Here is a 41,820-nt window from a genome sequence, read left to right on the forward strand (position 1 = left end):
CTCTCGCCCACCCCAGCCCAAAACTCCCGTGGCCAGCACGACGGGCAGCTCGTCGGACAGCGTCAGGCATGCCGCAGTCTCGCTGCACCGCGCGCACGCCGCCAGATGCCGCTGCAGGTCCTCCGGCGCCCACGCCTCCGGCGACCGCGTCGCCGTCTCCAGCAGTCCCAGGTAGCCACGGCACTCCTCATTCGAGTCCGCCACGTCGGCCGCGTACACCCCCTGACAGCACTCGCGGAATGCTTCTCTGACCCGGGTGACCTCCCACTCCCTGGTCTCCTCCCACGGCCTGCCTCCGGCGTCGCTCTTGGTGTGCAGTCCCTCGACCTCCACCGCCCAGAGCAGCTCCGCGTCCGCCGTCGGCATCTGCTGCAGTGCCCGCAGCGCGAGCGGCGGCTGTTGCGGGGCGATGGGCTGCTGCGCCGCCCGCTCATACAGCCAGATGCTCAGCTCCGTGCTGAGAGGCTCACCTCGCCCCTGCATCTGCCACCTGTCCGCCATCTCGAGCACGGCCATCAGTAGCAGTGGCAGCCACGGCAGTTGTACGCCCTGCCGCCGCCACTCGATGCCCAGCGTGAATGCCTCGTACGCCAGCTGCGCGGCCTTCGCGGGGCTTGTCGTGCACAGGCTGGCGTAGCACAGGACCGCTTCCCGGTACTCCTCCGGGAGCTCGTCTCCGGACTTCGCCTCCGGCACTGAGACCTGGGGCAGCGCCGGAGGCAACGACTGGTTGGTCATGGAAGTACCCATTCTGGAAACGTGCATCGACTGCGTTGCAATGGTGAAGCTCCGACAGCCGAGGGACCGCCGGTGGGAAACGCCACGTGACGACTGCCAGGCGATCGACGGCTGATTGAGGGTCCTACGAAATATCACTATGCGACAAGAGTGAGCAAGGGGGTGTATGCGGCCTTTGTGACGTTCATCCGTCCGACTCCAGCGAACTCGGGGCACATCGGCGGCGGAACCGGGGGCAGCTCACCCAGGGCGGATCGGGTCGGCGAGGGTGTTGCCCCACTCCTCGGGGCTGGGCGCGGAGGAGTGGGGCGGGCGGGGGCAGGGATCAGGCGCCGAGCGCCCGGGCGACCAGGGACGCGTACGCTTGGTGTCCCTTGGTGTTGGGGTGGTAGGAGTCGTTGAGCGCGGAGGCGCCGACGCTGGCCGGGTCGGTCAGGAACGGGTCAGAGTCACAGATGCCGTGTCCGTCGAAGAACGGCTGGGCGTCCAGGAACTGGACTCGGCTGCCGGCCTGCTTCACCGCATCCTGGATCACCTTGTTGAGCTCCACGGCGGCGGCGTTCATCTGCTTGCGCACCTCCGGGTAGGGGTTGAAGCGGTTCTGGGTGAAGGTGCAGCTCGCGTTCACGTCGAACAGCTTGGGGTAGCCGGGGACGATGAGGCGGGCATTCGGTGCGGCGTCCAGGACCTTCGCGTAGGTCGCCGCCAGCTGCCCCGCCAGTTTCGGGTCGCGCATGGCCTCCACGGACCGGGTCAGTCCGAGCCCGCAGGCCTCCGCCCACGGCTCGGGCGCGGCGCAGGTGGCCATCGCGGTGGCGAACTTGACGTCGTTGCCGCCGATGGTGAGCGTCACGAGGTCCGTGTCCGCGCTCAGTGCCGCCAGCTGCTTGTCCACGACGTCCTGCGAGACCGCCCCGGCGCACGCGGCGAAGGTGAAGCTGCCGATGAAGCCCTGCGGCCCGCCGTACTCCTTGGCGACCTGGGGGCCGTAAGCCTGCTCACTGCGCTGGCAGTTGCCGTTGTGGTTGACCGAGGCAGGCGGGTTGATCACCTTCAGGTCGGGGCCGGGCGCCGTGATCGTGCCGTCGTTGGGCAGGTACGGCCCGGCACCGGTGCCTGCCGAGTAGGAGTCACCGAGGGCGACGTAATCCTTGCGTGTCGCCTCTCCGACGTCGGCGGAGGGGGCGGGGGCAGCTCCGGTGGAGGGCTGGGCCGACGGGGTATCGCCTCCGAGGGCCACCATCAGGATGCGCGCCGCGTCCCGGCCGTCGTTGATCGGGAGGTTGTAGACGGTGACTGAAGGGGCGCTGCTGTCGCGGTAGACGGCGCTCATCTTGCCCCAGCTGCGCATGGCGTTCACGTCCTCGCCGCTGAGGGTGTGCGACTGGAAGTTGTTTATGGCCTTGCCGCCGGCTTGGGCGATCTGGCGGATGCGCGTCGCTTCCGAGATGCCGACGATCAGGGTCTGGACCCCCCTCGCCGCATCCTTGACAACAGGTGCCTTCCCACCCTGGGGGCACATGGACTGTACGGCGTTGTCGAAGGCCTGGTTTCCGAGCTGGACGTCGGTGAGTCCCCGGTCGGCATACTTCTGCCCGGCCAAGGCGTCGTATCCCTCGGGGAAGTAGTAGGTGTCCTTCTCCTTCGGCTCCGGCGCCTTGCCGTCCTCTGTGAGGAGGTACCTGTACCCGGGACTATCGGGGAGTGCCGTGCAGGAGAGCTGCGTGACGTACAGGTTGCTGAGGTTGACCACCACGGACAGCGTCCATCCAAGCTCCGGGATGATGTTGATGGTGACGGTCTGGTCCGACTTGGGGTTGGTGGTGTAGACGGGCCTCCGGTTGCCGTCTGAGGCGACGACGATCTGGGCTTGGCCGAGCATGGCCTGCAGCTCCTTGATGAAGGCGCCGTAGGCCGTGGCCCCCTCCGGCCCGTCGCCGAGCTCCCAGTTGGCCCGAAGGTTCTCGTCGGCGGCATCGGCCTGCTTCTGCAACTGCGGGAGCACCAGGGCGCCGCCGCCCAGCAGCATGGCCCCGGCGAGGAAGAGCGCCAGGAACTTCCCGCTGAGCCATCGGGGGCGGCGTCTGCGCGCGCGGGCGCCGGGCGTCGGCCCGGCGCCCGTTATCGGGGTCTTTTCCATTCGTCTACTTCCTTTGCGCCTTCGAAGATGCCCCCGGAAGAGCCGGCCTTCGCCAGGCCCGCCGGGCTTCGGCCCGGAGGCCGGTGCCGGTCACCTCGGGGCGGTCCGAGGCCGATGAAGCGACATCTCGCCGCGTCCATTACAGGGGACCCTGGGGCCTCAAGCGGCTTCAGAGTTCGCGCAGGTTATCAGCTGCCACTGATGTCACATACCCCTGTCATCGGGCAATGATTAAGCCCTTTCAACCTCCCCAAGAAAGCTGGGCAGTTGCGCCGACAGGCGAGAAAAACCCCTGGTAGATGAGTTTTCGACCAAAAGGAGCCCGCGCCCACTAGAGGCTTCGCATACCCGTCCCCCCGTCCAGGCTGGACGCGCCCAGCCCTGCCCCCTCCCCGTAGCCCGCCCGCGTGGACACCGCCGCCACCTCGACACCCGAGACCACGCCTGAACGCAGACCGGCAGGCCCCGCCCACCTTCACCCGCCCACGCAACGTTCATCCGCACGCCCGATTCCGGCCAGTTTTGACACACCACACCTTCACAGTTACGCGCGTTGCGTTCACAAATCCCCGCGAAGACGCCGCGCGCCTGGTGCGGGTCCGCCGACGCTTCAGGGCAGGCGTGCCCTCCGGGGTTGGGCAGCCCGTCTCTGCCGAACAGGGACGAGGGCACGTACGTACATGAAGTGCCGATCCCGCATCTGCGGTTGGCGGACTTCAGGGAGTCGAAGCCACGGCACAGGGTCCGGTCGGTGCACGGGACACCCCGCCACCCCTGTGGCACAGGACACACTCACCCGCAGCGCACTGCGACGCCTCCGCCAACGCGCTCAACAGCCTTTGGTCACGGTCGTGTTGCCCGATGCGCGGCCTGACGGGAACCCTCGGCCTGGATCTTGAACGCTCAACAATACCCGCCGGTTGGGACAAATGACCCTGGTGACGGAAGTGCGACTCCGCCGACCATGCGGCCTGTGAGGTTGCTGTGACTTACCGGGGCTGGTGTGACACGGCCCGCGTACATCCCACCGACCTCGCCGGTGTCCAGCCGGAAGCAACTCCTGGATGCGCACGGCGTCGTCCGCCCCCCGAGCGGACGACGGAGGCATCGGAAGACAGAAGACATCGGAAGGGGGCGAGCACACTCCGCCCTCCATGCGATGCCTCGCACAGATCACTGAAGCACCGACTGCCCGTTGGGGGCCGAAGCGGCCATCAGCCCTCGATCGACAACCAACAACGCCACGATTCAAGGAGCAACCATGGAGATGACCCCAGCCTCCGGCGCCGGGCGGGCGCCCAGCGCCCGCGCTCACAGACGCCGTTCCCGATGGCTCAGCGGGAAGTTCCTGGCGCTCTTCCTCGCCGTGGCGACGCTGCTGGGCGGCGGAACGTGGTTCGTCTCGTCCCAGGAGCAGGAGGCGAGCGCCGCCGTCGACGACGGCAAGAACTTCCAGTTCCCGACGGAGAAACTGGATACCGCGATCGCCTACTGGATGAGCCGGGGCTTCCCCGCCGGCAGGCGAAGCGACCGGATCGACATGAGCGACCCCAACGACCCCACGAACGCAGCGACAAACCGGGTCGGCCACATCATGCGCGGCGGCTTCTTCCTCGACGCCGCCAACGGGGATCTCACCAATTTCATCCGGAGCATCCCCGGGACGCAGGAGCCGCAGCTCCTCGAGTTCGACATCAACATCCGGCCGACCCGGGGCACGAATCGCGGTGACGAGCGGATCGTCCGGGACGAAGTCAATGGCTTTATCTTCTACACCCCCAACCACTACACGGACTTCCACCTCTACCAGTACCTGGAGGGCCCCAACGCATCGGACGTGACCATGCCCGTGCCGGCCCCCGTGTGCCAGGCGAGCGGGAGTGGCTTCACCTGCCCCAATCCCACAGCAGGTGCCGCTGCTGTGCAGGTCACGGAGGAGACGCCCACCGCCGAGGAACTGGCCGACCAGCCCGCCGAAGGGCCGGAGACCCCCGGCGCCAACAGCAACGACGCCCCCGTCAACAACCCGGAGTTCGAAGCGACGAACAGTGATCTCCTGGGGATAGCACAGCAGCAGGGCGACAACCAGGCGTCGGAGTGGGCAGTCCTCATCACCGCACTCTGGAAGCTGTTCCTGGACCCCAGTAGGAGCAGCCCCAAAACCGAGCTTTGATCGCTGACCTGACCTGATCGCTGACCTGACCTGCGGAATCAGGGCCTCTTGGCAGCTCGCGGACGTCGAAGTCCACGAGCACCGGGGGCCCTGATTCCTTGCTCCTCCACGAGAGCCAGAAAAAACGCCAAAAAATCTTGGCCGGCGATGTCGAGAACCCGTGACCGGCTCCGTCCCCGAGGTGAACGCGCCCACAATGGGTCGCACCGGCACCGAGGAGAACCACCATGGCCAAGTACCTGCTGCTGAAGCACTACCGCGGCGCCCCGGCTCCGGCCAACGACGTGCCGATGGACCAGTGGAGCCCGGAGGAGATCTCGGCCCACGTGCAGTACATGAACGACTTCGCGGCCCGGCTGGAGAAGACCGGTGAGTTCGTCGACGGCCAGGCGCTCGCCCCCGAGGGCACGTGGGTCCGCTACGACGGTGAGGGGCGCCCGCCGGTCACCGACGGCCCGTTCGCCGAGACCAAGGACCTCATCGCCGGCTGGATGGTGATCGACGTCGACAGCTACGAGCGCGCCGTCGAGCTGGCCGGGGAGCTGTCGGCCGCCCCTGGGAAGGGCGGGGAGCCGATCCACGAGTGGCTCGAACTGCGCCCGTTCTACGGCGTGTCCCCCACCATCACGGAGTGACCTACGAGGTGAACCAGGTGAACGAGGTCCTGCTCAGGAGCCTCACGCCGAGTGTGCTCGCCATCCTCGTCCGCCGCGGAGCCGACTTCGCGGCGGCCGAGGACGCCGTGCAGGACGCGCTCATCGAGGCGGTCCGCGTCTGGCCCGCCGACCCGCCGCGGGATGCGAAGGGCTGGCTGGTCACCGTGGCCTGGCGCAAGTTCCTCGACGCGACCCGGGCGGAAGCCGCCCGCCGCCGGCGTGAGGACCTCGTCGACGAGGAGCCGGCGCCCGGGCCCGCGCCCACGGTGGACGACACCCTCCAGCTCTACTTCCTGTGCGCCCACCCGTCGCTGACGCCGTCGTCCGCGGTCGCGCTCACGCTGCGCGCCGTCGGCGGGCTGACCACCCGCCAGATCGCCCAGGCCTATCTGGTGCCCGAGGCGACCATGGCGCAACGGATCAGCCGGGCCAAGCACACCGTCTCCGGCGTGCGGTTCGACCAGCCCGGCGACGTCGCCACCGTGCTGCGCGTCCTCTACCTGGTCTTCAACGAGGGCTACTCCGGCGACGTCGACCTCGCCGCCGAGGCCATCCGGCTCACCCGGCAGCTCGCGGCCGCGATCGACCACCCCGAGGTGGCGGGGCTGCTCGCCCTCATGCTGCTCCACCACGCCCGGCGCGCCGCCCGGACCGCACCCGACGGCAGCCTGGTGCCACTCGCCGAGCAGGACCGCGGCCGGTGGGACACGAAGTCGATCGCCGAGGGTGTCGAGATCCTGCAGGCGGCCCTCGCCCGCGACCGCCTCGGTGAGTTCCAGGCCCAGGCCGCCATCGCGGCACTGCACGCCGACGCACCCGCCGCCGAGGAGACCGACTGGGTGCAGATCGTCGAGTGGTACGACGAGCTCGCCCGCCTGACCGACAACCCGGTCGTCCGGCTCAACCGTGCGGTCGCCGTCGGCGAGGCCGACGGACCGCGCGCCGGCCTGGCGGCCCTCGCGGCGCTGGACGACTCACTGCCCCGCCACACCGCGGTGGCGGCCTACCTCCACGAACGCGACGGCGACCTGACGACGGCGGCACGGCTGTACTCCGAGGCGGCCCACAAGGCACCCAACCTCGCCGAACGCGCCCACCTGACGCGCCAGGCTGCCCGGCTCAACGCCCGCCGAAGTCGCTGACGCACTTCAGGCAACGCACACCAGCGCCTCCGCCATCGCCCGCAGATTCACCTGCCCCCGCCCGTACGAGCACACGGCACCGCCGTCCGGCAGACCCGTCGAAACGCGGACCACATCCGTACGCCCGGCCAGCAGCGCATCCCGGAGTGCGGCCTGCCAGGGGTGCAGCCCGGCGTCGTACGTGGCGACCACCAGCGGCGCGTCCTCGGCCCGTCGCAGGATCTCGGCGGCGAGGCCCGCCACGTCCGCCGGAGCCCGGGTGACCACCGTCCCCGTGGCCGTGGGGTCGAGGGCGCGTACCTCCGTCAGCAGGTCCTCGCCGCCCCAGTTGAGCGCGGGATGCGGTGGTGGGAAGAGGTCGACGACATGGGCGCCCCGTACATGCGGCGCAGGCGTCCGTACCGCCCGCCGCGCCGCCTCAAGGCCGGCACCGGAGTCCCACCTGGCGACCGCGTCCGAAGCCACCGGCTCCGCATACCGCTCAGCCAGCCGCCGGACCCGTCCCGCGGCCTCCTGCACCCTTTCCATCGACAGCGCGCCGCTGCCCACCGCGTCCAGCACCGCGTCCCGGCAGCCGACCGTGACCCCCAAGTCCGGTACGGCGACGATGACTTGATCGGCCCCGGCCTCGAGGGCGAGCCGCGCCCCTGCCGCCTCCCCGTAGCTGTCCGCGATCGCCTTCATCTCCAGCGCGTCGCTGACCAGAACCCCGTCGAAGCCCAGCTCATCACGGAGCAGGCCGCTCAGAACGCGGGGGCTCAGCGTGGCCGGACGGTCGGGATCCAGCGCCGGGAACACGACATGGGCGCTCATCAGCATCGGCACCCCGACGGAGATCGCGGCCCGGAAGGGGTCGAGGTCGAGCTCGTCGTACGCCCGTGGGTCGACGGCCACATCGTGGTGGCTGTCGGTGACGGTGCCCCCGTGCCCCGGGAAGTGCTTGGCGCAGGAGGCGACGCCGCGCGCCTCCGTCGCGGTGATCCAGGCGCGCAGATGCCGGGAGACCAGCTGGGGATCGGCGCCGAAGGAGCGGGTGCGCACGATCGGGTTCAGCGGATGGTGCTGAAGGTCGGCGACGGGGGCGTACGAGGCCGTGATGCCGAGCGAGGTCAGATGTCCGGCCAGTGCGTCGGCGCACAGGGCGGTGAGCCGGGTGTCGTCCACGACGCCCAGGGCGAAGGAGCCGGGGACTTCGGGGGCGCCCGCGCTCACCAGGTGCCCGATGCCGCCACCCTCGTTGTCGATGGCCACCAGCAGATCGGGGCGGAAGTCCCGCAGCGCGTCCGTCAGTTCGCGGACCTGCTGCGCGTCGCGCACATTGCGGGTGAACAGGATGACGCCGCCGAGGCCACGGTCGATGAGCCGCTTCAGGGTGTCGGGGACGGTCGTGGTGCCGTCGAATCCGGCGACGAGACAGCGGTGGACGGCCTCGTCCAGGTCGGGAGGGAGGGCCGGACCGGCGTACGTGTGCTCGGTGGGGGTCACGCCGGGAATCCTGTGGTTGACTCAGCCGAAAGTCAATGATGTGGATGGATGGTCGATTCAGCCATCCGTCGCCCCTCACAGCCCTGCCCCCGACCGCGTCACGCTCCGTCCCCCTCCACACACGGAGCACTCGGCACAGAGACGTAAACATCCACCCGTGGCCACATTCGTCACGCAATCCCCACACATCACAAGAATGAATGTTCAAGGAGCGCGTGTAACTTGCTTCCATGAACGACCGGAAAGCGGACGTCCGCTTCGGATCCCGGCCCGTGCGCCTCGCTGACCTGGCAAGTCTCGTACGCGCCCCGGCCGCGCTGAGTGTGCCGGGCGACATACTCGCGGGAGCCGCCGCGGCGGGACGCCCGCTCGGACCGCGGACGGTAGGCACGATGGCCTCCTCCGTCTGTCTCTACTGGGCCGGAATGGCCCTCAACGACTACGCCGACGCCCCCGTCGACGCCGTCGAACGCCCCCAGCGCCCCGTCCCCTCCGGCCGCGTCCCACGCCGTACGGCCCTCTCCCTGGCCTGCGGTCTGACCGCCGCGGGTCTCGGACTCGCGGCCCTCTCCGGCGGTCGCCGCGGACTCGGTGTCGCGCTGCCGCTGACGGGGCTGGTCTGGGCGTACGACCTGAAGCTGAAGTCGACGAAGGCCGGGCCCGCCGCGATGGCCGGGGCACGGGCCCTGGACGTGCTCGCGGGCGCGGTGGCGGCCGGTGGGGCGAGAAACGGGTCCACGGGGTCCGGCAGGCGTGGGCTCGTGCCGGCGGCCCTGGTCGGGCTGCATACGTACACGCTCACCGCCCTCAGTCGGCACGAGATCTCCGGGGCCCCGGCGCGACTGCCCGCGACCACCCTCGGGGTGTCGGCCGCGACCGCGCTCGCGGCAGCGGGCGCCGCACCCTCCAGGTCCGGGCGACGCCCTGACGCCCGTACCGCCGCGGTCGCCGCCGCCGGAGCGCTCGGCTATCTCGGTACGTACGGACTGGCGCAGGTCAGAGCCGTACGGAAGCCCTCGGGGGAGAACGTACGGCGGGCGGTGGGAGCCGGGATCCTGGGCATGGTGCCGTTGCAGGCGGCGTTGACCGCGCGGGGCGGGGCACCCGGCGTGGCGGCGGTGCTGGGGGCCGTGCATCCGCTGGCGCGGCGGCTGGCCCGGCGCGTGTCACCGACCTGACCCGAAGAGCAACCTGAAAGCGACCCGAAAGGGACCCGAGGACGTCACTCATGGATCTGCGATTCGGCTACGGCACCAACGGTTTTACCAACCACCGGCTGAGCGATGTGCTCGCCGTGCTCTCCGACCTCGGCTACGACGGCGTGGCGCTGACGCTCGACCATGGGCACCTCGATCCGTACGCCGATGACCTGCCGCGTCAAGTCGACAAACTGGCAGGGGAGTTGGCGTGGCACGGGCTCAGTGTCACGGTCGAGACGGGGGCGCCTTATTTACTCGACCCGTGGGGCAAGCACGAGCCGACGCTGATGTCTCAGGGGGCGCAGCGGCGCGTCGATCTGCTGCGGCGGGCGATCTGGATCGCCGCCGACCTGGGTTCGCCCACCGTCCATCTGTGCAGTGGTGCCGCGCCGAAGGGGCTGCCGGAGGAGGACGCGTGGAAGCGGCTCACGGCAGGCATGGAGACCGTGCTGCAGACGGCGGAGGCCAACGGCGTCGCCCTCGCCTTCGAGCCGGAGCCGTACATGTTCGTCGACACCGTGGAGCGGTGCCTGGAACTCGGCGAACGGCTCGGCGGGCATGAGCTGTTCGGGATCACGCTGGATGTCGGGCACGCGCACTGCGTCGAGGAGATCCCGCTACTGGAGTGCGTACGGCTGGCCGCGCCCCACCTGCTGAATGTGCAGATCGAGGACATGGTGCGCGGTGTCCACCGGCATCTCGAATTCGGCGACGGCGAGATCGACTTCGTCCCGGTGCTGGCCGCCCTCGGCGAACTCGGGCATCAGGGGCTGGTCTCCGTCGAGATCCAGGGCGGCTCGCTCGACGCGCCCGAAGTCGCCCGCCGCTCCATCGAGTTCCTCCGACGAACAGCAGCGAGAACACCGAAGGTTCAGAAAGAGCAGAGAGAGCAGAAGGCACAAGAGGCAGTACAAGAAGCGCAAGCAACACAGTAAGCACAGAGAGCGCGACCATGATCTCCGGCATACCTGAACTCCGTACGGTCCTCGAACCCGAGGCCCGCGCCTGGCTCGACACCGCCGTCGACCGCATCATCGCCGATCCCACCGCCATCGGCGCCCTCTTCCCCGCCGTCCGCCGCCGCTGCGGCCGGGCCAGGATCGACGGCCACTGGACCATCGACGAGGCCGCCCGCGCCGTACTGCTCACCGCCCTGCCGCTGCACGACCCCGCGCTCACCGAAACCGTGGGAGCGCTCCACCGGCACGGCGACCCGGCCGAGCAGCGGGCCGTACTGCGCGCGCTGCCGCTGATCGACGACGAGGGACGCTTCCTCTTCCTGGTGCGGGAGACACTCCGTGGCAACGACACGACGCTGATCGAGGCCGCCCTCGGACCGTACGCGGCGAGACACCTACCGGACGACGAGTACCGGCAGGCCGTCCTGAAGTGCGTCTTCTACGAGATCCCGCTGAGCCGTGTCGCCGGACTCGACGAGCGCGCCGACGCCGAACTCGCCCGGATGCTGGCCGACTTCGCACGCGAGCGGATCGCGGCCGGACGCGCCGTACCGGAGGACATCACACCCGTCATCCGGGCCTTCGCCCCCGCCGATGACCGCCCCGCCGCCCTCGATGGAGCCTCCTGAACATGCGCATCTTCGATCCCCACATCCACATGACCTCCCGTACGACGGACGACTACGAGGCGATGTTCGCCGCCGGGGTGCGTGCCCTGGTCGAACCGGCCTTCTGGCTGGGCCAGCCCCGTACCTCGCCCGAGAGCTTCTACGACTACTTCGACTCGCTGCTGGGCTGGGAGCCGTACCGCGCCGCGCAGTTCGGCATCCAGCACTTCTGCACGATCGCCCTCAACCCGAAGGAAGCCAACGATCCGCGCTGCATGCCGGTGCTGGACGAGCTGCCGCGCTATCTCGCCAAGGACCGGGTCGTCGCGGTCGGTGAGATCGGCTACGACTCGATGACCAAGGAGGAGGACGAGGCCCTGGCCCGGCAGCTCCAGCTCGCCATCGAGCACGAGCTCCCGGCCCTCGTCCACACCCCGCACCGCGACAAGGAGGCGGGCACGCGGCGGACGCTGGATGTCGTACGGGAGTCGGGGATCGCGCCCGAGCTGGTCGTGCTCGACCACCTCAACGAACTCACCGTCTCCATGGTCCTCGACAGCGGCTGCTGGGCCGGGTTCTCCGTCTATCCCAAGACGAAGATGAGCGAGGACCGGATGGTACGGATCATCCAGGAGCACGGGAGTGATCGGGTGCTGGTCAACTCGGCGGCGGACTGGGGGCGCAGCGATCCGCTGAAGACCCGTAAGACCGGTCTCGCGATGCTGGCGGCCGGGTTCGCGGCGGACGAGGTGGACAAGGTGCTGTGGCGCAACCCGGTCGCCTTCTACGGGCAGAGCGGACGGCTGGACCTCGACCCGGTCCTGGACGAGCCCAAGCCGGACGAGTCCGCCACCTACCAGGGCAACTCCATCAAGCGCGGCGGAGAGTGAGCGGCCGATGCGCCTGCGCCATCCCGACGGGACGCCCGTCCATCTCGCGTACTGCAGCAACGTCCATCAGGCGGAGGACCTCGACGGGGTGCTCGCGCAGCTCGCCGCGTACGCCGAACCCGTGCGGGAACGGCTCGGCGTCGACCGGCTCGGCATCGGCCTGTGGCTGGCCCGCGACGTCGTCACCGAACTCGTCGGTGACGGGCGGGCGTTGGCGCGGCTGAAGGACGAGCTGAGCCTGCGGGGTCTGGAGACCGTCACCCTGAACGCCTTCCCGTACGCCGGTTTCCATCGCGAAGTCGTCAAGAAGGACGTCTACCTCCCCGACTGGACGGACCAGGTCCGCCTCGACTACACCCTCGACTGCGCCCGCGTCCTGACCGCCCTCCTCCCGGACGACGCCCGCCGCGGCAGCGTCTCCACGCTTCCGCTCGCCTGGCGCACGCCCTGGCCGGCCGAACGTGCCAACACCGCCCGCCGTGCCCTGGACCGGTTGGCCGAAGGGCTCGCCACGATCGAGCGCGAGACCGGCCGTCCGGTCCGCGTCGGCTTCGAGCCGGAGCCCGGGTGCGTGGTCGAGACGACCGCGCAGGCGGTACGGGAACTGGGCGGACTGGACCCGGAACGGCTCGGCATCTGCCTGGACACCTGCCATCTCGCGGTCCAGTTCGAGGACCCGGGTGCCGCTCTGGCGCGGCTGGCCGCCGCCGGGCTGCCGGTCGTCAAGGTGCAGGCGTCGTGCGCGGTGGAGGCGGACGATCCGGCCGATCCGGCTGCTCGCGCGGCGCTGGGGCGGCTGGCGGAGGCGCGGTTTCTGCATCAGACGCGTACGAGGGTTGCTGCGCAAGGCAGTTGGGGGACCTTCAGCGGGCCGGGCGAGGGACGGGGCCCCGGCGTCGCGGGGCCCCGGATCCCGCGCCAGAGGGGGCTGGCGGCGGGCGAGCAGGCAGACGGGACCCGGCATGTCTGCGGGCTCGGCGGGCCGACCGGCCCCGACGGCTCCGGATGCGCCCGTCAGCCGGGCGGGGGCGGCGTATCTTCCGCCGGGCCGAGTCCCGTCGGCGGGCCCGCCGGTCCGGACCGGTGGGACACGCTGGGCGAGGGCACGATTGTCGGCGTCGACGACCTCCCCGAGGCCCTGGCCGGTGGGCTCCCCGCCGACCGAGGCCCCTGGCGGGTCCACTTCCACGCCCCGCTGCATGCCGAGCCCGAACCCCCGCTGCGTACCACCGCGCCCCAGCTCACCGCCGTACTCGCCGGACTCCTCGGCGGGCCGGTCGCCGGCTGCGACCACATCGAGGTGGAGACCTACACCTGGTCCGTGCTGCCCCGGCCGCCCGCCGATCTGGCCGGGGGCATCGCCGCCGAACTCACCTGGGCCAGGGACCGGTTGACCGGTCTCGGCCTCAAGGAGGAAACGTCATGACCGACCGGCTCGTCGTGCTCGACATCGTCGGGCTCACCCCGACGCTGCTGCGCCATATGCCCGCCGTCGCCGCCCTCGGTGAACGCGGCTTCCAGGCCCGGCTCGGGACCACCCTGCCCGCGGTGACCTGCACCGCCCAGTCCACCTTCCTCACCGGGGAACCGCCGAGCACCCACGGCGCGGTCGCCAACGGCTGGTACTTCCGCGACCTCGGCGAAGTGCTGCTGTGGCGGCAGCACAACGCGCTCGTCGGCGGCGAGAAGATCTGGGAGACGGCGCGGAAGACCAACCCCGACTACAAGGTCGCGAACATCTGCTGGTGGTACGCGATGGGGGCGGACGTCGACCTCACCGTCACCCCGCGGCCCGTCTACTACTCCGACGGCCGCAAGGAACCCGACTGCTACACCTGGCCGCCCTCCCTGCACGACGAACTCACCGACCGCCTCGGCCCGTTCCCCCTCTTCACCTACTGGGGACCCAACGCGGGCATGCCCTCCACCCAGTGGATCCTCGGCGCCGCCCGCCAGGTCTTCGACGAGCACCGCCCTGACCTGACCCTCGTCTACATCCCGCAGATGGACTACGAGCCCCAGCGCTCCGGCCCGGACTCCCCCGCGACCGCCCGCGCCGCCCGCCAACTCGACGACGCACTGCGCCCGTTGATCGACCACTTCCTCAGCGAGGGCGCCACCGTCGTAGCGCTCAGCGAGTACGGCATCACCCCGGTCTCCCGCCCCGTCGACATCAACCGCGCCCTGCGCCGCGCCGGACTGCTGGACGTCTACACGCAGGACGGCATGGAGTACCTGGACCCCTGGACCTCACGCGCGTTCGCCGTGGCCGATCACCAGGTGGCGCATGTGTACGTACGGGATCCGGCCGACACCGAGGCCGTCGCGAAGATCGTCGGTGAACTCAGCGGTGTGGAGCGGGTGTTGGACGCCGAGGGCAAGGCGGCGTACGGCCTCGATCACGAGCGCTCCGGCGAGCTGGTCGCCGTCGCCGAGTCCGACGCCTGGTTCACGTACTACTACTGGCTGGACGACGAGCGCGCCCCGGACTTCGCCCGCCAGGTGGAGATCCACCGCAAGCCCGGCTACGACCCGGCCGAGCTGCTGTACGACGAGACGGTCCCGGCGGTGAAGCTGCGGGCCGTGGGCCAGGTGGCCCGGAAGAAGCTCGGGTTCCGCTATCGGCTCCGCACCGTCCCGCTGGACCCCTCCGGGATACGCGGCAGCCACGGCCGACTGCCCGACGACCCGGACCACGGGCCCGTACTCCTGTGCTCCGAACCGGAGTTGGCGCGGGAGGCATACGCGGCGACGGAGGTCAAGGCACTGCTGTTGCGGCTGGCACGGCTCGCACCGGAGGCCGCTTAGGAGTCAGAAGAGGGCGGCGTGGCCGCGGGCCGCCGCCCTCCAGCCTTTGTCTGTGCCCTCCTGTTGCCCCCACCTGACAAGGAATACTGATGTCCAGCGCACCCAGCATCCCCCTCAACGAGACCGTCCTGCGCAACGCCCGCCCCGAGATCGCGGCCTGGCTCACCGCTTTCGTCGAGCGCCACGGCGGCTTCGTGGGCTCCGTGCACCTCGCCGAGCCCGCCGAGGAGGGCGAGATCGTCCTCGCGGCCGCGCACAACCTGCCGCCCGCCGTGCAGAACGGCACCTCCGTCATCCCCATCGGCAAGGGTATGGCCGGGACCGCCGCGCAGCGCCGGGCGCCCGTCGCCATCAGCGACTTCCCGAGCGACACCTCGGGCGTCGCCGTCCGGCAGGGCCGCGCCGCCGGGTCGAAGGGCTCCCTCACCATCCCCGTCTTCACCCCGGACGACGACACCCGGCTGTTCGCGGTCGTCGGGCTGGGCTTCAAGGACGTCCGGGAGTTCGCCGACGACGAGATCGAGATGTACAAGAAGTCCGCGGCCACGCTCCTGGACGTTCGGGCGGCCTGACCCTCTTCACGTACCACGCTGCGCAAGTAAGGTCCAGACCTAGCCTCCAGTACATCGGATCTCTTCTTGGCGCGTTCGACATATTGACGCGCTTCTCTCTCAGCTTCTACGTTGCGCCGAGAGATAGCTCCGATGTATCGAGAGGAATGACATGGCCCCAACAAGACGTACGGTTCTGGCAGCCGGAGGCTTACTCGCGGGAGGCGCCGCCTGGGCGATGACCTCGTCGGTGTCCTCCGCCGTGACCGCGTCTCCCACGGACGGCTGGGAGAAGACCTCGTTCACGTACGGCATGCAGAAGCCGTGGAATCTCGGCCTGAGCGAGCGTTACAGCAACAGCGGCGGCGTCCACCGGATGTGGGTGTACGACACCGACGAGCCCATGTCGCAGAGCAGTTCCACCGACCCGCGCACCGAGATGCGCTGGAAGCAGGAGTACACGTCCGGGCAGCACATGTGGGACGCCGACGTGTATCTCCCCTCCGGCACGAACGGCGCGACCTTTGTGCAGATCCTCCGGGTGATCCACCCCGAGGGCACCCCCGCCACGGACTTCATGCTCAACGCCTACAGCGCGAGCGGCGGCACGGTACGGGCGTACGACCGCACGGTCCTGAAGACCAACGCGTACAACACCTGGTTCAACGTCAAGTTGGAGCACAACGCTTCCAGCCGCAGCGTCAAGGTCTATTTCGACGACGAGTTGGTGCTGACGACCGAGGACCGCGGCCCAGCCACCCGCCACTTCAAGAACGGCGTCTACCACCACGGCAGCGGTCGCGCCGAGGCGCGCTTCCGCAACATCACGTACTGGACTCGGTGAGCCGTGCGGAGACGAAGAGCACTCACCGCGCTCGGCGGACTCGGCCTCGCCGGTGCCACCGCCGCGCTCCTGCCGGGACGGGCGGACGCCGCCGACGAGGTGTACTTCCAGAACCGCGGCAGCGTCGAGGGCTGGGACCACGCCTACACACAGAAGGACGGCGTGATCGAGACCGTCGACTCGCCCACGTACAAAGGCGCTCACGCTCTCGCGGCGACACAGACGTACATCGACGAGACCGGGGGCTACCACTCCGAGGTGATCAAGCGCGGCGCGCAGAGCGTCGGTGAGGACCGGTACTACGGCCAGGCGATCCGTCTCGCGTCCGACTGGACGTTCCACGACCAGAACGTCACCTTCCAGCAGTGGTCGCCAGAAGACCCCGAAGGACCCTGGCTGTTGATGTTCGTCATCGGGTCCACGATCCAGTTCGGCGGCTCCGGCGGCATCAAGGGGACGGCCGGGTCGATCAGTGGCCTGCGGGGCACCTGGATCAGGATCGTCACCCGGCTGAAGCTCGCCGGCGACGGCCAAGGCGCCTTCGAGGTGTGGCTGAACGGCACGAAGACGGTGAGCCGCACCGGCATCACCGTACTGCCGTCCACCTCACGGACGATCCGCTGGTCCAACGGGATCTACTGCACCGCCTGGCGCGACGGCACGCCCAGCGGTCCGCGCACGCTGACGGTCCTGCACGACAGCCACCGGATCGCCTCGACGTACGCCCTGGCCGAACCGGCCGGCTGGGCCTGACGCCGACCCCATCACCCCTCACTCTTGTCACTCTTGGAGGCATCCGCATGACCTCTCGCAGAGCAGTGCTCGGCTCGGCGCTGGCCGGCACAACTCTTGCCGCTCTTCCGGAAGTTGCCCAAGCCGCTGATTCCTCCAGTGTCATCGGTCCGGGGGGCCATCGCTGGAAGCTCCGTAACCGCATGGAGTCGGACGGTGCGTGGGCCGACTTCCTGCGGAAGCAGGACCTGGTGTGGCGCAGGCTGCCCACGCTGTGGCACGAAGGGCCGTTCCTCGGCGACGGCCGGCTGGGCAGCATGGTCTACCGGGACCCGGAGGCGAAGGGCATTCGCTTCACTGTGCAGCACGGTGAAGTGCAGGATCACCGGCCCGAGTTCGGCAGTGGCTGGGGGACGTGCCGACTGCCCGTGGGGCATCTGACGCTCGACCCGGTCGGCACCATCAGTGCGGTCGACTGGCGGTTGAGTCTGTGGAACGCCGAGCTCACCGGCACGATCAGCACCGACAAGGGCACCCTGACGCTCTCCGCACTCATCCATGACGGGATCCTCGCCGCGCGCGTGACGGCCGACGGCGACGAGGAGGTGCGCTGGACGTTCCATCCCGAAGAGGCCGTCAGCCCTCGGAAGATCAGCGAGGCACCGCCGACCGGGTACATCGCCAACCCGCCCTGGACCACCCGGACTTCGGGCGACATCGAGCAGGTCCTCCAGCCGCTCCTCGGCGGCGGCCAGACCGCGACGGCCTACCGCCGCTTCGGCGACACCCTCCTGCTCAACGTCGCCCACAGCTATCCGTCGGACACCCGGGCCGGGGATGCCTCGCTCAAGAAGATCCAGCGCGCCGCTCCGTACGGTGTGCTCCGCGCGCTCCACACCCGCTGGTGGCACGCCTTCTACCGCAAGAGCTTCGTCTCGATCCCCGATGAGCGGCTGCAGAGCTTCCACTGGATCCAGCTCTACAAGGTCGCGTCCGCCAGCCGCGCCGACGGCCCCGTGATGGCCACCTGCGGGCCCTGGCTGGAGCCCACGCCCTGGCCCGCCGTGTGGTGGAACCTCAACGTCCAGCTGGAGTACTGGCTCATCCACGGCTCCAACCACCTGGAACTCGACTCGCTCGCCACCACCCTGAGGCAGAACCAGGAACAGCTGATCGCGAACGTGCCCGCCGCGTACCGCTCGGACAGCGCCGGAGTCGGCCGCAGCTCCGACATGTTCGCCAACCGCAGCGCCCCCACCCCGGGCAGCGGCGGTGAGTCGGGCAATCTGACCTGGGCACTGCACAACGTATGGCTGAGTTACCAGCACACCATGGACGAGGCGTTATTGCGCGACACGGTGTACCCACTGCTGCGCCGCACGATCAACTACTACCTGCACTTCCTCCAGCCGGACAGCGACGGCAAGCTGCACCTGCCGTCGACGCTGTCGCCGGAGTATCCCGTCGTACCGCCGAAGGACACCAACTACGATCTGGCGCTGATCCGTTGGGGCTGCACCACGCTCCTGGAGGCGGCCGAGCGGCTGGGGACCGACGATCCGCTGAAGCCGCGCTGGCAGGAGGTGCTGGCGAAGCTGACACCGTATCCGGTGGACGAGAACGGCTTCATGATCGGTGATCGGACCCCGTACGCGCAGTCCCATCGCCACTACTCGCACCTGCTGATGGTGTACCCGCTGTATCTCGTGAACTGGGAGCAGCCGGAGCAGCGCGAGCTCATCGAGAAGTCGATCGTCCACTGGCACGCGGTGACCGGATCCCACCGCGGCTACAGCTATACGGGCGCCGCGTCGATGTACGCGATGATGGGCCGCGGCTCCACGGCGCTGGAGTATCTGAAGAAGTTCTTCGACCCCAGCACGCGGTATCCGTGCCGGGCCAACACCCACTACACCGAGGCCGGTCCGGTCATCGAGACACCGCTGTCGGCGTCGCAGTCGCTGCACGACATGCTCTGCCAGAGCTGGGGCGGTGTCGTACGGATCTTCCCCGCCGTTCCGGATTCCTGGGCCGATGCCACGCTGCACGATTTCCGCACGCAGGGGGCCTACCTGGTCAGCGCGGTCCGTAAGGGCGGGGTCACCCGTTTCGTACGCGTACGGAGCCTGGCGGGTGAGCGGCTCGAGATCCGGCACGGTCTGACGGGCGGGGCGGTGACGGCGGTGCTCGACGACGGCAGCCGGGCGCGCACGCACACGACGGACGACGGCACCCTGGTGATCGAGCTGGCCAAGGGCCGGGAGGTGCTGTTGTACGCCGGTGAACGCCCCGAACTCGACATCGCTCCGGTGGCGTTGAGTGAGCCGGGCGATCCGTGGGGGCTGCCGTAGTACGTCTTCAGTACGTCTTTGGTCAGTGCGGGTCACCGATCGGGCGTGCCCGGCCGGTGACCCGTACCCGTGGATCCGTCGGGTCGATGTCCACGAGCAGTTCGCTGGGGCACCCCATGTCCTCGCCCTGGTGGAGGGTGAGGGTCATCGGCTCGCGGACCAGGCCGAGGGTTCGCAGATAGCCGCCGAAGGCGGCGGCTGCCGCTCCCGTCGCGGGGTCCTCCACCACGCCCCCGACCGGGAAGGGGTCGCGGACGTGGAAGAGGTCGTCCGCCTCGCGCCAGACCAGTTGGAGCGTGGTCCAGCCGTGCTGCCGCATCACGTCGGCGAGGCCGTCGAAGTCGTACGCGAGATCCGCCAGCCGGGCGCGGGAGGCGACGGCGAGGACCAGGTGCTCGGCCCCGCCGAAGGCCACGTGCGGCGGCAGTTCCGGATCCAGGTCGCCCTCGGCCCAGCGCAGCGCGGCGAGAGCCGGGGTGAGCTCGTCCGGAGTGGCCGGGCGGGAGCGGGTGGGGACGCTGGTAAGGGTGGCGCGCACCGTCCCGTCGGGGTCGGCGGCCGTGGACACCGGGATCTCTCCGGCCGGGGTGTCGAAGACGAACTCCCCGGGCCCGTTCCGCTCGGCCAGCGCCACGGCGGTCGCCACGGTGGCGTGCCCGCAGAACGGAACCTCGACGAGAGGGCTGAAGTACCGCACCCGAAAGCGGCGTTCGGCATCGTCCCGCGCCATGACGAACGCCGTCTCCGAGTAACCGACCTCGGCGGCGAGGGCCAGCATCCGGGTGGGGTCGAGCCCGGCGGCGTCCAGAACGATCCCGGCGGGGTTGCCGCCGGCCCCCTCCGGGGTGAAGGCGGAGTAGCGTAGGACGGCGGTGCTGGTTTCGGAACTCATGACTGCACGCTCCCACAGGGCAGCACGCATGAGGAACGAGATTTCAGAGGGCACTGATCAGGCAGGTGCTCCTCAACGAGCGGGTATGGACGGTGAGTTAGGGGACTATCACACTCCGCTTTCATGCCGCCTCCTTACCAAGGTTTTGGGTCTCTCACGGTGCGTACGGTCGCTGGTACGGATAGCATCCTGCGCACCCCTTGTGTTGCGTTGGTCACGCGGCCACCCACCGCGTTCGTCTTACCGCCCGCCGCCCTGTTCCCCTCCCCAGTTGCCCGCTTCCGCTCATAGCTCATCGCTCATCGCTCCCCGCCCTAGGACGACGATGTCTCTACGGACAGGTCCCCGCCGTCTCGGTTCCATACGTCTCTCCCTGATCCTTCTGGCATTGGTCCCCAGCGTCACCCTCGCCGCGATGTGGGGGGTGACGACGACGCAGATGTTCTCCGAAGGGCTACGGCTGCGGGCCCAGACGGAGCTGAGCAGGTCGACCGGCGCCATGGGCACCGACGCGACGCTCGCGCTGCAACGGGAGCGGAGCCTGTCGGCCGCGTGGCTGGCCGCGCCCGGCGGCTCCAGGACCGCCCTGGACGAGCAGCGGGAACGTACGGACGCGGAGGTCGCCAAACTGGTCGGCCAGTCGAAGGCCATCGACAAGGCGCCCGACCGGATAGGAGACCGGCTGTACTCGGTCATCGCCGGCGCGGGGAGCCTGGAGTTCTACCGGAGCCAGATCGACCAGGGCCACATCGACAAAAGCACCGGCATCAGCGGCGCGCAGGCACTGGACCAGTACACCGCGATCATCGACGACCAGATCCACGCCTTCCAGGAGCTCTCCAAGGTCGACGACGGGGACCTCACCTCGCAGGCCGAACCGCTCGTCGCCCTGGAACACGCCGCGGAACTGGTCTCCCAGGAGAACGCCCTGCTCACCCTGGCCTGGCCGTCCGGGCAGCTGGACGAGGAGTCGCGGGCCGCCTTCGTCCAGTTGGTGAACGCCCGGCGCTGGCTCGTCGAGGACCAGATCACCCCCTCCCTGCGCGGCACGGCGAAGACGCAGACCGAGCGCATCCTCCAGGGGCAGGCCTGGAAGGACCTGCAGGCAGTCGAGACCCAGGTGCTCGAGGCTCGTACGACGGGCAGCGGCGACGCCCGGAAGGTCAACCTGCCGAACGGGCGGGACCAGTGGAACGACGCGATGGGCCAACTCTCGGTCCAGTACCCGAATCTGATCCGCCAGCAGACCGCGGAACTGCTCGACCGCAGCAGTGAAGACGCCCATGCACTGCTGGTCAAGGCCGCCGCCCTGAGCGCCGGCGGACTCGCCGCCCTGTTGCTGAGTGTCGTACTGTCCTGGCGCATCACCCGCTCCCTGTTCCGGCGGATGCGCGGGCTGCGGATGGCCACCCTCAGCCTCGCCCAGGAGCGGCTGCCCGACGTGGTCGCCCGGCTCGACCGCGGCGAGAAGGTCGACGTGGACTCCGCCGCGCCCCCGCTGGACTACGGGCAGGACGAACTCGGCCAGGTGGCGCAGGCGTTCAACACCGCCCAGCGCACGGCTGTCCACACCGCGGTGGAGCTCGCCGACACCCGGCGCGGCTTCCAGAAGGTGATCCTGGGGATCGCCCGGCAGAGCCAGAACCTGGTCAATCTCCAGCTCAGCAAACTCGATTCGCTGGAACGCGAACACCAGGACCCGCACGTCCTCAAGGGCCTGTACGAACTCGACTCCAACGCGAGCCAACTGCGCCGCTACGAGGAGAACCTCGTCATCATCAGCGGCGAGCGGCCGGGACGCAGCTGGGCCGAACCGGTCGCGCTGATCGACATCCTGCGCAGCGCCGTCGGCGAGGTCGCCGAGTACCAGCGGGTGGAGGTGCACACCGTCGAGGAGGTGTACCTCGCCCCGCCCGCGGTGGCCGACGTCATCCATCTGCTGGCCGAACTCATCGACAACGCGACCGCGTACTCGCCCGCTCCCAGCCCGGTCGGGGTACGGGCCGCGATGGTGGCCAAGGGCCTGGCCATCGAGATCGAGGACCGCGGTCTGGGCATGTCGGAGGACGACTACGAGGCGTTCAACGCGCAGTTGGCGGTGGAGCCACAGTTCGACGTGGTGGCGTTGGCCGACGACCTCCGGCTCGGCATGTTCGTGATCGCCCGCCTCGCCACGCGGCACGGCATCGCCGTCACACTGCGGTCCTCTCCGTACGGCGGGACGACGGCGATCGTGCTGGTGCCGCACGACATAGTGGTGCGGGAGGGGCCCACGACCGATACGGACGCCGCCGGCTCGGCCTCGTCGGACGCTTCGGCGGGTGCCACGGACGTCCCGGCCCAAGTGGGTCAGGAAACCCGGGAAGCCCGGGAAGGACCCACGACCCACGCGGATACCGCCGCCACTTCGGCCGGATGGACGGACGCCCCGGCCCAAGGAAGCCAGGAAACCCGGACGACCCGAGAGTCCCAGGAGGACGTCGAGCCGGTCGCGGCTCTCGCGGAGAACTCGACCGGTACGCCCGGACCGGGCTTGACCGGACTGGACTCGGCCGGAGCGGACTCGGCCGATACGCAGGGCCCTGGCCGGCACAGCCACGCGCGCAGCCGCGTGGCCCAGCCCGCGACCCGGCCGCGGACAGCCGATACCGGCGGGACCGGGTCCGGCCCGGGTTCCAGGTCCGCGACCGGCTCCAGGTCCGCGCCCGAGTCCGGCCGGAGTGTCGGCTCCGAGTCCGGCCGGGGTTCTGGGTCCGCGACCGGCTCCGGGTCCGGGCCCGGGTCAAGCCCAGGGCCCGGTTCCGGCCCAGGTTCAAGCCAGCGCAGCGCCCTCGCTCCGCTGCCGCGCCGCGTACCGCAGACCAGCCTCGCCACCGAGCTACGGGAGGACTCCGTGTCCGCCCGGGCGGACGACCCGTTGGAGGACTTCGACGCGGAGCGTGCCGCCTCCTCGCTCTCCGGTTTCCAGCGCGGGACGCTTCGGGCCCGTGACGACGCCGAGGAGTGGACGTACAACGAAGGAGAAGACGAAGGAGGAAACACAGCAGAAGAAGCCCCACCAGCGAGCCCAGGTACGCAGGTCCCCGTCCCCGGAAAAACCGTCACCTCGACTCCGCCGGCAGACCGCTCATGAAGGACACAGAAATGACACGCCCCATCCCTGCCACGCACAGCCAGCTCGACCAGCTGCTCACCGGACTGGTGGACCGGGTCGCCGAGGTGAACCACGCCGTCGTGCTCTCCGACGACGGACTGGTCGTCAGCAGGTCGACGGCGTTCCTGCGCGACGACGCCGAGCGGCTGGCGGCGACCGCCTCCGGCCTTGTGAGCCTCAGCAAGGGCGTCAGCATGGACTTCCGCGGCGGCCCCGTACGCCAGGCACTCATCGAGATGCGCAACGGCTATCTGATCATCACCGCCGCCGGGACCGGCGCCCATCTGGCCGTGCTCACCCACCAGGGCGCGGACGTCGGCGTGGTGGCGTACCAGATGAACCTGCTCGTGAAGAAGATCGGCGAGCACCTGAGCGCGGCGCCGCGGGGCACGGTCGCCGCCGACCGCGGCGAGTGAGGTGAGCGGAGGCGACGCGGCGGGTCGTCTCGTACGGCCGTTCACGCTGACCGGCGGCAGGACCCGGCCCGACCGCAGCGACTTCTCCCTCATCACGACGGTCTCCGCGGTGGACCCGCCGCCCGCCTGGGGCGTCCGGACACAGCCCGAGCACGCCCGGATCCTGCGGTTGTGCGAGAAGCCGATCGCCGTCGCGGAGCTGGCGGCCCACCTCGATCTGCCGATGAGCGTGGTCACCATCATGCTCTGCGACCTGCTGGCGGCGGACCGGATCACCGTCCACCCGCCGCGCCCCGTCTCCGGGACGCCGGACATGGACCTGCTGCAGAAAGTGAGGGACGGCCTTGGCCGGCTCTGACGCAACCGTCAACGGGACGCCGGCCCAAGGGACTTCGGTCCAGGGGGCGGCAGCCCGAGAGACCTCGGCACCCGACACGGTCAAGATACTGATCGCCGGAGGCTTCGGCGTCGGGAAGACCACCATGGTCGGGTCGGTCAGCGAGATCGTCCCGCTGCGCACCGAGGAACGACTGACCTCGGCCGGCCTGGGCGTCGACGACCTCCACGGCATCGCCGAGAAACAGGCCACCACCGTGGCGCTGGACTTCGGCCGGATCACGATCGGCCGGGACCTGGTGCTGTATCTCTTCGGTACGCCCGGACAGCAGCGGTTCTGGTTCATGTGGAACGACCTCGCCATCGGCGCGCTGGGGGCCGTGGTCCTCATCGACGTACGCAGGCCCAAGTCCAGCTTCGCCGCGATCGACTTCTTCGAGCGGCGGGGCATCCCGTTCGTCATAGGCGTCAACGGCTTCCACGGACAGCATCCGTACACGCCCGAGGAGATCCGGGACGCCCTGGCACTGCCGGAGGGCACTCAGGTGCTGCTCTGCGACGCACGCGAGCGCGAGTCGTCCCGGGACGTACTGATCGCTCTGCTCGACCAGTTGATCGCCGCTTCCGCGAAGGCCTCGGCGTCGTAAGGGAGTCGTAAGGGACAAGCCGCGAGGAGACGCGCCATAAGGGGCAAGTCACAAAGAAGCAAGGGGCCCAGAGAGGCAAGTCACAAGGAGACAAAGGGCACAGAGAGGCGTTCTTGCTGCGGAAACAGGGCATCATCATCGGCACCGTCGCCCGCCCGCTGGCGCCCCTTCGGCTCCAGGACACCGTGCCGTCACACCGGGAGGGAACGGTTCCCGCTGTCCCCCTTTGCCTCGCCTTGTATCCGGCACGCCCGCTCCCCACGGGCGTACCGCGAAAGGACGACGTGCGCTGTGTCCCTGCTCCCGCTCGACAAACTCCCCGGGCCGCTCCCCGCCGCCACCACCCCCGGCCCCGTCCGCTCCCCCTCCACCGCCCTCCCCCACTCTCGACTTCGCTCGAGCGGGGGGACCCCCATCGCCCTGAGGGCGCTGAACCTGCTCCCGCTCCTGCTGATCGCGGCATGGGCGACGCTCGACTGGCGCACCGTGTCCGACGGCGCCGCCCAGCTCGCCTCGGCCGACCCCTGGTGGCTGCTGTCCGGGGTCTTCTTCATGTGCATGGGCTGGGTGGCAGCCGCGTGCGTCCGGCAGGGCGCCATACCCGAACGGCTCCCACCGGGGCTGCTGCTCGCGTCCCAGGTCGCCGCCGGCGCCGCGAACCATGTACTCCCGGCCAGCATCGGCGCCCATGCCGTCACCCTCCGCTTCCTCCAGCGCCAGGGCATATCCCTCGCCAGGGGCACCGCCTCGCTCGCGCTGTACTCGCTGGTCAAGCCCCTGGCGAAGACGCTGGTACTCCTCGTCTTCCTGGTGGCCTTCCCGGGCGTGCTGGGGCTGGCTGAACTCGTCCCGGACGAGCGGACGTTGCATCTGGTCGCCGGTGGTGTGGGGATCGGTCTCGCCGTGGCCGCGCTGCTCCTGACGTTCGTACGTCCGCTGCGTCGCCCGATCCTCACCTTCGTACGCACCGCTCTGACCGACGCACGGCTCCTGCACACCCGGCCGAGCCGCGTCCTCGCGCTCTGGGGCGGAGCCGCCGCCACCCCGCTGCTCCAGGCCAGCGTGATCGCCTCGGTCGGCTTCTCGCTGGGCCTGCCGCTGACCTGGGCGCAGGTGACCTTCGCGCTCCTGGTCGCCAGCACGGCGGTCGGAGCCGTACCCGCGCCGGGCGGCATCGGCCCCATCGACGCGGCCATGGTGTTCGCCATGGTCCTCTTCGGCGCCCCCATGAGCCTGGCCACGGCAACGATCATCGGTTACCGGGTTCTGACGATCTGGGTGCCGCTGCTGCCGGGCATGCTGGTGCTTTCGTGGCTGGTCCAGCGGAAGGTGCTGTGACGTGGTGTTGTGACCCGGGCGGGGCGGTGTCCAGGCCGGCCAGGCTCACCGGGTCAGGAAGACGGTCTTGCCGCGAGAGGGGCCGGAGCGGGCGCGGGACACCGCGGCGGGGGCGTCGGCCAGCGGGATCTCGGCGTCGACCGTGATGCGGAGCTTGCCGGCGGCGGCGAGGTCGGCGAGGGCTTCCAGTTCGGCCCGGCTGGGGTTGTTGGAGAGGTTGACGCCGTGGATCTCGCGTGCGGCCAGGGCATCGGGGTCGACGGCGTGGTTGGTGCTGATGAAGGTGCCGCCGGGCCTGAGCAGGCCGGTCAGGGCATCGGTGTCCTGGCCGGGCTGGGTGATCAGGTCGAGCACGGCGTCGATGCCTTCGGGGTGGGCGGCCAGGACCTGTTCGGCGGTGGGCGCGAGGGTGAAGTCGATGGTCTCGTGGGCGCCGAGGTCACGGAGGCGGCCGGCGATGTCGGCGGTGGCGGTCGCCACGACCCGGGCTCCCTCGTGGGCCGCGAACTGGATCGCGGACTGTCCGACGCCTCCGGAGGCCCCGTTGACGAGGATGACGTGTCCGGTGTCGAGCCGGGCCGCCTCGATGGCCTGATAAGCGGTGGCGCTGGCGGTGGGCAGCGCGGCGGCCACGGGGAACGGCAGGTCGCCGGGGGTACGGGCGATGGTGCCGTCCTCGCGGGCCAGGGCGTACTCGGCGTACGAGCCCCGCCCGTGCTGGACGTTCATGAACTGGCCGTAGACGGTGTCGCCGGGCCGGAAGTGGGTCACGCCGTCGCCGACGCTCTCGACCACGCCTGCGCCGTCCGAGCCCATGACGAGGGGGAAGGCGTGCTCGACGACGTTCTTCAGGGCGCCGTCGGCGACCTTCCAGTCGAACGGATTGAGCGCGGCGGCGTGCAGACGGACCAGCAGCTCACCCGGGCCCGGCTGCGGTACCGGCAGGTCGATGAGCTGCGGCTCGGCTCCGAAGCCGGTGATGACGACGGCCTTCATGGCTATGCCTCCCAGGTGACGGTGAGTTCGTTGCGGCGGCCGAAGCGTTCGAGATGGCTGCTCACCACGCCCTGGATGGTGGTGAGCGTGGTCGCGTCGGGTGAGGTGACGCGAATCAGCAGGTGGTCGTCCGCGGGCTGGAGTACGACCTCGGTTTCCTGGAAGGTGAGGCGGTGGTCACCGTCGGGAGTCTCCTCGACGGGGATCTTGCGGCCGAAGTGCGAGGCGAACTGCTTGGCGTAGCGCGGGGCGGCGTCGGTGGTGACGCGGCCGAGGGATGAAGGCATGGATGGCTCCTGGGTGGGGGATCGGGTGGGCCCACTGCTTGGGGTGCGGTCAGCCGACCAGCGCGGGAACTGTGGCCGTTGCGGACAGGTCGATGGTGTGGTGGGTGTGCTGGGCCTTGGCGTGCAGGTAGCGCAGGTTGCTGGGCGTGCTGTGCACGCCGGTGGGGACGGTCCGGGTGACCGAGATGCCGAGGTCGCGCAACTGCCGTGCCTTGTCGGGGTTGTTGGTGAGCAGGTCCGGCTCGGCGACACCGAGGGCGGTGAGCATCTGGGCGGCGGCGGTGTAGTCGCGGCCGTCCTCGGGCAGGCCGAGCGCGGTGTTGGCCTCGTAGGTGTCCAGGCCCGCGTCCTGCAGGGCGTAGGCGTCGAGCTTGTTGTAGAGGCCGATGCCGCGGCCCTCCTGGCGCAGGTAGAGCAGCACGCCGCCGGTGGCGGTGATGCGCTCAACGGCTTCGCGCAGCTGAGGGCCGCAGTCGCAGCGCGCCGAGCCGAACACGTCTCCGGTCAGGCACTCGGAGTGCAGCCGCACCAGCGGTGACGGCGCCGCGGTGGGGTCGCCGAGGACGAACGCCACATGCTCCTTGCCGTCGGCCAGTCCATGGAAGGTGACGGCATCGGCGGTGACCTCGTAGCCGTCGGCGAAGCGCAGCGGGATGGTCACGCGAGTGCGCACCGAAGCGCTGGCCAGAAGGGTGTGGCCTGCGGAGAGGACGGCGTCCATGGCTGCTCCTCGGGGTAGGACGGAGATGCGTACAGATTCAAATTTGAACCGCGTCTAGACGATAGCGCGTGATTCAAATTTTGAACAACCCGCCTCCGCGTGGCGCCGCTCACACCGTCCAGCTCAACGCCGCCCCGGAGCGCGGGATGCGCATGAACGGGTGCGTCGCCGCCGCTGCTCCAGCGACGTGCGCGCCACCTACACCGCCCTCACTGACGACGACCGCCGCCCGGGGAGGGAGGGGCGCTCCACGACCTACCGGCAACTCACCTCGTAGGTCGCGGAGGCGGCACCGGGCTCCCCGTCGGCGTGCCACCCCTCGCTCCCGCCGTCCCTCCTCACCCGTCTGAGGGGAACCCGGCGGTGAGGTAGGCCAACAGCTGTCCCGGTGCGTCTTCCTGGAGGAGGTGGCCCGCGCCCTCGATCCAGTGCAGCTCGGCGTGCGGGATGCGCTCGTGCAGCCATTCGGCGTACTCCGGGGGGAGGATGCGGTCCTCGCGGCCCCAGATGAGGCGTACCGGAAGGGACATCCCGCCCAGCAAGTGCTCGTACGCGGCGGTGTCCGCCTGTCTGATCTGGCTGTACTGGCGGTAGAACGCGGCCTGCCCTGCGGCTGCCCGCCACGGGGCGAGGAACGTGTCGAGGACTTCCGGCCGGAAGCCGACGTGCGTGGCGTGCCGCAGGTGGCTGGCGACCAGCGCTTCGTGCGCGTAGTCCGGAAGCTGCTGGAATACCTCCGTGTGCTCCAGGATGAGCTGGAAGAGTCCTCGCTCCCACTCACCGCCGCTCACCGCGTCGAAGAGGGTCAGGTCCCGGTAGCTCCTCTCCTCCAGCAGCAGCGTCCGCAGTGCCACGGCCCCGCCGATGTCGTGGGCGACGACGCTGGGGCAGGACAACTCCCAGTGGTCGAGGAGCCGGGCGAAGTTCCTCGCGTGAGCCGCCAGGCTGAGGTCCTGGCCCTCGTGCTGATCCGACTGGCCGAAGCCGAGATGGTCGAAGACGAAGACCGTGCGGGTACGGGCGAGCGCTGGAGCGATGTCCCGCCAGAGAAAGGAGGAATACGGGGTGCCGTGCACCAGCACGACCGGGTCTCCGCTGCCAAGGCGCCTCCACCGCACCGTCCCGTCGGGCGTCTCGAACTCCTCGCCCAGTGTCCATTTCACCCTTGGTCTCCTCTTCTGCGGCCTGACCAGCACCTTTCACCAGGAGCATCCCGACGCTGCCCTGCCAGGAGGTCCAATGCCTCCCGAACTCATCAACACCACCCTTCCGCCAACAGCCAGTTGCGCTCAGTCATCGTCAGCCGCAGCTCGACATAGCCGGCGTCATCGCAGTGGCGCCGACTCCGCCCGACCGCTTCACCCCACCGTTCTCGGACACCGGGTTTCCGGGACGGAGGGGCTGATGCGCGGACCGCGCGAAAGATGCCGTCGGCTGCCGGCCTCACTCAGGCCCTCGGTCCTCCGGTGTCGTCGGCGGCTCTGTGGGCGTGGGCGCGGGCGGGCGGAAGAGGACGGCCCGGGCCACGGGCGGGGCGAACAGGGCGGTGACGGGCGCGGAGAGGGTCACTACGGAGCGGAAGGCGCGCCCCACGACAGGGGCGCCGGTGGCCCGCTCCTGGACTCGGCGCAGGTACCAGTCGGCGACGCGGTCCGCGGGCCCGCCGACGACCGCGGTGCCGACCGCGCCCGGCATCTTGCGGTCCGCCCCGGCAGAGATGTCCCACGCCTGCCGGGACGCCGCCAGGAGCGCCCGCCGCACGCGCCTCGTCGTGGGCGTCCGGCGCGGATCGGCCAGTGCGTCGCGCAGGGCGACCGCGCTCATCGCGGCGACGGCCATGCCCTGCCCGTAGATCGGGTTGAAGGTGCACAGCGCGTCGCCGGTGGCGAGGAAGCCGGCCGGGCGACGGCCCGGCAGATCGTAGCGGCGGCGGATGTTCGCGGTCCGCCGGTAGCCGAACGCCGACGAGAGCGGCTCGGCGTCGTCCAGCCACCGGTGCAGGAGCGGATGCGGCAGCCTCTTGGTGTACGTCACGAACTCGTCGTCGTCCGTGGGCGGTTCGTCGCCGCGCAGCCCCGAGACGATGACCAGATGGGTGCCGTCCTCCAGCGGCAGCGCACCGCCGGCGTGGACCTCGGCGGGGCTGGGGTAGACGTAGTAGCCGACGGTGTCGCCGTCGAGGATGCCGCTTCTGCCGCGGTAGACGCGGGAGGCGTACGCGAGGCCGGTGTCGATGGTCTCCTCGTGCGGGGCCTCGGCGCCGATCGCCGCGAGCCACTGCGGAGCCTTCGTGCCGCTGCCGGAGGCGTCGACCACCAGGTCGGCCTCGAGGGCCCGCTGCTTTTCGCGGGCGTCGCCGGAGCGATCCCGCAGCAGCACACCCCGCACGCGCGAGGCGTCACCGAGGAGCCCGACGACACCCGTCCCCTCCACCGCGCTGATCACCGGATTGGCGAGAACCCGCCGCCGCACCAGCTCCTCGAGCTGCGCGCGCGAACCGGTGTAGATGTGCGTCGTCGCGGGCAGCCGCCGGAACCAGCGCCCGTCCTGCCGCTGCACCATGTCCGAGGGCAAGCCCACCCGCGGCGCCCCCGCCACCCGCAGCTCCGCCAGGAAGCCCGGCAGCAGCGACTCCAGGGCCACCTGCCCGCCCTCCAGCAGGACATGCGGATGCCGACCCTGCGGTACGCCGGGCCGCGGCTTGGTCCCGTCCGGGAACCGGTCGCGCTCGACGACGGTCACCCGCTCGGCGTGCCCGGCCAGGACATGCGCCGCAAGCAGTCCCGCGAGGCTCCCGCCCACGACGACCGCATGCCGCCCGCTCCGGCCGCCGCCCACACCCCAACGGCCCGTTTCTCCGGCAGAGTTCACCAATCCGCTCCCCTGGTCGCCACGTCGTGAGAAGGCACCACTATCCCGCTCTGTCAAGGGGGGTTGACCGCGTTCCGGCCGTTCTGCGCGTCCCGAATACGCCCGCCCCGGATCGCTCCCCCGGCCCCGCCGTCAGGGCCGCAACGCGCAACCAGTGCACACCAGCACGGGAACTGCCGGGAAAGCCCAGGTCAGCGAAGGCAAACCGATGCCCCGCGGCCCCACTCCGACGCTGGGGTGAAAACCTCCCGCGGTTGATCATCAGGCTGCGGGAGGTGTCACCTCAGCGTCGACTCTTTGTGCGGGGCATCCTCCGGTCCATCGACAGCCGGTCGCGCGTCAGGCCTCGTCCGGCGTCAGCCGCAGCGAGATCGAGTTGATGCTGTACCGCTGGTCCGTGGGGGTCGGGTAGCCCTCGCCCTCGAAGACGTGGCCCAGGTGTGAGCCGCACATGGCACACCGCACCTCCGTCCGCACCATCCCGTGCGAGCGGTCCGCGATCAGCTCGACGTTGTCCGCCGACTTGGGGTCGTAGAAGGAGGGCCAGCCGCAGTGGCTCGCGGATTCACGCGTCCCAGGACGCTCAACTCCCTCCCGGGAACCGACGCCCGACCTGAACGTCAACCACCTGCGCACACTTCTCGCCGATACGGATGAAATGTAATCAGGATTGCCGCAAATGTAACTCTGACGTCGTTACATTTGCGGCGTGCCGACCGACCTGAATGCACTGATCACGCGCCTACGCGCCGCAGGGGGCGATTGCGACGACATCGAGGTGAAGTCCGCCGCCGGTGGGCTACCGCAGTCGCTCGCCTCGACGCTCAGCGCGCTGGCCAACCTCCCCGGAGGCGGCACTGTAATTCTGGGCCTCGACGAACGGACCGGGTTCCGCCCCTCCCCATTGACCGACCCGCAGGCCCTGAAGCAGGGGCTCGCGCTCAAAGCCCGCTCCTTCACACCTCCGGTGCGCCTCACCATCAGCGATGCAGAGTCCGACGGCCAGCCGGTGATCGTGGCGCAGGTGCACGAGTGCGATCCATCGGCCAAGCCCTGCCGAATCACCGCATCCGGCGCCTCGTACCTCCGCGGGTACGACGGTGATTTCCAGCTCTCCCCTCTCGAGGAACAAGCTTTCCTCGCCGCACGCAGCGCACCCCGCTTCGACCGAAACCCGGTCACAGACGCGACCATCGACGACCTGGACAAGGAGCTCACCGCCGAGTTCCTCAGCTCGGTACGGCAGCACGACCCCCACGGTCTCGGCCGCTTCACCGACGACAGCGAACTACTCTGCCGCGCAGGAGCCGTCACCCCAGGCAGCACCCCCACCGTGGCAGGGCTCCTCACCCTCGGAGTACACCCCCAGCAGTTCTTCCCACGCTTCATCGTCCAAGCCTCCGCCGAACCCGAAGACGGCCACCCCACCGCCAGCCGGGCACGCAACCAGACCACCATCACCGGACCGATCCCCCGCATGCTCGACGCCGCCCTGGACTGGGCCCGACGCTCCTTCGGCACGACCATCGTCTCGACCCCCGACGGCACCGTCCGCGATCAGCCCGACTACCCCTACATCGCCTTCCGCGAACTGATCGCCAACGCACTCGTCCACCGCGACCTCGACCACTGGTCCACGGGTATGGCCGTCGAAGTACGCCTGCGCCGCGACCGGCTGGTGATCTCCAACCCCGGCGGCCTGTACGGCATCACCGTCGACCGCCTCGGCCACGACGCCGTCACCTCCGCCCGCAACGCCCGCCTCGTCGCCCTCTGCCAGCACGCCCGCACTCCTGAATCCGGCGCCCGCGTCATCGAAGCCCTCGCCACCGGAATCCCCACCGTGAACGAGGCGCTGACCCACGCCGGACTGCCACCGGCCCGCTACATGGACGCAGGAATCCGCTTCACCGTCCTCCTGCACCGCACCGCGGACACTCCCGCAGCTCCTCGGCTCCACACCAACGCGCTGCGGGTTTACGACGCCCTTGCCGCAGCACCCCGCAGCGTCGCAGAACTCCACCAACAACTCGACCTCACCGCACCCAACATCAGGAAGATCCTGCGCGACTTGCGCGAGCGGGGCCTCGTCGAGCAGCTCGGAGGAAAGGGGCGCTCCACGACGTACCGGCAACTCGCCTCGTAGGTCGAGGCGATCGAGGGCCGGGAGGGGTTCGGGAGGAAACGGCACAGCGTCCATCCGGAGTCCACCACTCAGGGGAGGCCCCATACCGGCTTACTCCCCGCAGGTAGCCTGCCGCCCATGACGCGTACACAGCGCACCGGAGCACAGCCGACCCCACAACGGGCCACGGACGAGGAGGGCGTACGCCTGCCACGGCTGCGCTTCAAGGACGTCGTGGTGCGAGGAGCAGTGCAGGGAATCGCCGCCGTCGCCCTGCTCTTTATCGGCACACTCTTCGTCGCCGACCATCATGACCGCGAGACGTTCCTTGCCGTGGTGGGAGGGTTCTCCATGGTCTTCGCCGGAGTGGGGATCGTGGTCGGAGTCTGGTTCTGGACGGCGTGCTCGGGCGACATCAGACGCTGGCGGGACTGGCGCACCATCACCGGCCAGTACGAAGGCGTCACCATCATGGCACCGGTTCTCGTACGGGCGGGAGTCCTCGCCCTTGTGCTCTTCCCCGGCGCGCTCGGGCTCTACCACCTGGTCGACAACGCCGCTTACGACAGCTGGCTGTACGGGAGTTGAGCACCATTCCATCGCCGATGTCGACGGCAGCCTCGACGACGTCAGCGACGAAGAACTCGCCCGCCGGCGCCGCAGCCGCTACGTTCAGCGCTGTTGTGTTCGTGTCGGCGTCAATGTACTCGTGTGATCCAAACGAAACTGTGGGCCGACTTGGGCTGCCCTGCTGACCACCGCCTGCTTCAGGTGTAGCGGCGCAGAACCAGGCGGCGTCCGCCGTTCTCCTCGAGCGTGTCCGATTCGACGTCGTAGCCGTGGTCCTCGGCGTAGCGGAGTGCGGCGGCGTGGCCGTAGGCGCGGGCGACCTTGGTCAGCCATGGCTGGTCGTAGCGGGACCGGTCGAACTCGCTGATGACGGCTTCGAAGGTGCCGTCGTCGCCGCGGCGGAAGCCGATGTCATTGCTGAGGCGGCCGATGTGGGCGCGGCGGATGATCACTTCGGCGCGGTCCGGGCGGGCGTCGCCCTGATAGCCGTAGAGGGGCTGGGGCGTGTCGTGGGTCTCGACGGTGGTGAACCCGACCGTGGCGAGGGCCTGGACGAGCAGGTCGGGGTCGCGCAGCGCGGTGCGGACGCGGGTGAAGTGCGACATGACGATTCCTTGGGGTCGGAGACGGGAGAGGCGGCGCAGCCGGGCGTTCACGCCAGGCGGACGACCGGCTGTCTGTCCAGGACGAGGGTCTGACGGCGCAGGTCGTAGGCGGTGACGGTGAGTCGCTTGTGGGCGTCGATGCGGAACTCGATGCGGAAGCGGTCCTCTCCGGCCGTGGCCGGGGGATCGGCTTCCAGGAAGGTGGGGCTGTCCTCGTTGAGCCAGAGCATGGACCGCTGCTGGCGCTGCTGCGGGGTGACGGTGACGGTACGGGCGCCGCCGCCGGCGTCGAAGGAGATCTCCAACTCGGCACTGGCGTCGCGGTAGGTGGCGTGGGCGAGTTCGTAGACGGCCAGGCCGAGTCGGCGCTGCCGATCGTGCACCGCCCTGACGGTGAGCGTCTTGACCGGTTCCTCGGTGGGATAGGCGGTGCCGGCTTCCACCAGGGTCTCGAACTCGTAGGCGCCGGTGTCGTGGTCGACATGCCGGATGGCGTAGTCGTGCTGGATGTGGTCGAACAACTCGCTGCCGCCCGCGATGCCGGCCGCCCCGGCGGCCACCGCCTCCAAGGGCCGGTCCAGGTGCACCACTTCGGGGTCGAAATGCAGATGCACCAGGTCCTGCACAGCCGGAATGAGGCAGCTGCCGCCGACGAGGAAGACACCCCGGATGTCCTCGCTGCCGAAGCCGCGCCCGGTCGCGGAGTCCAGGCAGGAGCGCAGGGCCTGGTTGATCCGGCGCAGCACGCCCTTGTCGCGCAGGAGGGCGTCGAACTCGCCGCGGGTGACCGTGACCTGGTGCACACGGTCGCTGCGGGCGTCGGCGGCGCGGATGACGGCCTGCTCGGCGGTGGCCAGTTCCCGTTTGGCCCGCTCGGCGGAGGCCAGGAGGCGGCGGAAGACCTGGTTGCGGCCGATCTGGTCACCGTGCGGCAGGGCGAGATGGCTAAGGGCGTGTTCGGCGAGGAACGCGTCGATGGTGTTGCCGCCCAGGTCCAGCCCCCGCTTCGCGATCGTGCGCACCCCCGCGCCGGAGCCCGCCTCGTCGGGCTCCTGCACCCGGACGACGGAGACGTCGAGGGTGCCGGCCCCGAAGTCGATCACGGCGAACGCGTCACCGGGGTTGAGCCGGGCGCTGTAGCCGACGGCGGCCGCGGTGGCCTCGTCGACGATGCGGAGGCGAGCGGCGGGAAGGCCCTCGCGGACCTCGCGCACCAGCCAGTCGCGGTAGCCGTCGAAGGACTCCACGGGCGCGGTGGCGACGATCTCCAGGTCGTCGTCCTCGATGGTGAGCAGGGCCAGCGCCATGATGTCGCTGAGGAACTGGGTGGCCGCCTCCCGGCCGGTGACCTTGCGGTCGCCGACCGGGCGGGCCGCGTCGTAGGCGTGTCCGGCGACGTTGCTCTTGGTGGACGCGAAGACGGTGAAGCCGGGGTCGTCGTCCATCTCGGGGGTGATCTGGATGCCGAGGCGGCGGGTGGTTCCGTCGTGCGCGTAGGCGATCAGGGAGGGCACCACCCGCTGGGTGGGTCCGGGGCCGGCCTCGCGCAGCATGTCGACGCCGGGCAGCGGGATGGGGACGCCGCGGCCCGCCTCGGGGTCCCAGCCCGCGACGACGGTGTTGGCGGTGCCGAAGTCGATGCCGATACGGGTGGTCATACGTCTCCCTCACGTTCCGGGTGCTCGCCCAGTTCGATCTCGTAGTCGCCCGGCCCTACCGACCCTGCCGCCTCGCCGAGCCCGACGTCGTGCCGGAAACGGTGTTCCAGGCACATCCGCAGCAACCCCAGGGCCTGCCGGGACGATTCGTCCAGGACCGGGTGCTCCATCACCCTGACCACTGTCGTCAGCTCGTCGTGACCCATCACGCCCATGGGGTGGGCGATCCATGGACTAAGGGCGAGGGCGGTCAGGACGTAGATGTCGACGGCGCCTTCGTCCAGGCCCCCCACCGCCAGCAGATCTCCCCTCGGTGACACCCGTGCGCAACTCGCCCTGGCACGAGGCTGGTCAGCGAGGAGGGGGATCTGCTCGGACACAGGGTCTTCGGGCGGGGGTGTGTCACGCGTCGGCGGCACGTCGAGGAGTTGGAGATGCGTTCCCGTAACGGCGAGGAACCGGTCCAGTGCGGGGGACCAGGCGAGGTGGATCGGGGATGTCCCGTACGTCCAGGGATGGGTCGTAACCGGCGTCTGTGAGTTCGTGAGAGGTTCGTGCCACACATGCAGCCCGCCGGAGTTGGTGCCGCAGACGAGAGCGGAAGGCGAGAGGGCGGCCGAGTTCGCGTTGCGTCTGAAGACTCCGGGTCCACTGAGCTTGTTCACAGCAGAGTCGGCGAGGTCGGCGACCACGATGTTGCTGGGGTCGTCGACCACGGCGATCAGCCGCCCCTCCGCATCCACTACGGCGGTCCTCGGAGTGATACGCCCCTGCACGCGCAGCATGCCGCTGTCGGAGAGGTGCCCGCCGGAGCGGCCGGTGAACACCGTCCACGCGGCCGGCACTTCGGGGTTTTTTGCGGTCACGATGAAGGCACGGTCTCCGGCGATGCGCTCCACGTCGCGCACATCGCCGGGCTGGTCGTAGAGCGCCCGCGTGCCGCTCTCGTCGGCGTAGTGGATCCGCTTGCCCGCCACGACGATCATGGCGTCAGAGCCCAAATGCGCGATCCGCTGTGCCGGATGGGGGAGGTCGTCGTCCAGCCACACCAGGGTCAGGCTGCCGAGATCCACGATCCCCGCGCAGTGCCTGGGCCCTCGTCCGGCGAAGGCGAGTTGGGTGCCGTCCGGGGCGAAGTCGAGAGCGTGAACCGCGATCGGCTGCTCGCCGGTGTCGGTCGGCCAGATACGGGTGCGGGGGAGGGAGCTGAACGGACCTACGCCGGCCAGGGCTTCCACGAACCGGCCTACGGCAATCGAGTCCGCGGCACGCAGTGCTTCGAAGACACGGCGGTCGTCCTCGTCCTTCGGCCGCCAGTCACCGAACTCGTCGGCCGTCTGCACCGCTTCGGGCAGCGACATCAGCAACGTGAGGGACCACAGGCGGTCCCAGTCACGCCGCTCCGCCAACTGCTCTGCCACATACGCACGTTCGTTCTCGGAGAGGTAGGCGAAGTCCGCCTGCTGGGAACTCTGTCCCGCCAGCACGCGCACCACGTCCAGGATGCCCAGTCCGCTCATCTCGACCCGCAGAACCGAGCGCTCCTCGTCGGAGGCGCCCCGGTAGCCGAGCGTCAGGAGAGAGCCGTCGGGATCCAGCGCCTGATACTGCTCCAGCTGCCTGGTGCGTACGAAGAAGATGGCGCGCTGGACTGGATCGGCGGGCGCGAGGTGATGCTCAGCGCAGAAGGCCGCCGCGCTGGAGGAGTCCAGCGCCGCCTCGCAGAACAGGTCGATGGTCTCGGGGGCGCCCTGCGTGAGCAGCCAGACCCGGGCACGTTCGCCGATGGGGTGGTCGAAGCGGAGGGCGGCATCGATGAGCGTGCGCTCTTCCAGGGGCACGTCGTCCCCGCCGAGCGCCAGGCGGCTGAGGAAACGCACTTGGAGCTCGGAGGTCGTCGGGGCGGGGCCCCAGCGCTTCAGCAGTGACCACAGCTCGGCATCCTCCTGATCGAGCCAGTCCTGCCACGCGGCGTCAACGAGCATGACCGGTAAGGGTGTTGGGCCTCCAGGGAGTCCCGCCACGAGAGGGGAAGCCCATCGTCCCGGGGACGGCCCGGACACCGACGGCATCAGCCACGACCCGAACACCGCCTCCTGGCCGTGGGTCTCCATGGAGCGGGCGACAGCGCGCAGGGCCCGGGGCGCGCCGGAATCCGCAGCGCGCAACACGGCACCCATAGCCCAGCGGCCCAGCCCGGAGTCCGGGGTGGCCCGCAGGCGCAGCACCAGCAGGGCGATCCGTACCCGCATCGGCCTCACTCCGTGCCGCCGGCGCCGAGCGCGATGTCGTGTGGCCCTCCCGGAGACACCGGGTCGGTGCCGAGAGCGATGTCCCCGCCGAAGCGATCCTCGAGCGCGCGCGCTGCGAGCCGGCGCAGCTCGTCCCAGCGCCGGTGATCGGGCAGCTCGTGTCCCAGGTAGTCGAGTTCGTCGTCCGACATCTCGGCGATGCGGTCACGCCGATCGCCGGTGACCACGACCCGGATGACGTCGGCCTCGCCCTCGGCGGCCATGGCCGTACACAGCCGCTCTCGCACATCGGGTTCCGCGGCCCGGTAGGCCAGTGCCAGCAGCGCCCCGTCCGGATCCATGGCCTGCCGTTGTTCCCGCTGCCCGAGCAACGTCAGATACGCGGCCCGGTCGGCGGGCTCCTGCGGCCCCACTACCAGCAGATCCAAGACGTCGGGCTCGGGCAGGTCCCTGGCTGCGGCCCGTACCGCTTCCAGCGCGGCCGGGTCGCCCGCGGCGCACGCCCGTACCAACTGCCGCCAGGCACGCCGGGCGCGCAGCCCGCGGGAGCCGTCACCCCGCCGGCGTGCGGCGAGTTCGGTCAGCCGGGCGGCCCGGGGTGCGCCGAGCATCTTCGCCATCCGGCTCACCAGCCCAGCTCGATCTCGTGGTTGTCGACGACCGCGACCGCCGTGCCCTGCGCGTCCCCGAGCAACACGTCGTGGCGGAACCGGTGTTCCAGGCAGGTCCGCAGCAGTGTGAGCGTCGTCCGGGACTCCTCGTCCAGCACCGGGTTCTCCAGCGCCGTGATCACCGCCGTCAGATCCTTGTGCCGCATCAGTCCCATCGGCTTGCCGATGAACGGGCGGACGGTGAGGAGGGACAGTGCGTAGAGATCGATGTGGCCTGGCAGGACGCCGCCCATGGCGAGGACATCGCCCTGGGGCGACAGACGCATGAACGGGCGGGCCCCGGGCACGGCACGGCCGAGCGGGATCGGTTTCGGCACACGTGTGCCGGGGACCGGCCCGTCGTCGTATGCCGGAGTGCCGAGGACCTTGAGGCTCGGCAGATGCACCGCGATGGCCGGCCCTCGCTGGCTGAGCGCCAGAAGCCGCTGCAGCGCGGGCGACCAGGACAGGCCGATCAGCCTTCTGTCCTCTTGGTGCTGGTGCTGCCACAGGCGCTTTGACACCGGTGCCTTCCTGGAGGTGAGCGGTTCGCGCCACACCTGCACGCGGCCCTGGTGATTCCCTCGGACAAGAAGGGACGGCGACATGGCGACGTGCGGCATGCCGTCCCCCGCGGCGGCTGTGCTGTTGCGGAGGGTTACCGCAGCCGTGGGGTCGGCGAGATCGGCGACCCGGCCAGTCCGCTCGTCGAGCACGGCGACGATCCGGCCCTCGGGGTCCAGGGTGGCCGTGAGCCCCGGGTGGTTGCGACCGCTGAACATGCCGGTGTCGACGAGTGGGCCGTCGGCTGCCCCGGTGAACAGGGTCCATTCCCCATCCTCGACACGGCCCTGTGCGGACAGCACGAGGAAGCACCGGTCACCGGCGGTACGCCGCAGCTGACGGACGTGGGCGACGCGGGTGGCCCCGAAGGAGAGCGTCTGCCGGCCCTGGCTGTCGCAGTAATGGAGCCGGGTGTGGCCGGGCCGGTGCCCGCCCCGGTCGCGTCCGGACTCCGCGACGACGACGCTGTCGGGCCCCAATTGCGCGATCCGCGTGAGGGAGCCCGTGAAGTGATACAGCCGGGAAAGCGTGTTGCTGTCGAGATCGACGATCCCGGCGCACTGGCCGGGACTGGCGAAAGCGAGCCCGCGGCCGTCCGGCGCGAAGTCGAGGTCGACGGCGTCGGTGGCCCGCTCGTCCAGGTCGCGGAGCACGATCCGGGTGTGCGGGGTGTCCCATGCCGGCGACCCGGTGGAGAGGGCCCTCACCTGCTTGGTCACCGGTCCCGCGGCGAGCAGCGTCTCGAACACACGGCGGTCGTCCGCGCCGGACGGCCGCCAGTCGCCGAACGAGTGGACCACTCGGACGGCGTCGGCGAGCGGGAGCAGCACAGTGAACGGCCACAGCTGGTCCCAGTCGCGCTGCCGGGTGAACTGCCCTATCAGATAGGCGCGTTCCTTGTGGTTGAGGGAAGCGACGTCCCTGTCCCGATGGCGTTGTCCGGCCAGCACACGGAGTATGTCGATGCCGCCGAGCCGGGTCATGGCCTCGCGCAGTGCCGAGCGCTCCTCGGACGGCGCGTCGTGGTAATGCGCGGTCAGAAGCGCTCCGTCGGGGTCCATTGCCCGGTACTGCTCGTGCTGCCCGGTGCGCAGGAAGAACACGGCGCGTTCTGCGGGGTCGGCGGGGGCGAGGTGGTGGGTCCTGCAGAACTCCACCGCGTGCGGCGCATCCGCGTCCGCGGCTGTCGCGCAGAACAGATCGACCGCCCGCGAATCGTCACAGGTCAGCAGTGTCTCGCGGGCCCGTTCACCGATGGGGTGGTCGAAGCGGGCGGCGGCGCGGGCGAGTGACCGGGCGTCGACGGTCTCACCGCCGCTGGTCTCTCCGTCGTCGCCGAGCGCCAGACGGCTGAGGAAACGCAGCTGCGGGTAGGCCATCGTCGCTGCGCGATTCCAACCCCTCAGCAAGGACCACAACTCGGGGTGGTGTTCGTAGTGCCAGTCGCTCCAGGCGGCGTCCACGAGTACGTCGGGCACGGTCGTTGCGCCGCTCGCCAGTTCCGTCACGAGCGGGGACGTCCAACGCTGCGGGGGCACCCCGGAGACCGTCGGCTCCAGCCAGGTCTGCCACACGGTCTCGGGGCCGAGGGACTTGAGGGCGCGGGCGGCAGCCCGCAGAGCCACGGGCGCACCGGAGTCGGCAGCGCGCAGCACGGCCTCCAGCGCTCTCCGGCGCCACCGGGAGTTCCGCCCGAGAAGCAGCCACAGCATCAGCACCGCGATCCGTATCCGCATGGGCCTCACTCCGTGCCGTCCCGGCCGAGGGCGATCTCGTGGTCGGCCACGAGCGCCGTTCGCGGCGCGTCACCGATCCCGATGTCGTGCCGGAACCGGTGTTTCAGGCAGGCCGACAGCACTGCCAGCCGTCCGTTCGGGGACACGGCTGTGCACGGAGGGAAGAGGTTCCTCCCGCACAGCGTGAGCAGTTGGGCCGGCGAGTCGTCGGCTGCACCGAGGAAGACCTCGAGCCGGGGATCCGAAGCTGCCGTTCCCTGTTGGGCCACCAGAAGGAAGGCACGGTCGCCCTTGATGCGCTCCAGTCCCGAGACACGGCCGGTCTCGAAGGGGAGCGGCCGCGCACCGAGGTGGTCGACCAGGAAGATCTTCTTCGCGTACGCATGGTCTGCGGCATGCGTGTGCGCCCTGGCCACGACGATCGATTCCTGTCCCGCGGGTCCCAGATGTGCCACCTGGGACAGGCGAAACTCGAAAGAGCGGTGAAGCAGCGAGCGCCGACGGCGCAGGTCCATCACGCCGGCGAAGCCGCGGTCGCTCTGCCGGCTCCCGGTGTAGGCGAGTTGCTGCCCGTCCGGCGAGAAGTCCAGGGCATGTACGGCGAACGCGCCGAAGCCGTCGGGGAGGGGCATGGGGACCGGCTCGATGCGCGACGGCATGACGGCGACCGCACTCAGGCCGTCGTCGACCACCAGCGGGTCCGCCGCGCGCAGCGCCTCGAACAAC

General features: G+C 70.0%; 35 protein-coding genes and 1 pseudogene (1 of these 36 only partly in view). 20 read left to right on the forward strand and 16 right to left on the reverse strand.

The features are described 5' to 3' along the window. Together IEZ21_RS31305 and IEZ21_RS31310 are read right to left on the reverse strand one after the other, a co-directional pair. Positions 1-750, reverse strand: partial view of an RICIN domain-containing protein gene (locus IEZ21_RS31305; RefSeq protein ID WP_189325230.1) — the start only. It extends 771 nt beyond the left edge of the window; 750 of the gene's 1,521 nt are visible here — the first part of the coding sequence; it begins with the start codon at positions 748-750; its stop codon lies off the left edge, out of view. A 313-nt stretch (positions 751-1,063) separates the two neighbouring features. After that, a complete protein-coding gene (locus tag IEZ21_RS31310) occupies positions 1,064-2,878 on the reverse strand; it encodes a GDSL-type esterase/lipase family protein (RefSeq protein ID WP_189325231.1) in 1,815 nt (604 codons plus the stop codon). A gap of 1,261 nt (positions 2,879-4,139) precedes the next feature. On the opposite strand from IEZ21_RS31310, the gene IEZ21_RS31315 reads away from it, so the two are divergent. The 3 genes from IEZ21_RS31315 (at position 4,140) to IEZ21_RS31325 (ending at position 6,849) form a co-directional block, all read left to right on the forward strand. Then, complete coding sequence (locus IEZ21_RS31315) at positions 4,140-5,051, forward strand: hypothetical protein (protein ID WP_189325232.1); 912 nt, start codon at positions 4,140-4,142, stop codon at positions 5,049-5,051. A 227-nt stretch (positions 5,052-5,278) separates the two neighbouring features. Then, complete coding sequence (locus IEZ21_RS31320; RefSeq protein ID WP_189325233.1) at positions 5,279-5,686, forward strand: YciI family protein; 408 nt, start codon at positions 5,279-5,281, stop codon at positions 5,684-5,686. A 17-nt stretch (positions 5,687-5,703) separates the two neighbouring features. Beyond that, a complete protein-coding gene (locus IEZ21_RS31325; protein WP_189325273.1) occupies positions 5,704-6,849 on the forward strand; it encodes an RNA polymerase sigma factor in 1,146 nt (381 codons plus the stop codon). Positions 6,850-6,855: 6 nt separating this feature from the next. Here the strand turns inward: IEZ21_RS31325 and IEZ21_RS31330 are convergent, their stop codons facing one another. Then, positions 6,856-8,334 carry a glycoside hydrolase family 3 protein gene (locus IEZ21_RS31330; RefSeq protein ID WP_189325234.1) on the reverse strand — a complete coding sequence of 493 codons (1,479 nt, stop codon included), beginning with the start codon at positions 8,332-8,334 and terminating at the stop codon, positions 6,856-6,858. Between the two features lie 230 nt (positions 8,335-8,564). On the opposite strand from IEZ21_RS31330, the gene IEZ21_RS31335 reads away from it, so the two are divergent. The 10 genes from IEZ21_RS31335 to IEZ21_RS31385 all read left to right on the forward strand — a co-directional run bounded on the left by IEZ21_RS31335 (position 8,565) and on the right by IEZ21_RS31385 (position 19,276). After that, a complete protein-coding gene (locus IEZ21_RS31335) occupies positions 8,565-9,512 on the forward strand; it encodes an SCO3242 family prenyltransferase (protein WP_189325235.1) in 948 nt (315 codons plus the stop codon). Between the two features lie 50 nt (positions 9,513-9,562). After that, positions 9,563-10,468 (forward strand): sugar phosphate isomerase/epimerase family protein, encoded by a 906-nt coding sequence (locus IEZ21_RS31340; RefSeq protein WP_189325236.1) that lies wholly within the window; start codon positions 9,563-9,565, stop codon positions 10,466-10,468. 17 nt (positions 10,469-10,485) lie between these two features. Beyond that, entirely contained in the window at positions 10,486-11,121 is a 636-nt protein-coding gene (locus IEZ21_RS31345) for an EboA domain-containing protein (RefSeq protein WP_189325237.1), read from the forward strand. A 2-nt stretch (positions 11,122-11,123) separates the two neighbouring features. Then, the gene (locus IEZ21_RS31350; RefSeq protein ID WP_189325238.1) at positions 11,124-11,990 is read left to right on the forward strand and encodes a TatD family hydrolase; all 867 of its coding nucleotides are present in this window, start codon (positions 11,124-11,126) and stop codon (positions 11,988-11,990) included. Positions 11,991-11,997: 7 nt separating this feature from the next. After that, positions 11,998-13,416 (forward strand): metabolite traffic protein EboE, encoded by a 1,419-nt coding sequence (gene eboE, locus IEZ21_RS47905; protein ID WP_246568321.1) that lies wholly within the window; start codon positions 11,998-12,000, stop codon positions 13,414-13,416. Continuing rightward, positions 13,413-14,798 carry an alkaline phosphatase family protein gene (locus IEZ21_RS31365; RefSeq protein ID WP_189325239.1) on the forward strand — a complete coding sequence of 462 codons (1,386 nt, stop codon included), beginning with the start codon at positions 13,413-13,415 and terminating at the stop codon, positions 14,796-14,798. The genes eboE and IEZ21_RS31365 overlap by 4 nt, the downstream gene beginning before the upstream one ends. An 89-nt stretch (positions 14,799-14,887) precedes the next feature. Next, on the forward strand, positions 14,888-15,370 hold the full coding sequence (locus tag IEZ21_RS31370; RefSeq protein ID WP_189325240.1) for a GAF domain-containing protein: 483 nt from the start codon (positions 14,888-14,890) through the stop codon (positions 15,368-15,370). Between the two features lie 151 nt (positions 15,371-15,521). Next, positions 15,522-16,193: a polysaccharide lyase family 7 protein gene (locus tag IEZ21_RS31375; protein WP_189325241.1), complete on the forward strand. Its 672-nt coding sequence runs from the start codon at positions 15,522-15,524 to the stop codon at positions 16,191-16,193. A 3-nt stretch (positions 16,194-16,196) separates the two neighbouring features. Beyond that, on the forward strand, positions 16,197-16,946 hold the full coding sequence (locus IEZ21_RS31380; protein WP_033328465.1) for a polysaccharide lyase family 20 protein: 750 nt from the start codon (positions 16,197-16,199) through the stop codon (positions 16,944-16,946). Positions 16,947-16,993: 47 nt separating this feature from the next. Next, positions 16,994-19,276 (forward strand): glycosyl hydrolase family 95 catalytic domain-containing protein, encoded by a 2,283-nt coding sequence (locus tag IEZ21_RS31385; protein WP_189325242.1) that lies wholly within the window; start codon positions 16,994-16,996, stop codon positions 19,274-19,276. Between the two features lie 22 nt (positions 19,277-19,298). Here IEZ21_RS31385 and IEZ21_RS31390 read toward each other — a convergent pair whose 3' ends face one another. Next, positions 19,299-20,168 (reverse strand): PhzF family phenazine biosynthesis isomerase, encoded by an 870-nt coding sequence (locus tag IEZ21_RS31390; RefSeq protein WP_189325243.1) that lies wholly within the window; start codon positions 20,166-20,168, stop codon positions 19,299-19,301. Positions 20,169-20,493: 325 nt separating this feature from the next. Between IEZ21_RS31390 and IEZ21_RS31395 the strand changes: the two genes are divergently transcribed. From IEZ21_RS31395 to IEZ21_RS31415, 5 genes are all read left to right on the forward strand, one after another. Beyond that, positions 20,494-23,301 (forward strand): sensor histidine kinase, encoded by a 2,808-nt coding sequence (locus IEZ21_RS31395; RefSeq protein WP_189325244.1) that lies wholly within the window; start codon positions 20,494-20,496, stop codon positions 23,299-23,301. A gap of 11 nt (positions 23,302-23,312) precedes the next feature. Beyond that, positions 23,313-23,738: a roadblock/LC7 domain-containing protein gene (locus IEZ21_RS31400; RefSeq protein WP_033328462.1), complete on the forward strand. Its 426-nt coding sequence runs from the start codon at positions 23,313-23,315 to the stop codon at positions 23,736-23,738. A gap of 1 nt (position 23,739) precedes the next feature. Continuing rightward, positions 23,740-24,096, forward strand: coding sequence for a DUF742 domain-containing protein (locus IEZ21_RS31405; RefSeq protein ID WP_033328461.1), 357 nt, complete (start codon positions 23,740-23,742; stop codon positions 24,094-24,096). Next, positions 24,083-24,721, forward strand: coding sequence for a GTP-binding protein (locus IEZ21_RS31410; RefSeq protein ID WP_373302338.1), 639 nt, complete (start codon positions 24,083-24,085; stop codon positions 24,719-24,721). Before IEZ21_RS31405 ends, IEZ21_RS31410 begins: the two co-directional genes overlap by 14 nt. A 291-nt stretch (positions 24,722-25,012) precedes the next feature. After that, positions 25,013-26,059: a lysylphosphatidylglycerol synthase transmembrane domain-containing protein gene (locus tag IEZ21_RS31415; protein WP_189325245.1), complete on the forward strand. Its 1,047-nt coding sequence runs from the start codon at positions 25,013-25,015 to the stop codon at positions 26,057-26,059. A 45-nt stretch (positions 26,060-26,104) separates the two neighbouring features. On the opposite strand, the gene IEZ21_RS31420 is transcribed toward IEZ21_RS31415, so the two are convergent. From IEZ21_RS31420 to IEZ21_RS31445, 6 genes and pseudogenes are all read right to left on the reverse strand, one after another. Next, a complete protein-coding gene (locus IEZ21_RS31420; RefSeq protein WP_189325246.1) occupies positions 26,105-27,055 on the reverse strand; it encodes an NADP-dependent oxidoreductase in 951 nt (316 codons plus the stop codon). A gap of 2 nt (positions 27,056-27,057) precedes the next feature. Continuing rightward, positions 27,058-27,342, reverse strand: a complete 285-nt coding sequence (locus IEZ21_RS31425; protein ID WP_033328474.1) for a DUF2218 domain-containing protein — start codon at positions 27,340-27,342, stop codon at positions 27,058-27,060. A gap of 49 nt (positions 27,343-27,391) precedes the next feature. After that, on the reverse strand, positions 27,392-28,063 hold the full coding sequence (locus IEZ21_RS31430; protein ID WP_189325247.1) for a GTP cyclohydrolase II: 672 nt from the start codon (positions 28,061-28,063) through the stop codon (positions 27,392-27,394). Positions 28,064-28,401: 338 nt separating this feature from the next. Continuing rightward, entirely contained in the window at positions 28,402-29,226 is an 825-nt protein-coding gene (locus IEZ21_RS31435) for an alpha/beta fold hydrolase (protein WP_189325248.1), read from the reverse strand. 280 nt (positions 29,227-29,506) lie between these two features. After that, positions 29,507-30,865 carry an FAD-dependent oxidoreductase gene (locus tag IEZ21_RS31440; RefSeq protein WP_189325275.1) on the reverse strand — a complete coding sequence of 453 codons (1,359 nt, stop codon included), beginning with the start codon at positions 30,863-30,865 and terminating at the stop codon, positions 29,507-29,509. A 408-nt stretch (positions 30,866-31,273) separates the two neighbouring features. Further along, positions 31,274-31,495 (reverse strand): annotated as a pseudogene (locus tag IEZ21_RS31445) (peptide-methionine (R)-S-oxide reductase); the annotation flags it as partial. Positions 31,496-31,643: 148 nt separating this feature from the next. Between IEZ21_RS31445 and IEZ21_RS31450 the strand changes: the two are divergent. Together IEZ21_RS31450 and IEZ21_RS31455 are read left to right on the forward strand one after the other, a co-directional pair. Next, positions 31,644-33,080 carry an ATP-binding protein gene (locus IEZ21_RS31450; RefSeq protein ID WP_189325249.1) on the forward strand — a complete coding sequence of 479 codons (1,437 nt, stop codon included), beginning with the start codon at positions 31,644-31,646 and terminating at the stop codon, positions 33,078-33,080. Between the two features lie 117 nt (positions 33,081-33,197). Beyond that, positions 33,198-33,647, forward strand: coding sequence for a DUF6336 family protein (locus IEZ21_RS31455; RefSeq protein ID WP_220450458.1), 450 nt, complete (start codon positions 33,198-33,200; stop codon positions 33,645-33,647). 179 nt (positions 33,648-33,826) lie between these two features. Here IEZ21_RS31455 and IEZ21_RS31460 read toward each other — a convergent pair whose 3' ends face one another. The 6 genes from IEZ21_RS31460 to IEZ21_RS31485 form a co-directional block, all read right to left on the reverse strand. Next, positions 33,827-34,234, reverse strand: coding sequence for a DUF1257 domain-containing protein (locus IEZ21_RS31460; protein WP_189325250.1), 408 nt, complete (start codon positions 34,232-34,234; stop codon positions 33,827-33,829). Between the two features lie 47 nt (positions 34,235-34,281). After that, on the reverse strand, positions 34,282-35,892 hold the full coding sequence (locus IEZ21_RS31465) for an Hsp70 family protein (RefSeq protein WP_189325251.1): 1,611 nt from the start codon (positions 35,890-35,892) through the stop codon (positions 34,282-34,284). After that, complete coding sequence (locus IEZ21_RS31470) at positions 35,889-38,144, reverse strand: WD40 repeat domain-containing protein (protein ID WP_189325252.1); 2,256 nt, start codon at positions 38,142-38,144, stop codon at positions 35,889-35,891. Before IEZ21_RS31470 ends, IEZ21_RS31465 begins: the two co-directional genes overlap by 4 nt. A gap of 5 nt (positions 38,145-38,149) precedes the next feature. Continuing rightward, the gene (locus IEZ21_RS31475) at positions 38,150-38,764 is read right to left on the reverse strand and encodes a hypothetical protein (RefSeq protein WP_189325253.1); all 615 of its coding nucleotides are present in this window, start codon (positions 38,762-38,764) and stop codon (positions 38,150-38,152) included. A gap of 5 nt (positions 38,765-38,769) precedes the next feature. Next, positions 38,770-41,094 (reverse strand): WD40 repeat domain-containing protein, encoded by a 2,325-nt coding sequence (locus IEZ21_RS31480; protein ID WP_189325254.1) that lies wholly within the window; start codon positions 41,092-41,094, stop codon positions 38,770-38,772. 5 nt (positions 41,095-41,099) lie between these two features. After that, the coding region (locus IEZ21_RS31485) for a hypothetical protein (RefSeq protein ID WP_189325255.1) at positions 41,100-41,820 on the reverse strand (721 nt) is incomplete at its 5' end.

This window comes from Streptomyces flaveus (assembly GCF_014647675.1).
GTDB classification, from domain to species: Bacteria; Actinomycetota; Actinomycetes; order Streptomycetales; family Streptomycetaceae; genus Streptomyces; species Streptomyces flaveus.

Excerpts from the sequence above, each read along its gene's own strand:
- IEZ21_RS31365 (WP_189325239.1), top strand. The coding sequence starts at position 13,413 with ATGACCGACCGGCTCGTCGTGCTCGACATCGTCGGGCTCACCCCGACG.
- IEZ21_RS31470 (WP_189325252.1), bottom strand. The coding sequence starts at position 38,144 with ATGCGGGTACGGATCGCCCTGCTGGTGCTGCGCCTGCGGGCCACCCCG.
- IEZ21_RS31315 (WP_189325232.1), top strand. The coding sequence starts at position 4,140 with ATGGAGATGACCCCAGCCTCCGGCGCCGGGCGGGCGCCCAGCGCCCGC.
- eboE (WP_246568321.1), top strand. The coding sequence starts at position 11,998 with ATGCGCCTGCGCCATCCCGACGGGACGCCCGTCCATCTCGCGTACTGC.
- IEZ21_RS31370 (WP_189325240.1), top strand. The coding sequence starts at position 14,888 with ATGTCCAGCGCACCCAGCATCCCCCTCAACGAGACCGTCCTGCGCAAC.
- IEZ21_RS31480 (WP_189325254.1), bottom strand. The coding sequence starts at position 41,094 with ATGCGGATACGGATCGCGGTGCTGATGCTGTGGCTGCTTCTCGGGCGG.
- IEZ21_RS31430 (WP_189325247.1), bottom strand. The coding sequence starts at position 28,063 with ATGGACGCCGTCCTCTCCGCAGGCCACACCCTTCTGGCCAGCGCTTCG.
- IEZ21_RS31345 (WP_189325237.1), top strand. The coding sequence starts at position 10,486 with ATGATCTCCGGCATACCTGAACTCCGTACGGTCCTCGAACCCGAGGCC.
- IEZ21_RS31400 (WP_033328462.1), top strand. The coding sequence starts at position 23,313 with ATGACACGCCCCATCCCTGCCACGCACAGCCAGCTCGACCAGCTGCTC.
- IEZ21_RS31390 (WP_189325243.1), bottom strand. The coding sequence starts at position 20,168 with ATGAGTTCCGAAACCAGCACCGCCGTCCTACGCTACTCCGCCTTCACC.
- IEZ21_RS31350 (WP_189325238.1), top strand. The coding sequence starts at position 11,124 with ATGCGCATCTTCGATCCCCACATCCACATGACCTCCCGTACGACGGAC.
- IEZ21_RS31465 (WP_189325251.1), bottom strand. The coding sequence starts at position 35,892 with ATGACCACCCGTATCGGCATCGACTTCGGCACCGCCAACACCGTCGTC.
- IEZ21_RS31385 (WP_189325242.1), top strand. The coding sequence starts at position 16,994 with ATGACCTCTCGCAGAGCAGTGCTCGGCTCGGCGCTGGCCGGCACAACT.
- IEZ21_RS31475 (WP_189325253.1), bottom strand. The coding sequence starts at position 38,764 with ATGGCGAAGATGCTCGGCGCACCCCGGGCCGCCCGGCTGACCGAACTC.
- IEZ21_RS31340 (WP_189325236.1), top strand. The coding sequence starts at position 9,563 with ATGGATCTGCGATTCGGCTACGGCACCAACGGTTTTACCAACCACCGG.
- IEZ21_RS31335 (WP_189325235.1), top strand. The coding sequence starts at position 8,565 with ATGAACGACCGGAAAGCGGACGTCCGCTTCGGATCCCGGCCCGTGCGC.
- IEZ21_RS31425 (WP_033328474.1), bottom strand. The coding sequence starts at position 27,342 with ATGCCTTCATCCCTCGGCCGCGTCACCACCGACGCCGCCCCGCGCTAC.
- IEZ21_RS31455 (WP_220450458.1), top strand. The coding sequence starts at position 33,198 with ATGACGCGTACACAGCGCACCGGAGCACAGCCGACCCCACAACGGGCC.
- IEZ21_RS31460 (WP_189325250.1), bottom strand. The coding sequence starts at position 34,234 with ATGTCGCACTTCACCCGCGTCCGCACCGCGCTGCGCGACCCCGACCTG.
- IEZ21_RS31310 (WP_189325231.1), bottom strand. The coding sequence starts at position 2,878 with ATGGAAAAGACCCCGATAACGGGCGCCGGGCCGACGCCCGGCGCCCGC.
- IEZ21_RS31420 (WP_189325246.1), bottom strand. The coding sequence starts at position 27,055 with ATGAAGGCCGTCGTCATCACCGGCTTCGGAGCCGAGCCGCAGCTCATC.
- IEZ21_RS31375 (WP_189325241.1), top strand. The coding sequence starts at position 15,522 with ATGGCCCCAACAAGACGTACGGTTCTGGCAGCCGGAGGCTTACTCGCG.
- IEZ21_RS31320 (WP_189325233.1), top strand. The coding sequence starts at position 5,279 with ATGGCCAAGTACCTGCTGCTGAAGCACTACCGCGGCGCCCCGGCTCCG.
- IEZ21_RS31395 (WP_189325244.1), top strand. The coding sequence starts at position 20,494 with ATGTCTCTACGGACAGGTCCCCGCCGTCTCGGTTCCATACGTCTCTCC.